The sequence below is a fragment of the Bradyrhizobium cenepequi genome, from assembly GCF_020329485.1.
Lineage (GTDB): Bacteria > Pseudomonadota > Alphaproteobacteria > Rhizobiales > Xanthobacteraceae > Bradyrhizobium > Bradyrhizobium cenepequi.
In genome coordinates, this window is the sequence record NZ_JAGKJI010000052.1 from 1 (window position 1) to 47,472 (window position 47,472).

Annotated in this window: 46 protein-coding genes and 2 pseudogenes; 22 read left to right on the top strand and 26 right to left on the bottom strand. The window is 62.8% G+C overall.

Features of this window, described 5'->3' with window-relative positions:
* The coding region (locus J6497_RS33595) for a winged helix-turn-helix transcriptional regulator (protein WP_225708504.1) at positions 1–719 on the top strand (719 nt) is incomplete at its 5' end.
* A gap of 36 nt (positions 720–755) precedes the next feature.
* Here J6497_RS33595 and J6497_RS33600 read toward each other — a convergent pair.
* From J6497_RS33600 to J6497_RS33645, 10 genes are all read right to left on the bottom strand, one after another.
* Positions 756–1,109 (bottom strand): hypothetical protein, encoded by a 354-nt coding sequence (locus J6497_RS33600; RefSeq protein ID WP_225708505.1) that lies wholly within the window; start codon positions 1,107–1,109, stop codon positions 756–758.
* A 471-nt stretch (positions 1,110–1,580) separates the two neighbouring features.
* Entirely contained in the window at positions 1,581–2,897 is a 1,317-nt protein-coding gene (oxlT, locus tag J6497_RS33605) for an oxalate/formate MFS antiporter (RefSeq protein WP_225708506.1), read from the bottom strand.
* Between the two features lie 244 nt (positions 2,898–3,141).
* Positions 3,142–4,431, bottom strand: coding sequence for an oxalate/formate MFS antiporter (oxlT, locus tag J6497_RS33610; RefSeq protein ID WP_225708507.1), 1,290 nt, complete (start codon positions 4,429–4,431; stop codon positions 3,142–3,144).
* Between the two features lie 457 nt (positions 4,432–4,888).
* Positions 4,889–6,388 (bottom strand): tripartite tricarboxylate transporter permease, encoded by a 1,500-nt coding sequence (locus J6497_RS33615; protein ID WP_225708508.1) that lies wholly within the window; start codon positions 6,386–6,388, stop codon positions 4,889–4,891.
* 30 nt (positions 6,389–6,418) lie between these two features.
* Positions 6,419–6,916, bottom strand: coding sequence for a tripartite tricarboxylate transporter TctB family protein (locus J6497_RS33620; protein WP_225708509.1), 498 nt, complete (start codon positions 6,914–6,916; stop codon positions 6,419–6,421).
* 80 nt (positions 6,917–6,996) lie between these two features.
* Positions 6,997–8,004, bottom strand: a complete 1,008-nt coding sequence (locus J6497_RS33625; protein WP_225708510.1) for a Bug family tripartite tricarboxylate transporter substrate binding protein — start codon at positions 8,002–8,004, stop codon at positions 6,997–6,999.
* 508 nt (positions 8,005–8,512) lie between these two features.
* The gene (locus J6497_RS33630; protein WP_225708511.1) at positions 8,513–8,650 is read right to left on the bottom strand and encodes a hypothetical protein; all 138 of its coding nucleotides are present in this window, start codon (positions 8,648–8,650) and stop codon (positions 8,513–8,515) included.
* A 206-nt stretch (positions 8,651–8,856) separates the two neighbouring features.
* Entirely contained in the window at positions 8,857–10,134 is a 1,278-nt protein-coding gene (frc, locus tag J6497_RS33635) for a formyl-CoA transferase (protein WP_225708512.1), read from the bottom strand.
* Positions 10,135–10,292: 158 nt separating this feature from the next.
* Positions 10,293–12,023, bottom strand: coding sequence for an oxalyl-CoA decarboxylase (gene oxc, locus J6497_RS33640; RefSeq protein WP_225708513.1), 1,731 nt, complete (start codon positions 12,021–12,023; stop codon positions 10,293–10,295).
* 60 nt (positions 12,024–12,083) lie between these two features.
* Positions 12,084–12,779, bottom strand: coding sequence for a GntR family transcriptional regulator (locus J6497_RS33645; protein WP_225708547.1), 696 nt, complete (start codon positions 12,777–12,779; stop codon positions 12,084–12,086).
* Positions 12,780–12,996: 217 nt separating this feature from the next.
* Between J6497_RS33645 and J6497_RS33650 the strand changes: the two genes are divergently transcribed.
* Complete coding sequence (locus J6497_RS33650; protein WP_225708514.1) at positions 12,997–15,126, top strand: acetate--CoA ligase family protein; 2,130 nt, start codon at positions 12,997–12,999, stop codon at positions 15,124–15,126.
* Between the two features lie 148 nt (positions 15,127–15,274).
* Positions 15,275–15,394, top strand: a pseudogene (locus tag J6497_RS33655) (IclR family transcriptional regulator); the annotation flags it as partial.
* A 3-nt stretch (positions 15,395–15,397) separates the two neighbouring features.
* On the opposite strand, the gene J6497_RS33660 reads toward J6497_RS33655, so the two are convergent.
* Entirely contained in the window at positions 15,398–16,627 is a 1,230-nt protein-coding gene (locus tag J6497_RS33660; RefSeq protein ID WP_225708515.1) for a zinc metalloprotease, read from the bottom strand.
* A gap of 286 nt (positions 16,628–16,913) precedes the next feature.
* Between J6497_RS33660 and J6497_RS33665 the strand changes: the two genes are divergently transcribed.
* The 3 genes from J6497_RS33665 to J6497_RS33675 all read left to right on the top strand — a co-directional run bounded on the left by J6497_RS33665 (position 16,914) and on the right by J6497_RS33675 (position 19,775).
* Positions 16,914–17,975 carry a ketopantoate reductase family protein gene (locus tag J6497_RS33665; RefSeq protein ID WP_225708516.1) on the top strand — a complete coding sequence of 354 codons (1,062 nt, stop codon included), beginning with the start codon at positions 16,914–16,916 and terminating at the stop codon, positions 17,973–17,975.
* A 197-nt stretch (positions 17,976–18,172) separates the two neighbouring features.
* Positions 18,173–18,940, top strand: a complete 768-nt coding sequence (locus tag J6497_RS33670) for an NYN domain-containing protein (RefSeq protein ID WP_225708517.1) — start codon at positions 18,173–18,175, stop codon at positions 18,938–18,940.
* 142 nt (positions 18,941–19,082) lie between these two features.
* Positions 19,083–19,775, top strand: a complete 693-nt coding sequence (locus J6497_RS33675; RefSeq protein ID WP_225708518.1) for a hypothetical protein — start codon at positions 19,083–19,085, stop codon at positions 19,773–19,775.
* Here the strand turns inward: J6497_RS33675 and J6497_RS33680 are convergent.
* Positions 19,741–20,355 carry a thiamine pyrophosphate-dependent enzyme gene (locus tag J6497_RS33680; protein ID WP_225708519.1) on the bottom strand — a complete coding sequence of 205 codons (615 nt, stop codon included), beginning with the start codon at positions 20,353–20,355 and terminating at the stop codon, positions 19,741–19,743. The two genes, J6497_RS33675 and J6497_RS33680, sit on opposite strands and share 35 nt — an antisense overlap.
* Positions 20,356–20,363: 8 nt before the next feature.
* A complete protein-coding gene (locus J6497_RS33685; RefSeq protein ID WP_225708520.1) occupies positions 20,364–20,921 on the bottom strand; it encodes a thiamine pyrophosphate-binding protein in 558 nt (185 codons plus the stop codon).
* A gap of 185 nt (positions 20,922–21,106) precedes the next feature.
* Between J6497_RS33685 and J6497_RS33690 the strand changes: the two genes are divergently transcribed.
* The 4 genes from J6497_RS33690 to J6497_RS33705 all read left to right on the top strand — a co-directional run bounded on the left by J6497_RS33690 (position 21,107) and on the right by J6497_RS33705 (position 24,458).
* Positions 21,107–22,072, top strand: a complete 966-nt coding sequence (locus J6497_RS33690; RefSeq protein ID WP_225708521.1) for a Bug family tripartite tricarboxylate transporter substrate binding protein — start codon at positions 21,107–21,109, stop codon at positions 22,070–22,072.
* A gap of 4 nt (positions 22,073–22,076) precedes the next feature.
* Entirely contained in the window at positions 22,077–22,973 is an 897-nt protein-coding gene (locus J6497_RS33695; RefSeq protein WP_225708522.1) for an amidohydrolase family protein, read from the top strand.
* A 15-nt stretch (positions 22,974–22,988) separates the two neighbouring features.
* Entirely contained in the window at positions 22,989–24,038 is a 1,050-nt protein-coding gene (locus J6497_RS33700; RefSeq protein WP_225708523.1) for a hydroxyacid dehydrogenase, read from the top strand.
* 207 nt (positions 24,039–24,245) lie between these two features.
* A complete protein-coding gene (locus tag J6497_RS33705) occupies positions 24,246–24,458 on the top strand; it encodes a hypothetical protein (RefSeq protein ID WP_225708524.1) in 213 nt (70 codons plus the stop codon).
* A 6-nt stretch (positions 24,459–24,464) separates the two neighbouring features.
* On the opposite strand, the gene J6497_RS33710 is transcribed toward J6497_RS33705, so the two are convergent.
* The 3 genes from J6497_RS33710 to J6497_RS33720 are packed head-to-tail and all read right to left on the bottom strand — an operon-like array spanning position 24,465 to position 27,918.
* On the bottom strand, positions 24,465–26,108 hold the full coding sequence (locus tag J6497_RS33710) for an ABC transporter ATP-binding protein (RefSeq protein WP_225708525.1): 1,644 nt from the start codon (positions 26,106–26,108) through the stop codon (positions 24,465–24,467).
* 2 nt (positions 26,109–26,110) lie between these two features.
* Positions 26,111–26,950, bottom strand: coding sequence for an ABC transporter permease (locus J6497_RS33715; protein WP_225708526.1), 840 nt, complete (start codon positions 26,948–26,950; stop codon positions 26,111–26,113).
* Entirely contained in the window at positions 26,947–27,918 is a 972-nt protein-coding gene (locus J6497_RS33720; protein WP_225708527.1) for an ABC transporter permease, read from the bottom strand. Before J6497_RS33720 ends, J6497_RS33715 begins: the two co-directional genes overlap by 4 nt.
* A 226-nt stretch (positions 27,919–28,144) precedes the next feature.
* Between J6497_RS33720 and J6497_RS33725 the strand changes: the two genes are divergently transcribed.
* On the top strand, positions 28,145–29,170 hold the full coding sequence (locus J6497_RS33725) for a histone deacetylase family protein (protein WP_225708528.1): 1,026 nt from the start codon (positions 28,145–28,147) through the stop codon (positions 29,168–29,170).
* Positions 29,171–29,374: 204 nt separating this feature from the next.
* Here the strand turns inward: J6497_RS33725 and J6497_RS33730 are convergent, their stop codons facing one another.
* A complete protein-coding gene (locus J6497_RS33730) occupies positions 29,375–30,010 on the bottom strand; it encodes a TetR/AcrR family transcriptional regulator (protein ID WP_225708529.1) in 636 nt (211 codons plus the stop codon).
* A gap of 172 nt (positions 30,011–30,182) precedes the next feature.
* On the opposite strand from J6497_RS33730, the gene J6497_RS33735 reads away from it, so the two are divergent.
* Together J6497_RS33735 and J6497_RS33740 are read left to right on the top strand one after the other, a co-directional pair.
* On the top strand, positions 30,183–30,392 hold the full coding sequence (locus J6497_RS33735; protein ID WP_225708530.1) for a ferredoxin: 210 nt from the start codon (positions 30,183–30,185) through the stop codon (positions 30,390–30,392).
* Positions 30,393–30,460: 68 nt separating this feature from the next.
* Positions 30,461–31,681, top strand: a complete 1,221-nt coding sequence (locus J6497_RS33740; RefSeq protein ID WP_225708531.1) for a cytochrome P450 — start codon at positions 30,461–30,463, stop codon at positions 31,679–31,681.
* Positions 31,682–31,876: 195 nt separating this feature from the next.
* Here J6497_RS33740 and J6497_RS33745 read toward each other — a convergent pair whose 3' ends face one another.
* The 4 genes from J6497_RS33745 to fixL all read right to left on the bottom strand — a co-directional run bounded on the left by J6497_RS33745 (position 31,877) and on the right by fixL (position 35,298).
* Positions 31,877–32,569, bottom strand: a complete 693-nt coding sequence (locus J6497_RS33745) for a helix-turn-helix domain-containing protein (RefSeq protein ID WP_225708532.1) — start codon at positions 32,567–32,569, stop codon at positions 31,877–31,879.
* Between the two features lie 103 nt (positions 32,570–32,672).
* Positions 32,673–33,068 (bottom strand): response regulator, encoded by a 396-nt coding sequence (locus J6497_RS33750; protein WP_225708533.1) that lies wholly within the window; start codon positions 33,066–33,068, stop codon positions 32,673–32,675.
* An 87-nt stretch (positions 33,069–33,155) separates the two neighbouring features.
* Positions 33,156–33,773, bottom strand: a complete 618-nt coding sequence (fixJ, locus tag J6497_RS33755; protein WP_225708534.1) for a response regulator FixJ — start codon at positions 33,771–33,773, stop codon at positions 33,156–33,158.
* A complete protein-coding gene (fixL, locus tag J6497_RS33760) occupies positions 33,763–35,298 on the bottom strand; it encodes a sensor protein FixL (RefSeq protein ID WP_225708535.1) in 1,536 nt (511 codons plus the stop codon). Before fixL ends, fixJ begins: the two co-directional genes overlap by 11 nt.
* A gap of 193 nt (positions 35,299–35,491) precedes the next feature.
* Between fixL and J6497_RS33765 the strand changes: the two genes are divergently transcribed.
* The gene (locus tag J6497_RS33765) at positions 35,492–35,932 is read left to right on the top strand and encodes a CBS domain-containing protein (RefSeq protein ID WP_225708536.1); all 441 of its coding nucleotides are present in this window, start codon (positions 35,492–35,494) and stop codon (positions 35,930–35,932) included.
* Between the two features lie 220 nt (positions 35,933–36,152).
* Here J6497_RS33765 and J6497_RS33770 read toward each other — a convergent pair.
* Positions 36,153–36,877 (bottom strand): annotated as a pseudogene (locus tag J6497_RS33770) (CBS domain-containing protein).
* Between the two features lie 240 nt (positions 36,878–37,117).
* Between J6497_RS33770 and J6497_RS33775 the strand changes: the two are divergent.
* Positions 37,118–39,826: a bifunctional acetate--CoA ligase family protein/GNAT family N-acetyltransferase gene (locus tag J6497_RS33775; protein WP_225708537.1), complete on the top strand. Its 2,709-nt coding sequence runs from the start codon at positions 37,118–37,120 to the stop codon at positions 39,824–39,826.
* Positions 39,827–39,990: 164 nt separating this feature from the next.
* On the opposite strand, the gene J6497_RS33780 is transcribed toward J6497_RS33775, so the two are convergent.
* From J6497_RS33780 to J6497_RS33795, 4 genes are all read right to left on the bottom strand, one after another.
* Positions 39,991–40,401: a hypothetical protein gene (locus J6497_RS33780; protein ID WP_225708538.1), complete on the bottom strand. Its 411-nt coding sequence runs from the start codon at positions 40,399–40,401 to the stop codon at positions 39,991–39,993.
* Between the two features lie 41 nt (positions 40,402–40,442).
* Positions 40,443–40,919 (bottom strand): phage holin family protein, encoded by a 477-nt coding sequence (locus J6497_RS33785; RefSeq protein ID WP_225708539.1) that lies wholly within the window; start codon positions 40,917–40,919, stop codon positions 40,443–40,445.
* Positions 40,920–40,923: 4 nt separating this feature from the next.
* The gene (locus tag J6497_RS33790) at positions 40,924–41,196 is read right to left on the bottom strand and encodes a hypothetical protein (RefSeq protein WP_225708540.1); all 273 of its coding nucleotides are present in this window, start codon (positions 41,194–41,196) and stop codon (positions 40,924–40,926) included.
* 93 nt (positions 41,197–41,289) lie between these two features.
* Entirely contained in the window at positions 41,290–41,607 is a 318-nt protein-coding gene (locus tag J6497_RS33795; RefSeq protein ID WP_225708541.1) for a c-type cytochrome, read from the bottom strand.
* A gap of 173 nt (positions 41,608–41,780) precedes the next feature.
* Between J6497_RS33795 and J6497_RS33800 the strand changes: the two genes are divergently transcribed.
* From J6497_RS33800 to ccoG, 7 genes are all read left to right on the top strand, one after another.
* On the top strand, positions 41,781–42,491 hold the full coding sequence (locus J6497_RS33800) for a helix-turn-helix domain-containing protein (RefSeq protein ID WP_225708542.1): 711 nt from the start codon (positions 41,781–41,783) through the stop codon (positions 42,489–42,491).
* A 105-nt stretch (positions 42,492–42,596) separates the two neighbouring features.
* Complete coding sequence (locus J6497_RS33805; RefSeq protein WP_225708543.1) at positions 42,597–42,737, top strand: hypothetical protein; 141 nt, start codon at positions 42,597–42,599, stop codon at positions 42,735–42,737.
* Between the two features lie 171 nt (positions 42,738–42,908).
* Positions 42,909–44,531 (top strand): cytochrome-c oxidase, cbb3-type subunit I, encoded by a 1,623-nt coding sequence (ccoN, locus tag J6497_RS33810; protein WP_225708548.1) that lies wholly within the window; start codon positions 42,909–42,911, stop codon positions 44,529–44,531.
* Positions 44,532–44,541: 10 nt separating this feature from the next.
* Entirely contained in the window at positions 44,542–45,276 is a 735-nt protein-coding gene (gene ccoO / locus J6497_RS33815; protein ID WP_225708544.1) for a cytochrome-c oxidase, cbb3-type subunit II, read from the top strand.
* An 11-nt stretch (positions 45,277–45,287) separates the two neighbouring features.
* Positions 45,288–45,452, top strand: a complete 165-nt coding sequence (locus J6497_RS33820) for a cbb3-type cytochrome oxidase subunit 3 (RefSeq protein ID WP_130581917.1) — start codon at positions 45,288–45,290, stop codon at positions 45,450–45,452.
* A 6-nt stretch (positions 45,453–45,458) separates the two neighbouring features.
* Positions 45,459–46,328 carry a cytochrome-c oxidase, cbb3-type subunit III gene (gene ccoP / locus J6497_RS33825; RefSeq protein ID WP_225708545.1) on the top strand — a complete coding sequence of 290 codons (870 nt, stop codon included), beginning with the start codon at positions 45,459–45,461 and terminating at the stop codon, positions 46,326–46,328.
* A 93-nt stretch (positions 46,329–46,421) separates the two neighbouring features.
* Positions 46,422–47,472, top strand: a 1,051-nt coding sequence (gene ccoG / locus J6497_RS33830) for a cytochrome c oxidase accessory protein CcoG (RefSeq protein WP_225708546.1), incomplete at its 3' end; no start/stop codon positions are given.

Below are 47,472 nucleotides of genomic sequence, written 5' to 3' on the forward strand. Positions count from 1 at the left end.
CTGCCGCGATGGCCGGTTATGGACAGTTTTGCTCGATCGCGCGCGCCCATGAAGTCTTGGGTGGACGCTGGACGCTGCTTGTGGTGCGGGAACTGCTCTGCGGGAGCCGACGCTTCAACGACATTCGCCGAGGCATTCCTCGCATCTCCAAAACCATGTTGTCGGAGAGGCTCCAGGAACTGATCGCTATCGGCGCAGTCGAGCGCCACGATGGAAACTCGGGGCCGGAATATGAACTCACGGCGTCCGGGAAGGAGATCAGCTCCGTCGTCATGGCCTTGGGCACATGGGGTCAGCGTTTCCTGCCGCGTCAGTCCGAGAAGGAAAATCTCGACGCGGAGCCGCTGTTCGTCGATATGCAGCGGCGCGTGCGGAGCGATGCGCTCCCCGCTCGACCGATCGTCGTTCGGTTCGAGATCGACGGTATGAAGCCCCGCTTTCTGCTGCTCAAAGCATCTGAAATATCTTTTTGTCTGGTGAACCCCGGGTTCCCCGAGCCATTGCTCGTGCGCGCAAAGCTACCAGTTCTAGTTGCGTGGTGGCGGGGGGACGTCAGCTTCATCGAAGCGAAACGGCTGGGGCTCGAGCTTTCTGGAAAGCGCGATCTGGCCCGCGCGTTTCCGACATGGTTCGATCGGTATCTTTTCGCGGATGTATTGCCGGTCGACGCCAGTTCTCAGCCGCGCAGGCAGCCGACGATCGCTCAATCCGACTCGTAAACTAGGCCGTTCGGACGAAGGAGGTCTCGCCGATGCTCATCGACCACTCCGACTTCCGATCCGCGAGCCTTCAGTGGGCGAAGGTCGAAGCGGCCGAGTTATCAGGAAGGTAAGTTGGACAAGGCAGGAAAAGCGCGCGTCGTCGGCTTCAATCACGTCGCGCTCGAGGTAGATAAACAGCAGCAGAATATCGGAAAGATTGGCGTGGCCCTTGGCCAGCATCCCGATGAACGTTGCGACCGCAGACCAGACCGTCGTTGCGCCGATTGCAAACAGGGCCAATAGATGGAAAGCGTCGACCAGGAGTTTTCCAACCGCATCGGAGATCTCCTTTATCTTGCGGTGGAGGTTGGCCGTCGACGTGGATAACGTGCGTGTTGCCTCTGGCATCGGCTACTCCTTGGATCGGGCTCGCCCCGCGCTCGGGACTTCTCAGCTACGCACCCATGGTACCACTTCCCTAGCACGAGGGGCTCTGGTCGCAACCAAGTCCTTCAAAGAGCGCCAGGGGAGGTTTTCGGGATCGATGCACTGGAATTGTCGCGCACTTTCCTAGGGCGCCCAGACGGGGAATACGAACTGCTCTTTCGGAGTTGAGGTCTCCTTGTGGCCCATCGCGCCATTTAGCTGCGCTGCAAACTTCGGTCGCTATCGGTGCATAGCAGACTTCGTCATGTCGTCAGTCCGGCAGATTTATGGGGTTACGGGGGAGGGAAACGAAGCCTCACTCCTTCCGAAGATATCTCCGGCATGGTCGGCATCCTTTTTCCTTACGAAAAAAGGATGGGCGAGTTAAAATTCCACATTTAAGCTAGGGGCTGGCACCGGAGTGCGCCCCTTCGCTCGTCGCAGCGGCTGCTATCAGGCTGTCGTAACGCTGCGCGTGGTCGCCTGCTCCGCCGCCGTCTCGTTGCCCAGGATGAAAGCGCGTCGCATCGGCTTGATCACGAACAGCGCCATCAGCGCCGCCGTCGCGTTGAGAGCTACTCCGATCACGAACACGGCGTGCCAGCCAAAATTCTTGGCGACGATGCTGGCGAGCGGCACCAAGAGCGAGGCGGTGCCTTTCGCCGTGTACAGCATGCCGTTGTTGGTGGCGGCGTACTTCACACCGAAGGTGTCGCCGCTGGTGGCCGGAAACAGGCTGTAGATCTCGCCGAACACGCCGAAATAGACCGCGGTCGCGAGCACGAACACGATCGGGTGGGCGCCATAGGTCGAGAGCGTCAGCAGCATCACTGCCGCCGTGCCGAAGGCGATGAACATCGTGTACTCGCGGCCGATATTGTCGGAGATCCAGCCGAACATCGGCCGACCGAATCCGTCGAAGATGCGATCGAGCGAGATCGCAAACGTCAGCGCCGCCATCTGGATGCCGGCGAGCGAGACCGGCGTCTTGGCGATCTGGAAGTCATCGGCGATCGGCGCGATCTGCGCGGCGGTCATCAGGCCGCCGGCGGCGACCATCACGAACACCAGATACATCACCCAGAAGATCGGGCTGCGCAGCACCTGCGGCGGCGTGAAATCAATCCTGGTCTGCGGCAGGTTGAGCTGCTTCTTGCTTGCAGGCACCGCGACCGAGGGCGGACGGATGAAGAAGGCGAGCACGAACACGATCAGGCCTTGCCCGACGCCAAAGTCGAAGAAGGCTGTCTGGTAGCCGCTAGCGGCGATCATGCTCGCGATCGGCACCACGGTGATGGCCGCACCCGCACCGAAGCCGGCGGCGGTCGCGCCAGCAGCGAGTCCCCGACGATCGGGAAACCATTTCAGCGCGTTGCCGACGCAGGTGCCGTAGACCGCGCCGGCGCCCATGCCGCCGATCACGGCGGCGGTATAAAGCAGCACCAGCGAATCCGCGTAGGAATTGAGGACCCAGGACAGTGCGATCATCACACCGCCGAACATGATGACCATGCTCGGTCCGTATCTGTCGACGAACCAGGCTTCGACCGGGACGAGCCAGGTCTCGGTCACCACGAAGATCGTGAAGGCGAGCTGGATGCCTGCACGGCCCCAGTGGTGCTTCGCGTCGATCGGATCGACGAACAGCGTCCAGCCATATTGCAGGTTGGCGATCATCGCCATGCAGGCGATGCCCATGACGAGCTGAAGCCAGCGGAAGCTGTTGGATGAAGGTGCTGAGGGTGCGGTGGCAGCGTTGCTTAAAGCCATCAAGTCCTCCCGAGCGCGTGCCTGCGGTTGCGACCTTCTGCCGCGAGTTTGTGACTTATCGTCGCAAGCACTCGGTAGATAGTTGGTATACTATATCCCACATTGCAAGCCAATCTTGTGCTGCGGTGCGGTACGTTGCCCCGCGGCAGCCCGGCAGTCACGCCATTTCGGAAAATCGGAAAGCGCAGCAAAAAAGCGCCCGGCTGGTGAGCCGGGCGCTTCATGACCTGCTGCGTAGCGCGATCTAGATCGCGCTCGATTTCTCCACCACGACCTTCCGCCACGGCTTCAGCATGAAGATGGCGAGCAGCGATGCCAGGATGTTGGCGCCCGCGGCGATGAGGAAGACATTGTCCCAATTGCCTGCGGTCTGCTGCACATAGTTCGCAACCGGCACCAGCAGCGCGGCCGTGCCCTTGGCGGTGTAGAGCAGACCGGCATTGGTGGTCGCGAATTTCGCGCCGAAGGTATCGGTACAGGTGGAGGGGAACAGCGAGTAAATCTCACCCCACGCGAAGAACACGAAGCCCGACAGGATCACGAACCAGATCGGATCGTGGCCGAACATGTAGAGTGCCCAGATGCCGACGCCCTCCATGCCGAAGGCGATGAACATCGTGTTCTCGCGGCCGATCATGTCGGAGATCCAGCCGAAGAACGGGCGCGTCAGGCCGTTGAGAACACGGTCGATGGTCGCGGCGAAGGTCACGGCGGTCATCGTCACGCCGATCAGGGTCACGGCGACACTGTCGATCTTCCAGTCCACGGCGATCGGCTTCAGGTTCGCCGTCACCATCAGGCCGCCAGCGCCGACGATCACGAACATGAAGTACATCAGCCAGAAAATAGGCTGCCGCAGCACTTCCGTAGGCTGATAGTTGCGCCGGCTCTGAACCAGGTTGGGGTTCTGGGCGACCATCGGCACCTGTCCGGCCTTCGGGGCGAGAAGGAAGAAGGAGAGCAGCACGATGATGATGCCCTGGCCGAGACCGAAATAGAGGAAGGTGGTCTGGAAGCCAGAGTCCTTGATCATGGCCTGGATCGGCGCGACCGTCAGGGCCGAGCCTGCGCCGAAGCCGGCCGCGGTGATGCCGGCCGCGAGACCGCGCTTGTCGGGAAACCATTTCAGCGCGTTGCCGACGCAGGTGCCGTACACGCCGCCGGCGCCGATGCCTGCGATGATCATGCCGAGATAGTAGCCGTTGAGCGAGGTCGCCTGGGCGTTGATGGCCCAGCCGATGGCGCAGAGAATGCCGCCGATGAGAACCACGAGGCGCGGGCCGTATTTGTCGACGAACCAGCCTTCAATCGGCACCAGCCATGTCTCGAACAGGACGAACAGGGTGAATGCCCACTGGATCGAGGCGCGATCCCAACCGAATTTCTTCTGGATATCGGGGACGAAGAACGTCCAACCGTATTGGTAATTGGCGATCATCACCATGGCCGCGACGCCGATCGCCAGCTGTGTCCAGCGAAAGGTGTCGCTGACACGGGCGGCGGACGGGGCCGTAGCCTGCACCATCTCTGTCATAGGTCCTCCCAAGGCGCGCCTCTGTTATCTTATGTCCCGAACGCGCGCGCGGGCATCTTGGTATCTAATATGCCAACATTCAAGCGCTCGCGTGCCCCGCGCGCAAATGTCGCAGGAGGGTGTCGAGTACGCAGTCTGAGGAGCTTAGTTCAACTCAAAGAGGATCGCCTCAAGCATAAGGCCGTGATCCACAGCGCAATTTCGATTGGGCGTGAAACGATTGGATTCATGAAAGAATCAGCGTCGGTAAGCTGAGGGGCACCTTTTGAAAAGCGAGTCCGGGCATCCATATCGGAGCGGTCGGTTGGGGAGGCCGCGCGCGACGAACTGGAGAGCAAGAGGCGCGATAGCGACGATCAGGCAGTCGTTTTGACCGTTGGTATTTTATATCCCAGCATCTAGGCGATTCCGGACTCCAGCATATCCTCGCGGATCGCGTCCTGCCGCTGCAAGCGCGTCAGGCGACCGCTGTTCGCAGCCGGCTATAACCTTCCTGAATCGCGGACCAGAACAGGGCAACTAGCCCCAGGACCATGATGGTGCTGACCAGCCCATTCGAGAAGAACACGCTCAGCGAACCCTGTGAGCCGAGCAGCGATTGCCGGAATGCCTCCTCGGCCTTGTCACCGAGCACAATGGCCAGCACCAAAGGGGCGAGAGGATAGTTGCACTTCTTGAGCAGATAGCCGAGCACGCCGAAGACCAGCATCAGCATCACGTCGAATGTGCTGTTGTGAACCGAGTAGGCGCCGATCGCGCAGAGCACCAGAATAAGCGGCGCGATAATGCTGAACGGCACGCGAAGTATCGCGGCGAATATCGGCACGCAGGTGAGCACGACGAGGAGACCGGCGAGATTGCCGAGATACATCGAGGCGATCAGACCCCAGACGAATTCCTTTTGCTCGACAAACAGCATCGGGCCGGGCTGCAGGCCCCAGATCAACAGGCCGCCGAGAAGAACGGCGGCCGTCGGAGAGCCGGGCACGCCGAGCGACAACATCGGCAGCAATGCCGAGGTACCGGCGGCATGCGCTGCCGTCTCCGGTGCGATCACGCCTTCGATTTCTCCCTTGCCGAAATTCTTGCCATTCCTCGCGAGCCGCTTGGCGATGCCGTAACTCATGAAGGATGCCGGCGTTGCTCCGGCCGGCGTGACGCCCATCCAGCACCCGATCAGGCAAGAGCGCAATGAGGTGACCCAGTATGAGGGTAGTTCTTTCCAGGTTTGCAGCACGACGCGCAGGTTGATCTTCGCGTTGCCGCCGCGGAAGCTCAATCCTTCCTCCATGGTCAGGAGAATCTCGCCGATACCGAAAAGACCGATCACGGCGATGAGAAAGTCGAAGCCGTTGAGCAATTCGGTGATCCCGAACGTCAATCGCAACTGCCCCGTGATTGAATCGAGTCCGACCGCTGCGAGCGCGAAGCCAATCATCATCGCGGCAATTGTCTTGAAGGGAGGCTCCTTGCTCAGGCCGACGAAGCTGCAAAACGCGAGAAAGTACACCGCGAATTTTTCCGCGGGGCCAAATCGCAACGCGAAGCTTGCGACCAGTGGCGCAACCAGCGTGATCATGGCGACGGCGAACAGCGCACCGACGAACGAGGAGGTGAATGCTGCCGTCAACGCTTCGCCAGGCTTGCCCTGCTGCGCCATCGGATAGCCGTCGAAAGTCGTCGCTACCGACCAGGGTTCACCCGGTATGTTGAACAGGATCGAGGTGATCGCGCCGCCGAACAATGCGCCCCAGTAGATGCAGGACAGCATGATGATCGCCGATGTCGGCGGCATGCTGAAGGTCAGCGGCAAAAGGATCGCAACGCCGTTGGCGCCGCCGAGCCCGGGAAGCACGCCAATGATGACCCCGAGCATGATGCCCACGACCATCAGCATCATGTTGTAGGGCTGCAGGGCGACGGCGAAGCCGTGAAAAAGATTGGCGAGTTCTTCCATTTCGATACGTCCTGCAGCAGCGAACCGGCTCTATAGGCCGAGCCATTCCTCGATAGGGCCTTTGGGAAGGGGAACCAGGAACCAGCGTTCGAAGACAAGGTAGGTGATGATCGGCATGCCAAGTGCCACGGCAATGGTCGGGAGCCATCGGTACCCGCCAAGCCACCGCATGAACCAGCCGATGAAAATGATCGAGGCGACGTAGAGCCCGACGAAGGGCATCGAACCGACATAGATTGCGGTGGGCACAACGACGCTCATCACCTGGCGAAGTTGTCCCCACTCCGCGAATAATCGGTCGTCAGTTTCGCGCAGCGCGCTCCAGAGATTGATGGCGCTCGCAGCGACGATGGAGACGCCAATATAGAAGGGGAAGAAGCCCGCACGCGGCCCTTCCGCGCCCCAATTGATGCCGGCCTTCAAACTGCCGATGATCACGATGATGCCGAAGGCTGCAATCAGCAGCGCGACACCGGTTTCCACTGCCTTGTGTGCCGGGCCGGCAGCATCTGATCTACGCGCAGTCATAGGGCCTCCAGGCTAATCGTAATCGCGTGACGCGAAATCGCGGGATGCAGGCTCGTCCGAGCCTGGTTGATCTCGCCGGATCAATTGCCCGGGGAGAGGAAACCGGCCTCCTTCATCAAGACCTCGTGGCGCTTCTGCTCCGTCTCGAGCCACTTGGTGTAGTCGGCTCCGGTCAGGAAGCTGGTGTTGAATGCGCCGCTCTTCATGAAATCCTGCCACTCGGGCGTGGCGCGCACCTTCGTGAATAGGTCGACATAGTATTCCACCTGATCCTTGGTGGCTCTCGGAGACATGAAGATGCCGCGCAGCATCAGATATTCCATATCGAGGCCCTGCGATTTGCAGGTCGGAATATCGTGCCAGCTCTTGCCGTCGGCGATCGCCTCGTTATAGGCCATCGGCTGGGCGTCGAAGACGCAGAGCGGACGGAGTTTGCCGCCGCGCCACTGGGCGACTGCTTCGATCGGATTGTTCACGGTTGAATCGATGTGGTTGCCGACCAGTTGAACGGCGACTTCGCCACCGCCCTTGTAGGGAATGTAGGTGAACTTGGTATCGACCGCCTTCTCAATGCCCACTGTGATGATCTGATCTTCCTGCTTCGAGCCGGTGCCTCCCATTTTGAACGTACCGGGCGCCGCCTTCTTTGCCGCGTCAACGTAGTCCTTGACGCTGTTGTACGGCTTCTCGGCATTCACCCAGAGCACGAATTCATCGAGCGCCAGCATTGCGACGGGAGTCAGATCCTTCCAGTTGAAGGGAATGCCCGTTGCCAGTGGTGTCGTGAAAAGGTTCGACAGGGTGATGATGATCTTGTGGGGATTGTTGGAGGACGCCTTCACATCGAGAAAGCCTTCACCGCCCGCGCCGCCAGCCTTGTTGATGACGACCATCGGCTGTTTCATCAGATTGTGCTTGGTGACGATGCCCTGGATCGTGCGCGCCATCTGGTCCGCACCGCCGCCTGTGCCGGCGGGTACGATAAACTCGACCGGACGAACCGGCTCCCAGGCGGCTGAGGTTTGGGTGCCGCTTGCGCACAACGCTGCGACGGCCACCAATGCAACGTGCAGAATGGAATGCTTCATCTGGTATCCTCCCTGTCGAACTTTTGAACGCGCCGTTCTTTGTCGGCTTGCGATCAACCCATCCCGATCACGTGCTTCGGGTCATACGGCACCTTTCATGTGATCGATCACCCGTTGCTATCGTGTCGCCGATTGGAACTGTATGAGGGCTGCTCAAGCGCCGCATCCGCTTCTTTCGAACAATGCTCGATCTTCGAGAGGAACCATGGGAAGGATCGAGCATCCTCCGGCCTCTCGCGCCGGACTGACCGCCCCCACGGTGCACCGGCGTTTGCGCGGTGGCTGTCGACTAGCGTTGCTACTCTAAGGTATGCGACATACCAGCTTGCAAACAATCGGCGTGGTGGACCACCGTCCGAGCCACTTTGTCGCAGATGGTCTGATCGTCAGCGGTCAGTCGGGACGAAAAAGAATGGCCCCGAAGCAAGGGCCATTCTTTCGAAAGCATCAATTCTCGTCAGCGCCACTTCGGGGGCATTCGCGCCGGAATCGCAGTAGTTGCAAGGCCTTAGAGGCCAAAACGCGGCAGGTCGCCGTTGCGGATGGAGATCTCGGCGCTCTTCATCAGCAGCCGATCGATCGTGGCCAGCAAACGTCCCCACAGCGAGGTCGGGGCCGAAATGGCGATTGAGGCGGTCTTGGACATCAATGTCCCCTTCTTTGAAGTTGCAGCGGAATTCCGCTTCGTTATCCTGGGAACTATCTATGTATACCAGATGCCAGAAACAATGCATTTGTTTGCATAGCAGCATCCGCTTACTGCAATGCAGCAAAGATCGATTATTTGGCATTCGAAATAGCAAAAAGGCCGCCGGGATCCGGCGGCCTTTTGCTTCCAGGTTGGTGGCCTGCTTACTCGGCCGCCTGTTTCTGCGGCGGGTCGAGCGCGCCGGAATCGTGGATCTCGGCGACCTGGTGATCGCTGAAGCCGAGCACCTGGCGCAGCACCTCGTCGGTGTGCTCGCCGAGCAGCGGCGAGCGAAGCACCTCGCTCGGGCTGTCGGACAGCTTGATCGGATTGCCGACCGACAGATACTTGCCGCGGGTGGGGTGATCGACCTCGACCACGGTGCCGGTCGCGCGCAGCGACTGGTCCTCGGCGAGTTCCTTCATCGACAGGATCGGGCCGCAGGGGATGTCGTATTGGTTGAGGATCTCCATCGCCTCGAACTTGGTCTTGGTCGTAGTCCACTGCTCGATGCGCGCGAAGATCTCGTTCAGCCGCGGCAACCGCGCCGCCGGCTTGGCGTAGTCGGGATGCGTCTTCCAGCCGGGCTCGCCGATGACGTCGCAGATCTTCTCCCAGACCGGCGCTTGCGTGATGAAGTAGATGTAGGCGTTGGGATCGGTCTCCCAGCCTTTGCACTTCACGATGCGCCCTGGCTGGCCGCCGCCGGAATCATTGCCGGCGCGCGGCACGGCGTCGCCGAACGGAATGCCTTCGCCGAACTGGCTGTATTCCTTGAGCGGGCCATGCGCGAGGCGCTGCTGGTCGCGCAGCTTGACGCGGCAGAGATTGAGCACGCCGTCCTGCATCGCAGCCGTCACCCGCTGGCCCTTGCCGGTCATGGTGCGCTGGAAGAGGGCTGTAACGATGCCGAGCGCGAGATGCAACCCGGTGCCGCTGTCGCCGATCTGTGCGCCGGTGACGAGCGGCACGTCGTCGCGGAAGCCGGTAGTGGAGGCCGCGCCGCCCGTGCACTGCGCGACGTTCTCATAGACCTTGCAGTCCTCATACGGACCCGGGCCAAAGCCCTTGATCGACGCCACGATCATCTGCGGGTTGATCTGCTGGATCTTCTCCCAGGGGAAACCCATGCGGTCGAGCACGCCGGGGCCGAAATTCTCCACCAGCACGTCGCACTTCTTGATCAGCGCGGTCAGGACTTCCTTGCCCTTCGGGTTCTTGGCGTCGAGCGTGATCGAGCGCTTGTTGTGGTTGAGCATGGTGAAATAGAGGCTGTCCACGTTCGGGACGTCCTGCAATTGGCCGCGCGTGATGTCGCCGACGCCGGGACGCTCGACCTTAATCACGTCGGCGCCGAACCAGGCCAGGAGCTGGGTGCAGGTCGGCCCCGACTGGACATGGGTGAAATCGAGAATGCGAACGCCCGTAAGCGCCTTAGTCATCTGTCCTCTCCTTGTTACTACCTGTTGCTGTCATGCCCGCGAAGGCGGGCATCCAGTAATCACCGTCGATTTAGTCGGGCTCAGTGTTCGCCTCACGTCGTTCAGCGGTTACTGGATTCTCCGCATGCGCGGGGAATGACGCCGACAGGTTGGATCGTTCACTTCTTCTTCAGAACGCTCTGCGGATTGAGATTGCCGATGCGGCCGCTCTCCGAGCCCGCCGCTGGATCGATCACCGCGTTGATCAGCGTCGGCTTGCCGGAATCCATCGCCGCGTTGACGGCACGCTTCAATTCATCCGGCGAGGTCGCGTTGACGCCGACGCCGCCGAACGCCTCGATCATCTTGTCGTAGCGCGCGCCCTTCACGAACACCGTGGTCGCGGGATCGGCGCCCGCCGAATTGACGTCGGTGCCGCGATAGATGCCGTCATTGTTGAAGACGACGACGCAGATCGGCAGGCCGTAGCGGCAGATGGTCTCGATCTCCATGCCCGAAAAACCAAAGGCGCTGTCGCCCTCGACCGCGAGCACCGGCTTGCCGGTCTCGATGGCGGCCGCGATCGCGTAGCCCATGCCGATGCCCATCACGCCCCAGGTGCCGACATCGAGCCGCTTGCGCGGCTGGTACATGTCGATCACGCCACGGGCGAGGTCGAGCGTGTTGGCGCCTTCGTTGACGAGGATGGCGTCAGGCCGCTCCTTGATGACGGTGCGGAGCACGCCGAGCGCGCCGTGATAGTCCATCGGCGAGGCGTTGCTCATCAGCTTCGGCGCCATCTTGGCGACGTTCTCGTCGCGCTTGGCGTTGACCTTGGTGGTCCAGTCGGCGGGCGGCGCCGGCCAGTTGCCGCCCATGCCCTCGAGCAGCGCTGACACGCAGGAGCCGACATCGCCGACCAGGGGAGCTGCGATCTCGACGTTGGAGTCCATCTCCTTCGGCTCGATATCGACCTGGATGAATTTCTTCGGCGCATCGCCCCAGGTCTTGCCCTTGCCATGCGACAGCAGCCAGTTGAGGCGGGCGCCGATCAGCATCACCACGTCGGCGTCCTTCAGCACGGTCGAGCGCGCAGCACCGGCGGATTGCGGATGCGTGTCGGGCAGCAGGCCCTTGGCCATGCTCATCTGCAAAAACGGCGCGCCGCTCTTCTCGACGAAGCTGCGGATCGCCTCATCGGCCCGTGCGTAGGCTGCGCCCTTGCCAAGGATAATGAGCGGACGCTTCGCGCCCTTGAGCACGTCGAGCGCGCGCTTGACCGCCGACGGGGCAGGGATCTGCGCCGGCGCAGCATCGATCACCTTGACCAGCGAGTTCTGACCGGCTTCGGCGTTCATCACCTGCGAGAACAGTTTTGCCGGCAGGTCGAGATAGACGCCGCCCGGACGGCCGGACACCGCAGCGCGGATCGCACGGGCAAAACCGATGCCGATATCCTGGGCGTGCAGCACGCGGAACGCCGCCTTGCAGAGCGGCCTGGCGATGGCGAGCTGGTCCATCTCCTCGTAGTCGCCCTGCTGCAGGTCGACGATCTCTCGCTCCGAGGAACCAGAGACCAGGATCATCGGGAAGCAGTTGGTGGTGGCGTGCGCGAGCGCGGTGAGGCCGTTGAGGAAGCCGGGCGCCGACACCGTCAGGCAGACGCCGGGCTTCTTGGTCAGGAAGCCCGCGATCGCCGCCGCGTAGCCTGCGTTCTGCTCATGGCGGAACGACAACACGCGAATGCCCGCCGCCTGCGCCATGCGGCCGAGATCCGTGATCGGAATGCCCGGCACGCCGTAGATGGTGTCGATGCCGTTCAGCTTCAGCGCGTCGATGACAAGATGAAAGCCGTCCGTCAGCTCTTGTTCCGTGCCCGGTGCTTCGGTCTTGGCGGCGGTATTTAGCATGGGCCTGGTCTCCCTGTGGCTTCGTGGTTCGGACGAGTTCGTCGTCTTCTGAGTGACGCGTTAAGTGAAAAGTTCCTGGCCGTGCGCTTCGACGTAAGCGGCAAGGCCAAGCGTGTGGTCGCGCGCGCGCTTTTCCGCAAGCTCGGTGTCGCGCGCCTCCAGCGCCTCGATGATGCCGAGATGCTCGGGTAGCGAAGTTGCGGTACGATCCTTCCGCCCGATTGTGAGCTGCCGGTAACCGCGCACATGCAAGAGGATGTCGTTGGTCATATCGACCAGGACCTGATTCTCGGACAGCGAGATCAGCGCCTGATGGAAGGCGATATTGGCCTTGGAATATTCCTCGATGTGATCTTCCGGCCGGCGGTCGGCGCCAAAATCCTTGAAGAAGTCGCGCAGCGCCGTGATGTCCTTCTTGCGCGCGGTGGTCGTGATCAATCGCGCGGCCATGCTCTCGAGCGCCGCCCAGGCGCGGATCATGTCGACGATCTCGGTCTTGGTGCGGCGGACCACGACGATGCCGCGGCGCGGCACGGTTTTCACGAAACCGTCCTGCTCGAGCATTGCGATCGCTTCGCGGATCGGGGTGCGGCTGACGCCGAGGCGCTCGGACAGTGCACGCTCGTCGAGCATCACCGGCTCGGGCGTCGCATAGATGTCCATCTTGAGAATGGCTTCCTTCAAGGCTTCATAAGCCTTGTTTTTGAAGCTCGTCTCTGGCGCGATCCGGACGATCGCAATATCTGCCTCAGCCATAGTAGGCGATGCCTTGGTTTCCTTCGATGCTGGCACGACTCGTCTCCTCCGTTTGGAAGACGCCTTCTTAGCAGAAGAAATGCCGTCAGGTTTTTGGCATGCCAAATACCAGAATGTCAAGTTGCCCTTGTTTTCTGCATTCGGCAAGAGAAGACCGGCTTGACTTTTTGGCTTCTGGCATACCAAATGCCATAAAATTTGTCCCAGGAGGAAGCCCATGTCAAATTCAAAAGATGCAGTCCGCAAAGTTCTCGACGCGGTCAAAGCGGACAAGCGCACGAGCCTGACGGCGCCGGAGGGCAAATTGGTCTGCGACGCCTACGGGATCCCGGTCCCGAAGGAGGACGTCGCCAAGTCGGCGGCCGAGGCGGCGCGGATCGCGTCCGGCATGGGTTTCCCGGTGGTGATGAAAATCGTCTCGCCGGACATCCTCCACAAGACCGAGGCCGGCGGCGTCGTGGTCGGCGTCAAAACCGCGGCCGACGCCGAGAAGACCTTTGAGACGATTGTCGCCAACGCCAAGAAGTACAAGGGCGACGCCAAGATCGAGGGCGTGCAGGTCCAGCAGATGCTGGGCGGCGGCACCGAGGTGATCATCGGCTCGATCACCGACGGATCGTTCGGCAAGCTGGTCGCCTTCGGCCTCGGCGGTGTGCTGGTCGAAGTCCTGAAGGACATCACCTTCCGCCTCGCTCCGGCGACCAAAGAAGACGCGCTGTCGATGCTCGACGGCATCCAGGCGCATGAGATGCTGAAGGGCGTGCGCGGCGGCGACCCCGTTAGTCGCGAGGCGCTCGCCGATGTCATCGTCAAGGTCTCCCGGCTCGTCAGCGATTTCCCTGAAATCGTCGAACTCGACCTCAACCCCGTCTTCGCCACCAAGAACGACGCGATCGCCGCCGACGTGCGCATCGTCGTCAATTTCGCCTACAAGCCGCGCCCGGCGCCGCGCCCGACTGAGGAAATCGTCGCCGCGATGAACCGCATCATGCAGCCGAAGGCGGTGGCCGTGATCGGTGCCTCCGCCGAAGACGGCAAGATCGGCAACTCCGTGATGAAGAACCTCATCAACGGTGGCTACAAGGGCGAGATCTATCCGATCCACCCGAAGGCACCTGAGATCCTCGGCTACAAGGCCTACAAGAGCGTCAAGGATGTGCCCGGTGTGATCGACGTCGCTGTTTTCGCGATCCCTGCGAAATTCGTCGCCGCAGCGCTTGCCGAATGCGGCGAGAAGAAGATTCCAGGCGCCGTGCTAATCCCGTCCGGCTTTGCCGAAGCTGGTGCGCCGGAGCTGCAGGCCGAGATCGTCGAGGTCGGCAGGAAATACGACATCCGCCTGATGGGGCCGAACATCTACGGCTTCTATTACACGCCCGCCAATCTGTGCGCGACGTTCTGCACCGCCTACGACGTCAAGGGCCACGCGGCGCTGTCGTCGCAATCGGGCGGCATCGGCATGGCGATCATCGGCTTCTCGCGCTCGGCGAAGATGGGCGTCTCCGCGATCGTCGGCCTCGGCAACAAGTCCGATATCGACGAGGACGACCTGCTCGCCTTCTTCGAGCAGGACCCGAACACCAACCTGATCGCGCAGCACTGTGAGGATTTGAAGGATGGCCGCGCCTTCGCTGAGGCCGCCAAGCGGGTCTCGAAGAAGAAGCCGGTGATCGTGCTGAAGGCAGGCCGCACCTCGGCAGGCGCGAAGGCGGCAAGCTCGCACACCGGCGCGCTCGCCGGCAACGACAAGATCTATGAGGATGTGTTCAAGCAGTCCGGCGTGATCCGCGCCCGCAGCTTGCGCCAACTGCTCGAATTCGCCCGCGGCGTGCCGGTGCTGCCGACGCCGAAGGGGGAGAATATCCTCATCATCACCGGCGCCGGCGGCTCGGGCGTGCTGCTCTCCGACTCCGTGGTCGACAACGGCCTTTCGCTGATGCAGATGCCGCCGGACCTGGATGCAGCATTCCGCAAGTTCATCCCGCCGTTCGGCGCCGCCGGCAATCCCGTCGATATCACCGGTGGCGAGCCGCCGATCACCTATGTCAACACGGTGAAACTCGGCCTGTCGGATGACCGCATCCACGCGCTGATCCTCGGCTACTGGCACACCATCGTGACGCCGCCGATGGTGTTCGCGCGCAACATGGTTGAAGTGAAGAAGGAGATGGAGGCCAAGGGCTTCGTGAAGCCGATGGTGGCCTCGCTGGCCGGCGACGTCGAGGTCGAGGAGGCCGCCGAGTATCTCTATCAGAACGGCATCCCGGCCTATGCCTATTCGACCGAACTGCCGGTCGAGGTGCTGGGCGCCAAGTACAAATGGGCGCGCGGCGCGGGCCTGCTGTAACGAACGCAAAATACGCCGCTTCGGAGCGATCCGGAGCGGCATTCCCGGTCTGGAGCATGATCCGGAAAAGTGGAAACCGGTTTTCCCTCGCGACAAACGCAAAGCGTTTGCGCGGAGATCATGCTCAAACAAAGAGATGAGATCATGATCCGGCATGACCAGCCGCCTGACCGATGATCGCCTGGCCGCGCTCGGCCAGACCGTGCGCGAAGTGGCGCCCGAACTGACAGTTGCGCTCGGCGGCGTGATGCCGGCGAAACCGGCCTGAATGTCAGAGACCGACCGGCGGGACTATCAAAGTGGCCTTGATGACGAAGGCGTACAGGACGAAGGTTGCGATCGAAGCGAGTGCTAGCGCGATCCCGCCTGCAAACGAGAGGCGCTCGAGCTCGATGGTTTGGTTGCTGCGGAGATAGCGCTGCAGTGCAAACAGAAGAAATGGAATTCCGATCAGGAATGATTGCAGGTAGATGGCCAGGCCGAGGCCAGTCAGCACTCCGATCCAGCCTGCGATCAGCGCGGACGTTCGGCTCACCGAGCCGATGAGTGCGTTGAGAATCAGTCCGCCATCGAGCGGATAGATCGGCAACAAATTGGCGGCGTTGACGATGGCAAACACCTCCACGGCTTGCCGCAGGTGCATTTCATCAGTCGCCCGAAACATGGCGAGGAGAACGAGTGTCGGAATGAGGCTCAGACCTGGTCCCAGCAGCGCGATGAAGCCGAGCCGGCCCTCGGTCTGGTAGGCCGTCTTGGGGACGGCGGCACCGCCGAAGAAGGGGATGAGGTAGATGCCACGGACGCCGACGCCGACCATAAGCATCGCCGCGACGTGTCCGGCTTCGTGCAGCACGATCACGATCGCAAGGAGTATCCCCAACTGCCAGCCAAACAGGTACCAGAAGCTCGCGAGTGCCGCGACCGACAGGACCAATCCGTGATTGGCGAGAGCGACGAGGCGGCTATGGGTGCCTGCTTCCTTTTCGCATTGCTGCCTGATCAGGTTTGCAATTCGGCGCAGGCCGATCGGATAGACGATGCGGTCGCGAAAGGTACGCACGGTCAATTCGCTGAACATGGTCAGCGTCGTGCCAGCCGTTGTTGCGTCGATCATGTAGCCCGATTCGATATTGCGGCCGTCCTCGGGTGGGATCGACAGTTCGTGGGCGACCGACTGCGCACGGATTATCCCCTTCACCTCGTCGCGCTCAAGCTCGCGCGCAACGTCCTGCGCCCGGGGTTGGCCGCCGACAGCGATACGTGTGAGCCAAAGCTCGGGATTGTCAGGCACAGGCTCGTGCGAAATTTCCATCCGCGGCGGGCCGTCCAACACCGCGTGGTCGGCGGCGCAGAACCGCCATACGGCATCGCGCGGAGCGTTGATCGAAACCGTGAACTCGAAACGTAACCGATGGCGTGCCCTCAGCGCGTCTATGATACCCTGCAAGGCATAGAAGGCGACGCGCAGCAACTCGATTGGCAATGTCATCAGTGCGAGCATGGAAGGCCTTCCAATGGGAGTAATGGGCACGCGCAGCGGAGGCAGAACGCGGCCGCCGAAGCAGAATTCGACCAACTTTGGGTGGCAAGTACCGACAAGCCGTTCCACAGCTGGACGACCTCGTCTTTTTCGACGAGTGTCGGTCGAAAAGCTGACCGGCGGATAACGTCCGCTCTAACCTACCGTGGACATTTGGCGAAAGACCCGGTTCGTCTAAACTGCCTGCCAATGGATTGGCAGGACCGGTTGCGTCCGCAACCGCAAGAAAAATGCCAGGGAGAAAACCATGGGCCGGAAGATAGCGATCGTCGGAGCTGGTGCCGTCGGCGGGTATGTGGGTGCCCATATGGTGCAGGCGGGTGAGGACGTCACGTTCATCGATCCGTGGCCCGAGCACATCGAGCACATGAGGAGGCACGGACTACGCGTCACCCACGCAAGGGACATCGCGGAGTTCTCGGTTCCCGTGCGCGCGCTGCATATCACGGATGTGCAGCAGCTCGCCAAGGAGAAGCCGCTCGACATCGCCTTCATTTGCATGAAGTCTTACGACACGGCGTGGGCGACCATGCTGATCCGGCAGTATCTGGCGCCGGACGGCTATGTCGTGTCACTGCAGAACTGCATGAATGAGGAGACGATTGCCGGCATCGTCGGCTGGAGCAAGACGCTCGGATGCATAGCCAGCAGCATCACGGTCAACCTGCCTGAGCCCGGCCATATCCATCGGGGCGCTGGCAAGGGCGGGGCGGCGCACACCGTATTTCGCGCCGGCGAAGTGCACGGTCGCCTCACGCCACGGGCGGAAGAAATCTGCCGTCTGGTCGGTTACTCCGACAGCGCCAAAGTCACTGGCAATCTGTGGGGCGAGCGCTGGTCGAAACTGGTCGCCAACGTCATGAGCAATGGGCTCTCGGCCTGCACGGGTCTGCCGGGCGGAGAGATGTTGCAAAGCGAGCCAATCCGCCGTTTCTCCACCCGGCTCGGCAGCGAAGCGATCCGCGTCGGCCAGGCGCTCGGCTATCAATTGGAGGAGATCCTGCACCTGCCGCCCGAGACGATCGCGCGTGCCGGGGAGGGCGACGAGACGGCGATGCGGGTCTGCGACGAGCAGCGCTTCAAGGACGGCAAGCGCACCTCGTCCCAGCAGCGTCCCTCGATGGGCCAGGACGTGCAGAAAGGCCGGCGTACCGAGATCGAATTCCTCAACGGTCTCGTGGTGCGAGAGGGCGAGAAGATCGGCCTCTCCTGCGCCGCCAATGCCGTGCTGACTGATATCGTAAGGCGCGTGGAGCGTGGTGAGCTGAGCCCGGATCCGCGGCACATCACCGAGCTGCGGCTGAACTGAGCCGCTTTGCCAGTCCGGCAGGCGCAGCCCGGATCAGCGAAGCGACATCCTGGCGTGTCGATTTCCGCCGTCCTGCGTGTTCATGCAGGCTGCTTTTTTTGTTCTTTCGAACGAAGTCATGAGCTGAAGTCCTTGCAGGCAGTAGAGATTGTTGGCGATTCTGTGCTTTAGTCGTTGCATGCTTATGGGGGTATATCATGCCTGCTGAACACCGTTCGCCCCGTCTCGCCGTTTTGATCGATGCCGACAATGCCTCCGCAAAGATCGTAGATGGATTGTTCGAGGAGATTGCCAAGATCGGCGAAGCGAGCGTTCGCCGCATCTACGGCGACTTCTCCAATCCTCGATCCAAGGCTTGGGCGGATATGCTGTCGAAGCACGCCATCATACCTCAACAGCAGTTCGCCTACACAACCGGAAAGAATGCATCCGACATCACGCTGGTCATTGATGCGATGGACCTCCTTCATAGCGGCCGGTTCGATGGCTTCTGCCTGGTGTCTTCCGACAGTGACTTTACACGTCTTGCCGCCCGCATCCGGGAGCAGGGCATCGATGTTTTCGGCTTTGGCGAACAGAAGACGCCTGAAAGCTTCAGGCAGGCCTGCCGAAGATTCGTATATACCGAGAACCTGCTAGCCGGCGCGGCGAACAATCAGGATCCCGCCTCGAAGTTGAAGCCGCTTCAACCACCCGAGGCGGCTATTCCTATTATCAATAAGGTCATTGCCCAGATGGAGAGTGAAGACGGGTGGGTAGCTCTTGGGGAAGTCGGAAAACACCTTGCCAACCTGGCTTCCGATTTCGATCCGAGAACCTTTGGTTTCCGCAAGCTGAGTGATCTTGTGCGAAAGACAAACGCCTTCGAAATGGAACAGCCGAAAGGCGGATACGTGCGGATTCGCATGAGGTCCCCTGCCGGATCGCCTCCGAAAACGCGAACCGCGAAAAAATCTGCGGGATGAAGACGGAGCCTTGCGAGAAGATCATCTCGCCATCGCCTCGCCGATAGCATACTGTTTGACCGACGCTCGCTCGACGCGATCGAGTAACGTCCCTCGACGGACCTGGACCTGCACAGTCCATCCATTCTCTGGCTCATTGGCAATGACACGGCCTGAACAGGCGGCAAAGCTGCTCGGCAAGACGTGGCTTCTCGAAGCTGATCGCGAGCACCCGGATTTCATCGTCACCGAAGGCGAACAGCGTTTCGGGCTGGAGGTCTGCGAAATCTTCACCGGCCGGCAGGATCATGCGGGCTCAGTCATGAAGCGGACCGAGTCTGTCGTTCATCGGCAACTCGAAGCCCTCGGTGGCGACATTTGCGGTGTGTCAATCTACTGCAACTGGAACGACCCAGCCAAACTAGTGGCGTCGGCCACGGCGACTGAATGCAGTGGCATTGTCTACGCCAACGTGGTGGCCCCGCTGGTTAGTTTAATCGCCCTTGGGCGCGCTTATTTTCTTATTAGGAAATCTGAGCAAGATGATCTCCAACCGTTGGTTGAGCCAGCGTTGAAAGGGCTGTCGCGCAGCGGGGCAACCGATTTGCTAATCACTGTCATTCCGGGGGGCTTCCTGCTGCATCTTAGCAGCGGCATCGTAATCAGCCTCGCCCATGGCTACGTTTGGGACAAGGGCGCCGAGAATAGGGAAGCGATCTTGACAGTGATGAAGGGCTGTCTCGCTGAATTGCAGAATGGGTTGACCGGGCTTGGGGCGCTTCGGGTTCTGGCCCAAAACGCTGAACGGGGCGCGCGAAATTCTACAACGGCTGCCGCACGCCGAGGCCTAGCATGAAGCGCTCCCTGATATGCACGGGATCGCGACGGGTCGCACCGGTGCCGGGCTTGTCGTCGATGCGCACGCCGATCAGCGTCGGGCCGTCCGAGGCGAGCGACTGATCGATGAGGCGTTCGAAATCATCCTCATCGGCGGCCCAGGAGCTGCTCCGAAGGCCGCTGGCAACCGCGATGGCGACGAGATCGGAGACCGCCGCTGCCGGCGTCGGTTGCGCGCCGGTGATCTGATAGATGCCGTTGTCCATCACGACCATGGTGAGGTTCTTCGGCGCCAGCGTCGCGATCGTCGACAACGACCCGAGCTGCATCAGGAGCGAGCCGTCGCCCTCGAGCGCGAACACGCGACGCTTGGGCTGCGCCAGCGCCACACCGAGCGCGATCGGAAATGCGAGCCCCATGCTTCCCAGCATGTAAAAGTTCTGCGGGCGATGGCCGGCGGCCCAGAGGTCGAAATTGGTGTTGCCGATGCCGCCGACCACGGCCTCTTCGTTCTTCAGCTTTGCGACAAGGCGCGAGGTGAGGTCGAACCGGTTCATCACCTTGGTGTTGCGGGCAGGGGTTTTGGTTGCCGTATTCATGGGACCGCTCACTTGTCAAAGACCTTGCCGCCGGTGAGCAGCGGCGAGAGGATCAGCGCCACCGGCGCCTGCGTGGTGACGGCCTGCTTGATCGAGCGGTCGATGATGAACTCGAACTCGTCGAGCCGGGTCACCGTATGATGCTCCATCGCCAGCGAGTCGAGCACCGGCCGCATGGTGCGGCAGACCAGCGCCTGGCCGTAGTTGAATTCGCCGAGCGTTCCGCGCTCGGAGACCAGCATGATCACGGGGATCTGGTAGGGGACCGCAAGCGACGCCAGCACATTCGCAAGGGTGGCAAAACCGGAGGTCTGCATCAGCACCGCACCGCGCATGCCGCCCATCCAGGCGCCGGAGACGATTCCGACCGCTTCCTCCTCGCGCGCGGTGGGGAAGGTCGTGAAGAAGGGATCGGCGTGCAGGTTCTTGATCAGCGGCGTCAGCACGCGATCCGGCACATACGGCACGAGGCGGACCTCGTTGCGCTTGAGCGTTTGCAGCACGATGCCGTGCCAGCTCTTCTCGCTTGCGGATTTGAGCGAGCTTTGATCCTCCGCGAGCGCCATGTTTGCTCTCCCTCACATCTGGCGACGCTGCGGCCGCTTTCTTGCGGCAAAACTTCACCCGAGCGGCGGGATTGTCAACATGTCGCAGTCGCAACGTGACCTGCGGTTTCCGCTGGTGCGAATGCCGGTCTGGTATGCGATACAGGCGGCAACGACAATAAGACGAGAGCAGTGGGAGGAATGTCATGGCCAGTCGGTTCTGGCGAGCCGCCATTGCGGCGGTCATGTCCTTTGCGGCCGGCTCGGCATTCGCGCAGCCGTTTCCCGCCAAACCCGTTCATATCCTGGTGCCTTATCCGCCCGGCGGGGGCGTCGATGTTTTGACCCGCACGCTTGCCGACGAGGTGTCGAAACAATGGGGACGATCGATCGTCGTCGAGAACCGGCCCGGCGCGGGTGGCGTGATCGCGTCGCAGGCGATCGCCACCTCGCCGCCGGATGGCTATAGTCTGGTTATGGTGGCGAGCGGCCACGCTACCAATCCGTTCCTCTATCCCAAGCTGCCTTACGACACGTTCAAGGATTTCTCGCCGATTTCGCTTCTGGCGTCGTCGCCCAACGTATTGCTGGTGCGCGCGGACTCCCCGTTCAAGTCCGCTGCCGAAATTATCGCGACTGCCAAGGCCAAACCGGGCAGCCTGTCCTACGGCCATGCCGGCAATGGCACATCGACCCATCTGACCGGCGAACTCCTGAAGAACCTGGCGAAGATCGATCTCAACGCAATCCCTTACAAAGGCGGCATGCCGGCGATCAACGACCTCCTGGGCGGGCAGATCCCGATGTCGTTCAACAATGGCCCGGAGTCGGTCGGCCAGCTTCAGGCCGGCACCGTCCGGGCGCTCGCCGTCACCACGGCGGCGCGGGCGCCGTTCCTGCCGGATGTTCCCAGCCTGTCCGAGGCCGTACCGGGCTACGACACCGAGGTGTGGTGGGGGTTGCTCGGGCCGGGCGGCATGCCGCCCGATCTCGTGGCAAAGCTCTCGCATGACTTCGTGGCCGCGCTGAACATGGAGGTGGTAAAGGAGCGGCTGAGCAAGCTCGGCGCGGTGCCGATCGGGAGCACGCCGGAAAAGTTCGATGCCAAGATCCATGCCGACTACGAGAAGTGGGGGCCGATCATCAAGGCCGCCGGGATGACGGCGGAATAGTGCGATGACCGCTTCAGCCATTCCCGCCTGCCTGCCGCCGCGCGAGGTCAGCCGTCCCAAGCTGCCGCTACCGCCGGGCGCTTGCGATACCCATGCTCATGTGTTCGGGCCGTCCGATCATTTTCCCTATGCGGAGGATCGCAGCTACACGCCGCCCGATGCGCCGCTGGAAAAATACCTTGATATGCTCGACACCCTCGGCTTTGCGCGCGGCGTGCTGGTGCAGGGCAGTGCGCACGGCCGCGACAATTCCGCGATGCTGGATGCGCTCCGCCGCACGCCGGATCGCCTGCGCGGCGTCGCGGTGGCCGATGCGAGCGTCTCGCCGGCCATATTCAAGGAATGGAATGCGCTGGGCGTGCGCGGCCTGCGCTTCAACCATTTTTTCCGCGGCGGCCAGTTGCACTATCGTGGCGGCGTTCCGCTAACGGAAGCCGAGAGGCTGGCGCCCGTGATGGCCGAACTCGGCTGGCACCTTCAGCTCTGGATCGACGTCAAGGATTTGCCGCAGACTGTGCCACTACTGAAATCCTTCCACCTGCCTGTTGTGATCGACCATATGGGCCGTACCGACGCCCGCGCCGGCACCAGCACCGAAGGGTTCCAAAGCCTCTTGCGAGCGGTCGGCGACGGCTGGTGCTGGGCCAAGCTCTCCGGCGCGCATCGCCTCAGCCAGCAGGCGCCCGATTATCCCGATGCGCGGCCGTTCCACGAGGCCCTGGTGAGGGCGAACCCCGAGCGCCTGGTCTGGGGTGGCGACTGGCCGCATCCGCGGGTCGAGGGCGAGATGCCTGATGCCGGCCACCTGCTCGACCTGCTCCAGCAATGGACACCGGATGAGGCGACGCGGCGGCGCATCCTCGTCACTAACCCCGCAGGACTCTATGGTTTTCCGAACTGAAAGTTGCAGAAGGACATGACCGTCAACAACAAGCGCGTCTTCTACGTCAAATACCTCGCCCACAACATCTACGCGGACATCCTCAAGAGCCGCCCCGACGTGCGGCTGGACCGGCTGGAGAATGAGAGCCCCGATGAGGTTGCGGCGCCGATCCTCGAAGCGGCGCACGCCTACCAGATCGGGGCGGCGCGCGACGAACTGGCCAGGCACTTCCATGTCGACCGGGACCTGCTCCGCCGCACGCCGAACCTCCTGGTCGTCTCCTCCAATGGCGCCGGTTTCGATCCCGTCGACGTTGAGGCCTGCACCGCGGCTGGCGTGCTGGTGGTTAATCAATCCGGCGGCAACGCCAATTCCGTCGCCGAGCACGCGCTGGCGATGCTGCTGGCTCTGTCGAAGCGCATCATCGAGTCCGACCGTGTGTTGCGGCGCCAGCGGGACGTCAACCGCAATGCGCTGATCGGCAACGAGGCACAGGGCAAGACCATCGGCATCATCGGTCTTGGTAATGTCGGCCGCCGGATCGCCGAGCTCTGCAGGGGACTCCTGCACATGAAGGTGATCGCCTACGATCCCTATTTGACCGCCGAGGAAATGGCGAAGCGCGGCGGCGAGAAGGTCGAGCTCGACGAGCTGCTGCGCCGCGCCGACTATGTCTCGATCAGTTGCCCGCTGACGAAGGAAAGCCGCGGCATGATCAGCGCCCGCGAGTTCGCGCTGATGCAGCCGCACGCGTTCTTCATCACCACCGCGCGCGGCTTCATCCATGACGAGGAGGCGCTGGAGGATGCCCTGCGCAACAAGCGCATCGCCGGCGCCGGGCTTGATGTCTGGGCCAAGGAACCGCCGCCGCCGGAACATCCGTTGCTGCAGTTCGACAATGTGCTCGCCAGTCCGCATACGGCGGGCGTCACCCGGGAGGCGCGCGAGAATATGGGGCGGATCGCCGCCGAGCAGATCCTGGACGCGCTCGATGGCAAGCGGCCGCCGCGGATCATCAATCCCGAGGTCTGGCCGGCTTACGCCAAGCGCTTTGAACGGACCTTCGGGTTTGCGCCGGAGTAGCGACATCGCTGATTTTTAGTCAAATCCACTGCCGAATGCGGAGCAGGGGAGGACGTGGAACCGCGCCGGATCGATCGCCGCGCCGCCATCAGCCGGCGCAGAGGATTACGTTAGAGTTGGGCGACATCGGGCTTGATTTTCCTCAACTCACTTTTCCAAGATGCTAGTATCCAAAATCCGACGCTACCCGTGTAGCAGGAGGCTCCCATGTCACGATTTGTCGTTAGCTTCATGAAGGACGTACTTGGCGACAATGGCCGCGAAAGGGAGGTTTGCCAGAGTTCGCTGGAAGTGAATGCCTTGAACGAAGGCCAGGCCGCGGAAATGGCCAAGCAGAAATTCTGCGAGGTACAGGCGCTGTGTGATTGGTCGCTGCACGCTGACCGCATCCGGATCGACTCGGCAGATTTTCCCGCATAACCGGTGTCACGCTATCTCCTCTTGGCTCATCCTCTCGGTGGATGGCGATGTCCGGCCGGGCACGGCAGCGAGCAGCTCGCGCGTGTAGGGATGTTCGGGCGCCAAGAACAGCGCGGCTGCAGGCCTTAGTTCCACGATTTCGCCGCGCTGCATCACCGCGATCCGGTCGCAGATTTGCGCGGCGACGCGCAGATCGTGGGTGATGAACAGCATCGACAGCCCAAGCCGCGCTTTGAGGTCTTCGAGCAGATTGAGCACCTGCGCCTGTACCGAAACATCGAGCGCGGAAACCGCTTCGTCCGCGACCAGGATCTCCGGCTCGAGCGCCAGCGCGCGGGCGATTCCGATGCGCTGGCGCTGGCCGCCGGAAAATTCGTGCGGAAAGCGATCCATCGCGTTGGCGTTGAGGCCGACCATGCCGAGCAGGTCGCGGGCGCGCTGCCGCGCGACGTCTGGATCGATGCCATGCGCGATCGGCCCGTCCGCGATGATGTTGCCGACCCTGCGGCGGGGATTGAGCGAGGCGAACGGATCCTGGAAGATCATCTGGATACGGCTGCGCTCCTTGCGCAATTCCTTGCCGCCGATCGCGGTGAAGTTGGTATCGCCGACGCGGACCGTCCCCTGGTCCGGCTCGATCAGGCGCATGACGAGGCGCGCGACCGAGGATTTTCCGGAGCCGGATTCGCCGACGAGGCCGAGCGTCTCGCCCTGCAGGATATTGAAGTTGATGGCCTTGGCCGCCTGCACGCGGCGCTCCGGCCGGAACCAGCCGCCGCCGGAGACGTAGGTCTTGTCGAGGCCGATCACCTCGACTGCCTTGGGACGGTCGGTAAGGGGAGCGCGCTGCGGCGGCTGCATCGAGGGGACGGCGGCGAGCAGGGCGCGTGTGTAGGGATGCTGCGGAAGCTGCAGCACGTCATCGGCCGAGCCCTGTTCGACCACCTTGCCGTGCTGCAGCACGACCACGCGGTCGGCGATATCGGCGACGACGCCGAAATCATGGGTGATGAACATCACCGCCATGTTGCGGCGGCGCTGCAGGTCGCGGATCAGCTTCAGGATCTGCGCCTGCGTGGTGACATCGAGCGCGGTGGTCGGTTCATCCGCGACCAGCACCGCCGGCTCGAGCGCGAGCGCCATTGCGATCATCGCGCGCTGACGCTGTCCGCCGGACAATTGGTGCGGATAGGCGCGCACCGAACGTTCGGGGTTGGGCAGGCCGACCTCGCGCAGGAGATTGAGCGCCTTGTGCCGGCGGTCCTTCGGCGTCAGCAGACCGTGCGCCTCGAACATCTCGGCGATCTGGTCGCCGATCCGCATCAAGGGATTGAGCGCGGTCATCGGCTCCTGGAACACCATCGCCATGTGGCGGCCGCGCAGGCCGAGCCATTTGTGCTCATCGAGTTGCAGCAGATTCTGCCCCTCGAAGAGAATCTCGCCGGCCTCGCGGCCGATCGTATCGGGAAGGAGGCCCATCAAAGCGTGGGCGCACATCGACTTGCCGGAGCCGGACTCACCGACCACGCACAGGATCTTGCCGGGGATAAGATCGAACGACACGCCGTCGACCGCGTAGGCGCGGTCGGCGCCGGACGGCAGCGCGAGTTTGAGGTCCTTGATGACGACGATCGGTTTGCTCTCGGACATGCTCAGCGTCCCTCCTTGTTGAGGCGCGGATTGAGCGCGTCGTTGAGGCCTTCGCCGATCAGGTTCAGCGCCAGCACCGAAACCAGGATGGCGATCCCGGGAAACACCGTGATCCACCAGGCCTGCCGGATCACGGTGCGGCCGGCGCCGACCATGTAGCCCCATGACATCAGATTGGGATCGCCAAGGCCGAGGAAGGAGAGCGAGGACTCCAGGAGGATTGCGGTCGCCACCATCAGCGAAGCCAGCACGATGACGGGCGAGAGCGCATTGGGGAGGATCTCGCGCCAGATGATCCAGCGATGGCTCTGTCCCGTGACGATCGCGGCCTGCACATATTCGCGGGTGCGCAGCGACAGCACCTCGCCGCGTACCAGCCGCGCCACCGGCGGCCAGCTCACGATCGCGATCGCCAGCACGATCGAGACGATCGAAGGCTGCATGATCGCCACCAGCACGATCGCGAGCGCAAAACTCGGCACGGTCTGGAAGAATTCGGTGAAGCGCATCAGGGCATCGCCAATCCGGCCGCCGAAATAGCCGGCGAGGGCGCCTACGGGAATGCCGACGGCGAGTGCCGCGAGCGTCGAGACCAGCCCAACCAACAGCGAGACGCGCGCGCCATAGATGATGCCGGCGAACACGTCGCGGCCGAGCGCGTCGGTGCCGAGCGGCAGGGCTGATATCGTGAACGGCGGCAGGAACGGCCGCTGCACCATGCGCCAGGGCGAGTTCGGAAACACTATCGGTCCGAACAGCGCCACCGCGATCGCGGCCAGGAGAATGATGGAGCCGATCAATCCGCCGGGATTGCGCAGCAATAGCTTCCAGAACCGCTTCATGCCGCAAACTCGATCCGCGGATCGACCGAGCGGTAGATCAGGTCGGTGATCAAGTTGAAGGCCAGCACCATCGCCGAACAGACGACGAAGACGCCGAGCAGGAGGTTATAGTCGCGCTGCAGTAACGCCTCATACATCAGGCGGCCGATGCCGGGCCAGGCGAACACGGTCTCGGTCAACACAGCGCCACCGACCAGCGTGCCCGCCTGCAGGCCTGCGAGCGTCACGACGGGCAGCAGCGCGTTGCGCAGGACGTGGCGGCGCTGGATCACCGCGTCACGCAAGCCCTTGGCGCGCGCGGTCTTGACGAAATCGAGCCGCTTCACCTCCAGCATCGAGGCGCGCGTCATGCGGGTGTAGGTCGCCATGAAGAACAGGCCGATCGTCATCGCCGGCAGGATCAGATGCGCGCCGACGTCGAGCACGTGGGCGAAGCCGGTGTAGTTGGCGCCGACCGTCTCGTAGCCGAAGCTCGGCAGCCAATCCATCGTCACGGAGAAGAGCAGGATCGCCATCAGTGCGACCCAGAACAATGGCGTGGCGTAGAAGATCAGCGCCAATATCGTGATTGCGGTATCGGCCCAGGTACCTGCACGTCGCGCAGCCAGTATTCCGAACAGCACGCCTGATAGCAGCGAGATCGCAAACGCCGTTCCGGTCAGCAGCAGCGTTGCCGGCAATCGCTCGAGGATCAATTGTGACACCGGCGCTTGCTGGCGGAAGGAGAAGCCGAGGTCGAGGGTGGCGATGCCCTTCACATACCGATAGAGCTGCACGGGCAATGGCTGATCGAGACCGAATTTCTCGCGGAGCTGCGCGACGAAGAGTTGATCGCTGGCGCCGGCTTCTCCTGCCATCACCACCGCGGGGTCCCCGGGTGCGAGCCGGATCAGGAAGAAGTTCAACACGACGATCGCGAGCAGGACGACGATCGCCTTCATAATTCGTTGCGCGATGAATGCGAGCATCGGAACCTTTCAGCTCGTTCGGGGAGACGATACAGCCGCGGATCTTGGAGGCGGTCGTCGCTCTCGATTCAACGGGTCTGACCTGGCGGGGCAAGGTTAAACTCTCGGCAGTCGGCGCTTAAGGAATGAACAGGAGCGAGTGCATCCTTTTCGCACCGGGCGGCTTTTGCGATTCGGGCGGTTCTATGCAAGGGATGTTCCCATCTCCAATGATGGGAGCCTCCTGGTGAAGGCCGTCTATACCGAACTGCATCGCAGCCATGATCCGCAATTCTTCCTGGTCCGTGGTGTCGTCAAGCGCACCACTGAGCAACCCGAGCGCGCCGACCGACTGCTCACGGGGCTGAAGGCGGGCAAGCACCAACTGGTCGAGCCGACCGTGTTCGGGCAGGGGCCGCGGGCGCGAGTGCACAGCGCCGAATACCTCAGCTTCCTCGCGGAAGCGTGGGACGCCTGGTCGGCACTTGGCGATGCGGGACCCGAGATGATCGGCAACATCCATCCGGTACGAAATGCCGCCACCTATCCGACCCATATCATCGGCCGGCTCGGCTGGCACACGGCCGACACCGCCGCGCCGATCGGGCCGGGCACCTGGGCCGCCGCCTGCGCTGCGACCGATGTCGCGGCGACCGCGGCGCAGATGGTCATGGAGGGCGAGGATGCCGTCTACGCACTTTGCCGTCCGCCCGGCCATCATGCGTACCGCGATATCGCCGGCGGTTTCTGTTTCCTCAACAACAGCGCGGTGGCCGCGGCGCATCTGCGCCTGATGCATGAGCGCGTCGCGATCCTCGACGTCGATGTCCATCACGGCAATGGCACCCAGGGCGTCTTCTACGAGCGAGGTGACGTGCTGACGGTGTCGATCCATGCCGATCCGTCCGCCTTCTATCCGTTCGTCTGGGGTTACGCCCATGAGCGCGGCGTCGGTCCGGGGCTCGGCACCAATCTCAACATCCCGCTGCCGATCGGCACCGGCAACGACGGCTACCTCACGGCGCTCGCGACGGCGCAGAAGACGATCGAGGCCTTCGCGCCCGGCGCACTCGTCGTCGCGCTCGGTCTCGATGCCTCCGAGCACGATCCGCTGGCAGGCCTTGCCGTCACCACGGAAGGCTTTCGCCGCATCGGCGCCGCGATCGCGCGGATCGGGCTGCCGACGGTGTTCGTGCAGGAAGGCGGCTATCTCTCCGACATCCTCGGCGCGAATTTGACCGCGGTGCTCGGCGGGTTTGAAGCGGCGAGGTAAGTTCAGCAACGCCGTAGTGGCGTAGGGTGGGCAAAGCGAAGCGTGCCCACCCATCAAGCAATCCGCTCGCGATGGTGGGCACGCTTCCGTCTGAGCATGTTTGAGCGTCTGTGCGTGAAGTCGCTTTGCCCACCCTACGACATCGGCGCGCTTGGCATGTTCTCTGCACGTCATTGCGAGCGGAGGGAGAGATCGTCGTACAGATCAGCGCTCTTGCTCCGCCGCCTTGATCGCGAGTGACAGGCTTAGTTTGATCTGCGCGACCATGTCGTCGAGCAGTTCTTCGCGCGTGGTCTCGGCGAGCTGGCCGGTGAGCAGGCCTTGCTCGGCGAGCATCACGACGCCGTGCAGCGCGGCCCAGATCTGCAGCGCGTGACGCTCGCGCAGGAGGCCGACCGCCGGCGACTCCAAAGCTTCGAGGAGCAGGCCGAACGTCTCCATCGAGGCGCTGTGCAGCTCGCTGTCCTTTGGCGAACAGGCCATCACGCGTGAGGCGAACATCAGGCGGTAGATGCCGTGTCGGCGCAAGCCGAAGGTGAGGGCAGCTCGCGCGAAGCGCGAGAGCTTGGTCTGCTTCGATGGTCCGTTGATTGCATCGCGCAGCGTTGCGTTGAACTGGCGAAAGGCTTCTGCCGTGACGGCCGACAACAGCGCCTCGCGGTCGGCGAAATGCCGGTAGGGGGCGGGCTGCGAGACGCGAAGCTTCTTGGCGAGTGCACTGATGTTGACGGCCTCGGGGCCGCCGAGTTCCGCTTCCCGCAGTGCGGCGTGCACCAGGGCGTCGCGGAGATCGCCATGGTGATAGGCATTTTGCGGCTTGCGGGCGAGGCGTGTTCCCATCTCAATGTGATAGGCTATAACTTTTCGCTTGACAGCACAACCGGACCGCGAATGTAATGGCTCTAATTCGAGACGTGGCCGAAGCAAGCCGCGTCCGCCGAGAAGCCGAGGAACGCCCGTCCGCACATCGAGCCCCGCGCATCGATGCCGCACACGGCAGGGAAGCGTCCGCATGTCCGGAAAGCTGAAGATCCACGTCGACCAGGATAAGTGCCAGGGACACGCGCGCTGCAACGCGCTCGCGCCCGAACTGTTCGATCTCGACGAATATGGCAATGCGCATGAGCACGGCGATGGCCATGTGCCTGAAGGGCTCGAGGACAAGGCCTATCTCGCCCAAACCAACTGCCCGGAATTCGCGATCGAAGTCATCGAGGAGTGAGGCGCGCAGTCGAACCGCCGCCTTCATCCACACTTGATCTGAATGAACACAGCGGAAGGAAATTGCCGATGTCCGATTCCGTCAGCATGATGCCCGAACACCCGCCGGTGACCGACTGGATCCGTGATTTCGACCACACCGATCCGACCTGGACCGAGAATCCGTTTCCGATCTGGGAGCAGTTGCGCGCAGCCTCGCCAGTGGTTCACACCGAGCGCTTCCTCGGCTGCTATATGCCGACCACCTATGAGGCGGTGAAGCAGATCGCCTACGACACCGAGCATTTCTCCTCCCGTCGCATCATCGTGCGCGACGTACGGCCGGAGATCACCGCGACCTCGCCTCCGATCACATCCGATCCGCCGGAGCACAAGCCGGCCAAGCAATTGCTGCTGCCTCCCTTCACGCCCGACGCGATGAAGAAACTGGAGCCGCGGGTAAGAGCGATCTGCAACGAACTGATCGACGAATTCATCGCCGACGGAAAATGCGACGCCGCCGCACGTTACACCAAGCATATTCCGGTGCGCGCCATCGCCCATATGCTTGGGATCCCCGAGCAGGACGGCGATCTCTTCATCAAGTGGATCCACGAGGTCCTTGAACTCGGCATCAAGGATCACGGCACGCTGATGCGTGCGATCGAGGACATGAGCGCCTATTTTGCCGGCCATATCAACGAGCGCAAGGACAAGCCGAGCGACGATCTGATCACGACGTTGATGAATGCGAAGGACAAGGACGGCAAGCCATTGTCGGACGCCCACGTGCTCGGCGCGCTGCGGCTGCTTTTGATCGCAGGGATCGATACCACCTGGAGCGCGATCGGCTCCTCGCTCTGGCATCTTGCGAAAACGCCCGCGGACCGCGAGCGCCTGGTCGCCGAACCGGAATTGATGCCGAGCGCGATCGAGGAATTCTTGCGCGCCTATTCGCCGGTCACGATGGCGCGCGAGGTGGTGAAGGAAACCACAATCAGCGGCTGCCCGGTCAGGCCCGGCAATATGGTGCTGTTGTCGTTCCCCGCCGCCAACCGCGACCCCACGGTGTTCCCCGATGCCGACAAGGTGGTGATCGACCGCAAGGAGAATCGCCACGCCGCCTTCGGCCTCGGCATCCATCGCTGCGTCGGCTCGAACCTCGCACGCATGGAAATGACAGTCGCGATCGAGGAGTGGCTGAAGCGGATTCCCGACTTCCGTCTCGATCCCGCCGGCAAGGTGACGTGGTCGGAAGGCACCGTCCGCGGCCCACGCGCGCTGCCGCTCTTGTTCGGTGCAGCGGGCTGAGCTTCCGCGAAGAGTTAGTGACGTTCGGATTGTGCCGCATCGTCCACCTCTCCCACAGGGAGAGGTCGGATCGCGTCAGCGATCCGGGTGAGGGGAGGTGCTCTATCGAGTGACCGAAACCCCTCACCCGGCGCTTCGCGCCGACCTCTCCCTATGGGAGAGGTGAAGACTGACGCCGTGTGAGATTACGCCAAATCAAATGTCCATGTTGCGCAGGCGCTGGCGGTTGCGGAGCACGATCTGGCGGGCGCCGGAGAAGCCGAGCACGCCTTCGTCGTTCAGTTGCGACAGCGCGCGGGAAACCGTCTCCAGCGTCAGTCCGAGATAATCGCCGATATCGCGCCGGCACATCGGCAGCGCCATCATGCCGGCGACCGCAAGGCGGCGGTCCATCTCCAGGAGGAAATTCGCGACCCGCTCCATGGCGCTCTTGCGGCCGAGCAGGAGCATGTGTTCTTCGGCGTGCTTGAGATCATCAGCCGTCATGGTCCAGAGCTTGTGGGCGACCTGGACATCGGTGCCGGCTGCCTGTTCGAGGCTGCGGCGCTTTACCAGCCGCACGGAGGTGTCGATGATGGCTTCCGCGGCCAGCCGGTGCTTGATGCCGGACTCGAGCCCGAAGACATCGCCGGGCAGATGGAATGCGCCGATCTGGCGCCGGCCGTCGGAGAGCAGCTTGTAGGTGCGCACCGCGCCGCGGATCACCTGGTAGACGTATTCCGCCGGCTCGTCCTCGCCGTAGATTTCCTCGTCTTTCCGGTAGGTGAATTCGGTCGCGATCAGGCCGGCATGTCCGGCAAGGCCGCAAAATGGCTCGGAGGACGGAAGGGGGCCCGGGACAACCCTGTTGATGTTGAGGGAAGGGGCGGCGGTCGACTGGGTGAGCATGAGCCATCTCCTGTGCAGCGGATGGCCTTTGGTACGCGGAACAAGCGAACGCGGAAATTTCGCTTCATGCCGTAAGGGCAAGCCCTTACGTAGAATTACGTAGTCACGCGGCCGGTGGTCGATCGGTCTTGATCAGCTCCCAGATGCGACTGGAAAGGCTGTCCTCGACATGCGGCTTATGCAGCACATAGCGGATGCCGGCGGCCGCGGCCTTGGCCGGAATCGCCGCGTCGGGATAGCCGGTGATCAGGATGATCGGCGTGTCGATGGCGCGCTGGCGCAGAATCCCGGCGAGGTCGATGCCGCTCATTTTCGGCATCTTGTAGTCGATCACGAAACAGTCGGCGCCGCCCATGGTCATGGCGTTCAGCAACGCCTCGGCGCTGCGGAAGGTGCGGACGTGGAAGCCGTCGGTTTCCAGGAGGAAACGCAGTGAGCCGAGCACGTCGGAATCGTCGTCCACGACGTAGACGAGGGGTGTTCTGGCGGGTGGGGGCATCGTGGCTCTTATCCGGCTTCCGGGCCGGTAATCCGGTCCATCAACGCATATTTATAAGCCTGTCGATGCCGACCGGCTTGATTCAGCTCAATCCTTGAGCGCCCCAGCGCGCATGGCCAGGCGGACCAGCTCGGAAAGGCTGCTTGCCTGCATCTTGGTCATCACATTGGCCCGATAGACCTCGATGGTCCGCGGGCTGATATTGTAGTCGCGGGCGATCATCTTGTTGGACAGCCCGGCCACCAGCCCGTCCATGACCTGCCGCTCGCGCTGAGACAGCGAGGCGATGCGGGCGGCGACATCCTGGATCGCGGCCTCGTCGCGGGCGCCGACCTCGGCCTGCTTGAGCGCGACGTCGATCATTGCGATCAGCCGGTCATCCTCGAATGGTTTTTCCATGAAATCGACCGCGCCGAGCTTCATTGCTTCGACGGCGAGCGGGACATCGCCATGGCCGGTCATGATGACGACCGGAAAGCTCGAGCGGCTCTCTTTGACCCGCTTCAAAAGCTCGATGCCGTCGATGCCGGGCATGCGAATATCCGATACCACGCAGCCGAACTCAACGGCTGCGAGCGTGTCCAGGAAAGCTTGCGCCGACTCGAACAGGCGGACTTCGAAGTCGGCCGAATCAAGCAGGAATTGCAGCGAATCCCGCATCGCCTCGTCATCGTCGATGACGTAGACATTTCCCCTACGTGCCATCTGTCAAACTCTCGTTCGGTACCGCCGGCAGTGTGAAACGGAAGGTCGCGCCGCCTGCGTGATTGGACTCGGCCCACATCCGCCCGCCATGCGCCTCGATGATCGAGCGGCTGATCGACAGCCCGACGCCCATGCCGGTTTCCTTGGTGGTGAAGAAGGTCTGGAACAGGTTTTTCTCCACGTCGTCAGGAAATCCATGACCGGTGTCGGACACCGACACTTCGATCATGTCTTCATCGACCGGTCGGTTCGAGGCGATCAGCTCGCGCCGCTCGGACTGCGCCATCGCCTCCAGCGCGTTGCGGAAGAGATTGACCAGCACTTGCTGAACCTGGACGCGGTCGACCAGCACCAAATCGTATCGCGGATCGAGGTTGAAGCGGATCCGCACGTCCTGCTCGCGCGCGCCGGCGAGCCCGAGCGCGCCGGCTTCTTCGACCATCTTCGACAGCCGCTCGACGCGCTTTTCCGATTCACCGCGGGCGACGAAGTCGCGCAGCCGCCGGATGATCTGCCCGGCGCGGATCGCCTGTTCGGCGGCTCGATCCATCGCGTTCTCGATCTTGGCGCGGTTCGGGTCATCGCTCGCGGCGAGCAGGCGGCGCGAGCCTTTCATGTAGTTGCTGATCGCGGCGAGCGGCTGGTTGAGCTCGTGGGCGAGGGCGGAGGCCATCTCGCCCATCGCGCTCAGGCGCGAGACGTGGACGAGTTCCGACTGCAATTCCTGCAGCCGTGCCTGCGTCTGCTGATGCTCGGTGAGGTCGCGGACGAAACCGGTAAAATAGGGCTCGCCGCCGGACTGCATCTCGCCGATCGACAGATGCATCGGGAAGGTGGTGCCGTCCTTGCGCTGGCCGGTCACGATGCGGCCAATGCCGATGATGTGGCGTTCGCCGGTAGCGAGGTAGCGCGCCATGTAGCTGTCATGGCGGGAGCGATCGGGCTCCGGCATTAACATGCTGACGTTCTGCCCGATGGCCTCTTGCTCGGTATAGCCGAACTGCCGTTCCGCGGCGATCGAGAAGAACTGCATGATGCCACGGCCGTCGATGACGATCATGGCGTCGGGAATCGTCTCCAGGATCGACTGCAGGTGCCCTTCGCGCGTGCGCAAGGTCTCTTCGAGCTGCTTTTCCTCGTCGATGTCGAGCACGATGCCGGAAAGGTGCGGGAATTTCCCGTCGGTGCCCCGCGTCAGGCTGCCGCGGAGTCGCACCCAATGGTCAGCGCCGTCATTTCGGCTTAGCCGGCACGCAAGATCGACGGACCCGCCGCTTTCGGTCGCGCGTGAAATGACCTTTTCGGCGCGTTCGTGATCTCCGGGCTCGAGCAGCGAAAGGAAGCGCTCATAGCTGATCGGCACATCATCGGGAACGCCGAACAGCCTTCGCGCGGTGTTCGACCAGGCGAACTGCATCGTTGAGAGGTCGAGATCCCAGCCACCGACACCGGCTCCCTCGGCACCGAGTCGAAAGCGCCGATCATCGGCGTGGTCGTCGGAGGGGGATGGGTCGAGGCCAGTCACACGCTTTTCCGGTTCTTCGCCGCCCTCGCGGCGGATTCGGACAGTGGTCTGGCAGATTATGGTCCGATTGGCCAGTCCTGCTCAAGAGGAGAGGGAACTTCATCCCGCATTTGCCCTGGCCGCCGCGATTGACCTTGGTCAATATGCCAGCGGGGCGGCCGGCTTAAATGGAGAAGCTGATAGAGGATTCGCCTTGTACAAATTTCTCGAGCAGACCGCCGCCGATTACATGACGCGCGAGCCGAAGACAGTGCCGCGCGACATGACGATGGCCAAATTGTGCGAACGGTTCGAGAAGGAGGACTTCAACACCTATCCCGTCGTCGACGGAGCGCAGGTGGTCGGGATGGTCTCCAAATTCGATCTGTTGTCCTGCTTCATCTTCACGCCTGCGCGCATCCTTCCGCGCTACGAGGATCTGATGCAGAGGACGACCGGCGATGTGATGACGGCGGACTTCATCTATGTCGTCCCGGAGACGCGGTTGACCCGCGTTCTCGAATTGATGATCAATCACCGGTTGCGGAGCGTTCCCGTGCTCGAGCGCGAACGGCTCGCCGGCATCATTTCTCGCGAAGACGTGATGCGCGCGCTGCGGGACTGCGCCGATGCCGCCACCCGAACTGAACGCTAGCTCAATTGCATTCAGTGCGATGACCACAGTTCTCCCTGGCCCCGCTCTTGCGGGGCCGGGACGAGCGGAGCTCGCCCTGAGAGGGTTGGGGTGAGCGACTATCTCCGCGAACACGGTGGCAAATGGATTCGCGGAAGCTCCCCCTCACCCGAAATTCAAGCTGAGCTTGAATTTCGACCTCTCCCCGCAAGCGGGGCGAGGTAGAGCAGCGGGCGAGTTGTCAGCCTGCTTTCGCCCACTCCCTGTCATCGGGCGAAGGCAGATAGAAACCGGACATCGGCTCGACCCAGCAGAGATGGTCGTGGACCTTCTTCACGCCGGCGACGTTTTCGGTGGCGACCATGGCCGCCTGGCGGCTGCGCTCGTCGGTGATGACGCCGCTGAGATGCACGATGCCATCGCGAACGACGACGCTGAGACCGAACGGGCACCAATCCGCTTTCTCCAGCGCATTGATGATGCGCTCGCGGATGTGATCGTCGTCGGCCGTCGGATCGGGAACATCGCGGGCAAGGCTTGCCACTGCCTGCAACAGGTTGGACCGCGATACGATGCCTACGAGCTCCTCACCGCGAACGACCGGCAGCCGCTTGATGTGATGCTTCTCCATCAGCGCGACGATCTGCTCGAGCGGCGTCTCCTCGGTGACCGTGATCGGGTCGGAGGTCATGATCTCCGCGACCTTGCGGCCCTGCTCGCGGACAAAATCCGTCGCCGTCGGGCCGGGGCCGAGCAGGAATTTCAGGAACCGCCCATACTTGCGCTGCGTTCCGATCTCGCCGCGGCGCAGGAAGTCGCCTTCCGAGATGAGCCGACCAGCTTACCGGCGGCAACGACCGGCAAGCCGCTGATATGCCGCTGCAGCATCAGGTTGGCTGCATCGACGATTGTCGTTTCCGGCGTGACTGAAATGACCGGGTGGGTCATGATCTGATGAGCGCGCATGGGCTTGCTTCCGGTTTGGGGATGATCGCTGCAGCCTAGCCACAGCGTAGGCGCGGCGTTTGAGGCAGGTCAACGCCTTCGGGCTCGCCCGAATTGAGGAACCGCAAGGCGGGCGCGGCCAAGGGAACTATCCTGCTGTCACTGGCCGGCCACCATGGCTGGTTACGGTGTCGCATCGGAGCGCCATCGCATCGTAGTCTCGATACCGCCAGTGCCAGCCGAAGGTCCGGAAGCAGAACCATGTCCACTTACAGGTTGAACCACCTGCTGTCGCCGCGCTCAGTTGCCCTCGTCGGGGCCAGTCCGCGCGAGGGCTCGGTCGGACGTGCGATCGTGCAGAATATTTCCGGCGGCAAGTTCAAGGGCCAGTTCGGTGTGGTCAATCCCCGCCATGCCGAGATTGCCAGCGTCGCGACGATTCGCAGCATCGCCGAATTGCCGTTCGTGCCGGAGCTCGTGGTGATCACGGCGCCGGCTGCCGCCGTGCCTGGCATCGTCGAGGATGCCGAAACGCGCGGGGCGGTCGGCGCCGTCATCATCACCGCCGGACTGGGCCACGGCCCGGGCTCGCTTGCGGAGGCTACCGAGCACGCGGCGCGAAAGCATCGCATGCGGCTGATCGGCCCCAATTGCATCGGCGTCATGGCACCCAGCGTCGGCCTCAATGCCAGCTTCTCGACGCATCTGCCGGCGGCGGGCAACCTCGCGCTGATCTCGCAATCAGGCGCGATCGCGGCCGGCATGGTGGACTGGGCCGCGCAGCGCGTGGTCGGATTTTCCGGCATCGTCTCGATCGGAGACCAGCTCGACGTCGATATCGCCGATCTCCTGGATTATTTCGCGCTCGACAGCGCAACCCACGCAATCCTGCTCTATGTCGAGGCTGTCAAGGATGCGCGCAAGTTCATGTCGGCGGCGCGCGCCGCCGCGAGGATCAAGCCGGTCGTCGTGGTCAAGTCCGGCCGCATGGCGCAAGGCGCGAAAGCGGCCGCGACGCATACCGGCGCGCTCGCCGGCTCGGATGCGGTCTATGATGCTGCGTTTCGCCGCGCCGGCATGCTGCGGGTCTCCGACTTGCGCGAACTGTTCGATTGCGCCGAGACGCTGGCGCGGGTGGCCTCGCCGCCCGGCAAGCGGCTTGCGCTGCTCACCAATGGCGGCGGCCTCGGCGTGCTCGCGATCGACCGGTTGGTCGAGCTCGGTGGAATTCCGGCGAAGATCACGCCCAGCATTCATGCCCGGCTCGATGCGGCCTTGCCGCCCACATGGTCGGGCTCGAACCCGGTCGACATTGTCGGCGATGCCGGGGCTTCGCGTTACGCCGTGGCGCTCGAGGCGCTGCTCGCCGATCCCCGCAATGACGCGGTGCTGGTCATGAATGTGCCGACCGCGATCGCCGCGCCGGACGAGATCGCCGCCCGAGTGACCAGCGTCGTCACGGACCACCGCAAGACGCGCGGCAGGGTGGCCAAGCCGGTGCTTGCGGTATGGGTCGGCGCCAACGCCGCGATCGGCGACCTCTTCAGCAACAACAGGATCCCGAACTACATTACCGAGGACGACGCCGTGCGCGGCTTCATGCATCTGGTGCGGCATCGCGAGGTCGTGGAGGAGCTGACGCAGGTGCCGCCGGCCATGCCGGAGAGTTTCACGCCTGACGCCGCGGCGGCGCGGAAGATCGTCACCGCGGCGATTTCGGACCAGCGCCACTGGCTCAACCCGATCGAGATCAAGGCGCTGCTCGAGGCCTATGACATCCCGATGGTCGAGACGTCTCTCGCCGCCGATGCGGAGGAGGCGGTCAAGCATGCCAACACGCTGTTCGCCCAGGGCATGACGGTCGCGCTCAAGATCATGTCGCGCGATATCGTGCACAAGTCGGACATCGGGGGCGTCGTGCTCAACCTGACCACATCAGACGCCGTGCGCGCGGCGACCGGCGAGATCCTGGGCCGCGCCAGGACGATGCGGCCGGATGCGCGGATCGATGGCGTCATCGTGCAGGCGATGATCGTGCGGCCGAAGGTGCGCGAGCTCATCCTCGGCCTCGCCGACGACCCGACCTTCGGCACCGTGGTCGTGTTCGGCCGCGGCGGCGTCGCCGTCGAGATCATCAACGACAAGGCCCTGGCGCTGCCGCCGCTCGATATGCGGCTGGCGCGCGAATTGATCGAGCGCACGCGGGTGTCGCGGCTGCTGCGCGCCTATCGCGACGTGCCGGCGGTGAAGCCGGATGCGGTGGCGACCGTGCTGGTCAAGCTCGCGCAGATGGCGGCGGATCTCCCTGAAATCAGGGAGCTCGACATCAATCCGCTCTTGGCGGATGAGGCCGGCGTGCTCGTGGTGGATGCGCGTGTCGCGGTCGGCATCGTGCCGCGTAAGTTCGCAGGGCCGGGGCTCAGCAATTTCGCGGTCAGGCCCTATCCGTCACAATGGCAGCGGCACCTTGCCGACAGGGACGGTCAGCCGATCGATGGGCGACGCATCTTCGCGCGGCCGATCCGTCCCGAGGACGAGCCGCAGATCCACGAACTGCTGCGGCATGTCACGGCCGAGGATCTGCGGCTGCGCTTCTTCGCGCCGATCAAGGAATTTACCCATGAGTTCATCGCGCGGCTCACCCAGCTCGACTATGCGCGCGCGATGGCCTTCGTGGCGGTGGATGAAAGTAACCAGGAGATCCTCGGCGTGGTGCGGATCCATTCCGACTCGATCTATGAAAGCGGCGAGTATGCGATCCTGCTGCGCACCGATCTGAAGGGCAAGGGCCTCGGCTGGGCGCTGATGCAGCTCCTGATCGAATATGCCAGCTCGGAAGGGTTGAAGGCGATCTCCGGCCAGGTGCTGACCGAGAACATCGTGATGCTGGATATGTGCCGGAAGCTCGGCTTCGAAGTGAAGGCGGATCCCGTCGAGCACGGCCTCTGCGACGTCAAGCTGGCGCTGTGAAGTGAACGAAGCGCGGTGCGAGTGCTCCCTCTCCCGCTTGCGGGAGAGGGGCGGGGTGAGGGTATCTCCGCGAGTCGCGCTGTTCTTGTGCGTGGAGAGAGCCCTCACCCGGCGCTACGCGCCGACCTCTCCCGCGAGCGGGAGAGGTGAAGGAGAATGTGCGGCTAAAGCCGCGACACCATCGTGACGCGATAGGTGTGCATCTTCTGGCCTTCGCCGATCGAGACATATTCGCCGGGGACGAAGTGTTCGTCCTTGAAGTGGAAGCCGATCTCGTCCGGCGCGCCCGGTGCGCCGTCATAGTGCAAGACCCAACCGCCGCCCTGGTGATGGACCAGATGGCCGAGGATATATTCCTCGTCGGGCCGCAGCCGCACCACCCGGCACGCCTCGCGGTTTGCCCGCCACAGTTTCTGGTCGATCCTGTAGTCCTCATCGAGCGGCGCGACCATCACATAGCCGGAGCCGGCATCGCCTTCGGGATAATCAGGCTCGCGCGCGAGCTCGAGGCGGATCTTGCGGAACTGCGGCGGCAGGGACGTATTGAGGATCGGCTTCTTGGGTGCGGTGGTCATGTCGTTTCGTCTACTCGGTTCGATCGACACGGCGTGATGCGTCAGGTGTGGTCCTTCGCGGCGTGCTCGGCCGCGGGTCTTTTCAGGCTCTTGATGATGATGCCGATCAGCGGCACCAGCGTCGGCAGGATTCCATTCAGCGGGTTGTGCACCAGTCCGGAGACCTGCGACTGTAGCGCGCGTGCCTCGACCTGCAGCGCATCGACGGAAGCGCCGTGAATCTCGCTGGCGAGATCGAGCTCGCGGCCGGACGGCGGCCGGAGCGCGAGGGCGAACAGAATAGCCGCGATGGCGAAGTTGGCGGCGCCGAGGATCGCCGCGGCCGCGATCGCGCTCCAGACCTGGACCAGCGCGAAATAGGCCGATAGTTCGAACATCAGAAGTCCGAAGGCGGCGATGAGCCCTGCGAAGGCTCGCAGGCCGAGGCCGATGAGGAGGTGGCGCAGGTGGATGTCGGCGATGATCCTGTCGGTGCGCCAGAGGACGCGCAGCTGCCTGACGATATTTTCCGTGTTCACCTTGCTATCTCCGCATCGCAAAGCCGACGACCACGCCCAGCGCAAAGGCGGAGGCGAGCGACGTAATCGGGCGTTCCGAGATGAGCTGCCGGACCTGGCTTTCTTCGCCGCTCAGGACCTCGCTCAATTCCTCCAGCGCTTCCTTGATGCACGTCGCGAAGGCATTGGCGCTTGCACTTGCAGTCTCGCGTATGCCTTCACCTGACGTGTTGAGGAGGCGCGACACATCGATCTTCAGGGCCTGCAGCTCGTCGTTCAGATGGGTCGTGTTGAACATTGCGTTCACCCTGTTGCATGATGAAGAACTGTTACCGGCCCTCGCGATGCGGTGGTTGATTTGCGTCAACCTCGCGGGCGAGGCATCATCGCGCTATTCCAGCGTCTTGAGGTACGACAGCAGGTCGTGGATCTGGTCCGGGTCGAGCCGAAACTCCGGCATCGTTGGGTGTCCGGTCTGGATGCCTTCCGCGAATGCTTCAGCGAGCGTCTCGACGGGATAGCGCTTGTGCAGGGTGCGGAAGGGCGGCGCGATCTTGAGCGGACTCTTAGTGACCTTGTCGATGGAGTGACAGCGGGCGCAATTGTTGAGCGCGAAGGTCTTGCCGCGCTGCTCGGACGGCGAGGCGGCGAGTGCCGACGTCGTCAGCATCAGCGCTATGAAAACCTGGCGTGCAGTGGATTGCAGCATTGCGGACCCATCTATCGAAAAGCTCCGCGATGGGCGGAGCGGCCATTTGAAAATAGCTTCGCAAGGGTCGTGGCGATTGATCTGCATCAACGCCCAGGCGGTGCGCACGCTAGACTGCGCTGATCCGCCGGGCGCACTCAAGGATGCGCGTCGGCGGCCATTCGGAGCGGCGCGTGAAGGTTTCTCTTTTGGAAGGTTCTCGTCGGCAAACCTGTAGCGATTGCGTGGTGCGCGGCTTTGCCATCTGCGCCGCGCTCGACAAGACCGAGCTATGGGAGCTGGCGAACCTGTCGCGCCATATTCACTGCGAACCCGGCACGACGGTGTTTGCGCAGGCGACCATGGCGACATCGTTCTTCAGCGTGCTCGAAGGCGTCCTGCGTCTCTACAAGCTGTTGCCGGATGGCCGCCGGCAGATTATCGGCTTTGCGTTGCCCGGCGATTTCGTCGGCCTTGCCGGCTCGCCGCAGTATGAATTCTCCGCCGATGCGATCGGCGCGGTAGTGCTTTGCCAGTTCTCCAGGGCCAGCTTTGCGCGATTCGCCGAAAACCGGCCGCGCTTCCTGCGCCGTATCAACGAACTCGCAGGACGAGAGTTGAGCCGGGCGCAGGAGCACATGGTGCTGCTCGGACGCCGCTCCGCCGAAGAGAAGGTCGCGAGCTTCCTGATCGGCTGGCGCGATCGGCTCGCCGAAATCGGGAGCGCCGGGGGTGTGCTGCCTTTGCCGATGGGCCGGCTCGATATCGCTGATTACCTGGGGCTCACCATCGAGACGGTAAGCCGTACCTTCACCAAGCTCGAACGCGACGGCATCATCCGTATTCTTACGGGCGGGATCAGCCTGCTCGATGCGGCACGCGCCGAGGCACTGTCCGCGGCTTGAGCCTCTGCGTCACAGCCGGGCTTCCCTGCTCTCAAATTATTGATCGAAGTCAAAGACGGTTCTCCGGGAGCGACGATATTCGAGCGAGCTTCAATGGAGGTCGCTATGCCCGTCGAATCGATCTTGGTTTCAGCAGCCGTCGTCTCGGTTTTCGTGGTTTTCGCCGCAGTGCTCGCTTGGGCGAGCGTCCAGGCGCCGGGGGCGCGGCAGCCGGTGGTGGAAGTGCGAAAGCGTCGTCCTTTCTGATCAGCCAGCCGCCGCCGAAAGGTCCAATGGCTGGCGCGAGCGCGCATTAGTCAAGGGACATCTGACCGCGGTTGATCTCGATCAAGGAAGTGCCGGCCAAAGCTGGGCTGATGGGGCGGGCGCCCCCTGTAAAGAGAATCAAACATGCAGCAAGTTCAATCCACGAAATGGATGACCCACGGCGAAGCCGGGTTGACGCTATTCTTTACGGTGGCGGCCTTCTTCTGCGCGTTCGCGGCGGCCAAGGCGCTGGATGCGCCGTTTGCCTTCCATGCGTCGCTCGCCGCGGTGGCCAGCGCCGCCGCCGCCTTCGCCATCGTCAACCGCTATTTTGATCGCCCGGCGGCGCTGCCGCCGCAGGAGATCAACGGCAAGCCGAACTACAATCTCGGCCCGATCAAGTTCGCCTCCTTCATGGCGATGTTCTGGGGTATCGCCGGATTTACCGTCGGAGTTCTGATCGCCAGCCAGCTCGCCTGGCCCTGGCTCAATTTCGACCTGCCCTGGACCAGCTTTGGCCGGCTCCGTCCGCTGCACACCTCGGCGGTGATTTTCGCCTTTGGCGGCAACGTGCTGATCGCGACCTCCTTCTATGTGGTGCAACGGACCTGCCGCGCGCGGCTCGCGGGCGATCTTGCGCCATGGTTCGTCGTGCTCGGCTACAACTTCTTCATCGTGGTCGCGGGCACCGGCTATCTCTTCGGCGTGACGCAGTCCAAGGAATATGCCGAGCCGGAATGGTACTCCGACCTGTGGCTGACGATCGTCTGGGTCGTCTATCTGCTGGTGTTCCTGGTGACGGTGATCAAGCGCAAGGAGCCGCACATCTTCGTCGCCAACTGGTTCTATCTCGCCTTCATCGTCACCATCGCTGTCCTTCACCTCGGCAACAACCCTGCGCTGCCGGTGTCGGTGTTCGGCTCGAAGTCCTACATCGCCTGGGGTGGTGTGCAGGATGCGATGTTCCAGTGGTGGTACGGGCATAACGCGGTCGGCTTCTTCCTGACCGCCGGCTTCCTCGCCATCATGTACTATTTCATCCCGAAGCGGGCCGAGCGGCCGATCTATTCCTATCGGTTGTCGATCATCCACTTCTGGGCCTTAATCTTCCTCTATATCTGGGCCGGGCCGCACCATCTGCATTATACGGCGCTGCCGGACTGGGCGCAGACGCTCGGGATGACGTTCTCGGTCATGCTCTGGATGCCGTCCTGGGGCGGCATGATCAATGGCCTGATGACGCTGTCGGGCGCATGGGACAAGCTGCGCACCGATCCGGTGCTGCGCATGCTGGTGGTCTCGGTCGCGTTCTACGGCATGTCGACCTTCGAAGGTCCGATGATGTCGATCAAGGTGGTGAACTCGTTGAGTCACTACACCGACTGGACCATCGGCCATGTTCACTCCGGCGCGTTGGGTTGGGTCGGCTTCGTCTCCTTCGGCGCGCTGTATTGCCTGGTGCCGTGGCTGTGGGGCCGCAAGCAACTGTACAGCCTGAAGCTCGTGAACTGGCACTTCTGGATCTCGACCATCGGCATCGTGCTCTACATCTCCGCGATGTGGGTCTCGGGAATCCTGCAGGGCCTGATGTGGCGCGCCTACACCTCGCTCGGCTTCCTCGAGTATTCCTTCATCGAAACAGTGGAAGCGATGCATCCCTTCTACATCATCCGCGCCGCCGGCGGCGCGCTGTTCCTGATCGGCTCGCTGATCATGGCCTATAACCTCTGGATGACCGTGCGGGCAGGCGAGGTGGAACTCGCCGCGCCGCTCGCGCTGCAGCCGGCGGAATAAGGAGCGTCAGATGTCTTTCTGGACACGCCACCAAATCTTCGAAAAGAACTCGATCATCCTGGTCGCCGGTATCCTGGTCGTGATCGCGATCGGCGGCCTCGTCGAGATCACGCCGCTGTTCTACCTCAAGAGCACGATCGAGGTGATCGACGGCGTCAGGCCGTACACGCCGCTCGAGCTCACAGGCCGCAACATCTATGTGCGCGAAGGCTGCTACCTCTGCCACTCGCAGATGATCCGGCCGCTGCGTGACGAGGTCGAGCGCTACGGCCACTTCTCACTCGCCGCCGAGAGCATGTACGACCATCCGTTCCAGTGGGGCTCGAAGCGGACCGGACCTGATCTGGCGCGCGTTGGCGCCAAGTATTCGGACGAGTGGCACGTCACCCATCTGACCAATCCGCGCGCGATCGTGCCGCAGTCGGTGATGCCGGGCTATCCGTTCCTCGCAAAGACCGAGCTCGATCCCGACGCGATCGCCGACCACCTCAAGGCCAATCGCGCAGTTGGCGTGCCCTATACCGACGAGCAGATCGCCAATGCTGCAGCCGACCTGAAGGCACAGGCCGACCCTGACAGTGCCGGCACCGACGCGTTTGCGAAACGCTATCCGAGGGCGGTGGTCCGCAATTTCGATGGCAAGGGCGGGGCGCCGACCGAGATGGATGCGCTGGTCGCCTACCTGCAGATGCTCGGCACGCTGGTCGACTTCAAGCTCTACAACGAAAAAGCCAATCTTCGCTGAGAGACGGGACGATGAAAGCAATTCTGACGGTTCACAATCTGGCGTCGAACCTCGTGACGAGCGTGTGGACGCCGATCTTCGTCGCCCTGTTCGTCGCGATCGTGATCTACGCGCTCTGGCCCCGCAACCAGGCCGCCTTCGATGAGGCATCGCGGATCCCGTTGCGGGAGGAGTAAGAGACAATGGCTGAAACCGAACTCGATCAAGTCTCCGGCAAGACCACGACCGGTCACCAATGGGACGGCATCAAGGAGCTCAACACGCCGTTGCCGCGCTGGTGGGTGTTGACGTTCTACGCCACCATCATCTGGGCAATCGGCTACTGGGTCGTGTACCCGGCCTGGCCGCTGTTGTGGAGCAACACCACGGGACTGTTCAATTATTCGTCGCGGGCTGACGTCGGCGTCGAACTTGCCAATCTCGAGAAGATCCGCGGCGACAAGATGGTCGCGCTCGGCGCGGCCTCGCTTGAAGAGATCGAGAAGGATCCCGCACTGCTGGCGCTTGCGCGAGCTCGCGGTAAGGCGGCCTTCGGCGACAATTGCGCGCCGTGCCACGGCTCGGGCGGCGCGGGCGCCAAGGGCTTTCCGAACCTGAACGACGACGATTGGCTGTGGGGCGGCTCGCTCGAGCAGATCGAGCAGACCATCCAGTTCGGCGCTCGTTCGGGCAATCCCAAGGCGCATGAGGGCGCGATGCTCGCCTTTGGCAAGGATGGCATCCTGAAGAAGGACGAGATCGTCACGGTCGCCAACTATGTCCGGTCGCTCTCGGGCCTGCCGACGCGCCAGGGTTACGACGCTGCCGCAGGGGCAAAGCTGTTCGCCGACAATTGCTCGGCCTGCCATGGCGCGGACGGCAAGGGCAACCAGGAACTCGGCGCGCCCGATCTCACCGACAAGATCTGGCTCTATGGCTCGGATGAAGCGACCGTGATCGAGACCGTCACCAATGGCCGCGCCGGCGTGATGCCGACCTGGGTTGGCCGGCTCGACCCCTCCACCATCAAGGCGCTTGCAGTCTACGTGCACACGCTGGGCGGCGGCAAATAAGCGACGGATAGTCCGCCGGTTTGCGCTGGATCAATCAGGTCACGGGGGGAGGGGATAGCCTCTCCTCCTGCGATGCCAGAAGAATCCCGGCCCATGAACAAGATCGTCCAGATAGACCCCAATCAAGTCGAAGATGTCGGGCCGCTCTATGCGGCCCGCAAGAAGGTCTACCCGCAGAAGGTCTCCGGGACTTTCCGCCGGATCAAATGGGGCCTGATGGCGTTTTGCCTCGGCATCTATTATTTCCTGCCCTTCGTGCGCTGGAATCGCGGCCTCGGTGCGCCCGATCAGGCGGTGCTGATCGACCTGCCGAACAGCCGCTTCTATTTCTTCTTCATCGAGCTGTGGCCGCAGGAAGTCTATTATTTCACCGGCCTCCTGATCCTCGCCGCGATCACGCTGTTCCTGATGAACTCGGTCGGCGGCCGCATCTGGTGCGGCTATCTCTGTCCGCAGACGGTCTGGACCGACCTGTTCTATGCGGTCGAGCGCCTGGTCGAGGGTGACCGGCGCGAGCGGATGAAGAAGGATGCCTCCGCCCATCGCTGGACGCTGGAGCGGATTTCCGAGCTCATGCTCAAGCATTCGATCTGGCTGATGATCGCCTGGTGGACCGGCGGCGCCTGGGTGCTCTATTTCACCGACGCGCCGACGCTGGTCAAAGAGCTCGTCACGTTCCAGGCGCCGGCGATCGCCTATATCTGGATCGCGATCCTGACCACGACGACCTATCTGCTCGCCGGCTTCATGCGCGAGCAGGTCTGCGTCTATATGTGCCCGTGGCCGCGCATCCAGGCCGCGCTGACCGACGAATGGGCGCTCAACGTCACCTACCGCTATGACCGCGGCGAAAAGCGCATGTCGGTGAAGAAGGCGAACGAGCTGCGCGCACTCGGCCAGCACGCGGGCGACTGCGTCGATTGCTATCAATGCGTCGCGGTCTGTCCCACCGGCATCGATATCCGCAACGGGCCGCAGCTCGACTGCATCCAGTGCGGCCTGTGCATCGACGCCTGCGACAACGTGATGAAGAAGATCGGCCGTCCGACGCGGCTGATCAGCTACGACAACGACATCAATATCCAGCGCCGGATCGAAGGCAAGCCGCCGATCTACCGCATCGTGCGGCCGCGCACCGTTATCT

Excerpts from the sequence above, each read along its gene's own strand:
- J6497_RS33600 (WP_225708505.1), bottom strand. The coding sequence starts at position 1,109 with ATGCCAGAGGCAACACGCACGTTATCCACGTCGACGGCCAACCTCCAC.
- oxlT (WP_225708506.1), bottom strand. The coding sequence starts at position 2,897 with ATGGCTTTAAGCAACGCTGCCACCGCACCCTCAGCACCTTCATCCAAC.
- oxlT (WP_225708507.1), bottom strand. The coding sequence starts at position 4,431 with ATGACAGAGATGGTGCAGGCTACGGCCCCGTCCGCCGCCCGTGTCAGC.
- J6497_RS33615 (WP_225708508.1), bottom strand. The coding sequence starts at position 6,388 with ATGGAAGAACTCGCCAATCTTTTTCACGGCTTCGCCGTCGCCCTGCAG.
- J6497_RS33620 (WP_225708509.1), bottom strand. The coding sequence starts at position 6,916 with ATGACTGCGCGTAGATCAGATGCTGCCGGCCCGGCACACAAGGCAGTG.
- J6497_RS33625 (WP_225708510.1), bottom strand. The coding sequence starts at position 8,004 with ATGAAGCATTCCATTCTGCACGTTGCATTGGTGGCCGTCGCAGCGTTG.
- J6497_RS33630 (WP_225708511.1), bottom strand. The coding sequence starts at position 8,650 with ATGTCCAAGACCGCCTCAATCGCCATTTCGGCCCCGACCTCGCTGTGG.
- frc (WP_225708512.1), bottom strand. The coding sequence starts at position 10,134 with ATGACTAAGGCGCTTACGGGCGTTCGCATTCTCGATTTCACCCATGTC.
- oxc (WP_225708513.1), bottom strand. The coding sequence starts at position 12,023 with ATGCTAAATACCGCCGCCAAGACCGAAGCACCGGGCACGGAACAAGAG.
- J6497_RS33645 (WP_225708547.1), bottom strand. The coding sequence starts at position 12,779 with ATGGCTGAGGCAGATATTGCGATCGTCCGGATCGCGCCAGAGACGAGC.
- J6497_RS33650 (WP_225708514.1), top strand. The coding sequence starts at position 12,997 with ATGTCAAATTCAAAAGATGCAGTCCGCAAAGTTCTCGACGCGGTCAAA.
- J6497_RS33660 (WP_225708515.1), bottom strand. The coding sequence starts at position 16,627 with ATGCTCGCACTGATGACATTGCCAATCGAGTTGCTGCGCGTCGCCTTC.
- J6497_RS33665 (WP_225708516.1), top strand. The coding sequence starts at position 16,914 with ATGGGCCGGAAGATAGCGATCGTCGGAGCTGGTGCCGTCGGCGGGTAT.
- J6497_RS33670 (WP_225708517.1), top strand. The coding sequence starts at position 18,173 with ATGCCTGCTGAACACCGTTCGCCCCGTCTCGCCGTTTTGATCGATGCC.
- J6497_RS33675 (WP_225708518.1), top strand. The coding sequence starts at position 19,083 with ATGACACGGCCTGAACAGGCGGCAAAGCTGCTCGGCAAGACGTGGCTT.
- J6497_RS33680 (WP_225708519.1), bottom strand. The coding sequence starts at position 20,355 with ATGAATACGGCAACCAAAACCCCTGCCCGCAACACCAAGGTGATGAAC.
- J6497_RS33685 (WP_225708520.1), bottom strand. The coding sequence starts at position 20,921 with ATGGCGCTCGCGGAGGATCAAAGCTCGCTCAAATCCGCAAGCGAGAAG.
- J6497_RS33690 (WP_225708521.1), top strand. The coding sequence starts at position 21,107 with ATGGCCAGTCGGTTCTGGCGAGCCGCCATTGCGGCGGTCATGTCCTTT.
- J6497_RS33695 (WP_225708522.1), top strand. The coding sequence starts at position 22,077 with ATGACCGCTTCAGCCATTCCCGCCTGCCTGCCGCCGCGCGAGGTCAGC.
- J6497_RS33700 (WP_225708523.1), top strand. The coding sequence starts at position 22,989 with ATGACCGTCAACAACAAGCGCGTCTTCTACGTCAAATACCTCGCCCAC.
- J6497_RS33705 (WP_225708524.1), top strand. The coding sequence starts at position 24,246 with ATGTCACGATTTGTCGTTAGCTTCATGAAGGACGTACTTGGCGACAAT.
- J6497_RS33710 (WP_225708525.1), bottom strand. The coding sequence starts at position 26,108 with ATGTCCGAGAGCAAACCGATCGTCGTCATCAAGGACCTCAAACTCGCG.
- J6497_RS33715 (WP_225708526.1), bottom strand. The coding sequence starts at position 26,950 with ATGAAGCGGTTCTGGAAGCTATTGCTGCGCAATCCCGGCGGATTGATC.
- J6497_RS33720 (WP_225708527.1), bottom strand. The coding sequence starts at position 27,918 with ATGCTCGCATTCATCGCGCAACGAATTATGAAGGCGATCGTCGTCCTG.
- J6497_RS33730 (WP_225708529.1), bottom strand. The coding sequence starts at position 30,010 with ATGGGAACACGCCTCGCCCGCAAGCCGCAAAATGCCTATCACCATGGC.
- J6497_RS33735 (WP_225708530.1), top strand. The coding sequence starts at position 30,183 with ATGTCCGGAAAGCTGAAGATCCACGTCGACCAGGATAAGTGCCAGGGA.
- J6497_RS33740 (WP_225708531.1), top strand. The coding sequence starts at position 30,461 with ATGTCCGATTCCGTCAGCATGATGCCCGAACACCCGCCGGTGACCGAC.
- J6497_RS33745 (WP_225708532.1), bottom strand. The coding sequence starts at position 32,569 with ATGCTCACCCAGTCGACCGCCGCCCCTTCCCTCAACATCAACAGGGTT.
- J6497_RS33750 (WP_225708533.1), bottom strand. The coding sequence starts at position 33,068 with ATGCCCCCACCCGCCAGAACACCCCTCGTCTACGTCGTGGACGACGAT.
- fixJ (WP_225708534.1), bottom strand. The coding sequence starts at position 33,773 with ATGGCACGTAGGGGAAATGTCTACGTCATCGACGATGACGAGGCGATG.
- J6497_RS33775 (WP_225708537.1), top strand. The coding sequence starts at position 37,118 with ATGTCCACTTACAGGTTGAACCACCTGCTGTCGCCGCGCTCAGTTGCC.
- J6497_RS33780 (WP_225708538.1), bottom strand. The coding sequence starts at position 40,401 with ATGACCACCGCACCCAAGAAGCCGATCCTCAATACGTCCCTGCCGCCG.
- J6497_RS33790 (WP_225708540.1), bottom strand. The coding sequence starts at position 41,196 with ATGTTCAACACGACCCATCTGAACGACGAGCTGCAGGCCCTGAAGATC.
- J6497_RS33795 (WP_225708541.1), bottom strand. The coding sequence starts at position 41,607 with ATGCTGCAATCCACTGCACGCCAGGTTTTCATAGCGCTGATGCTGACG.
- J6497_RS33805 (WP_225708543.1), top strand. The coding sequence starts at position 42,597 with ATGCCCGTCGAATCGATCTTGGTTTCAGCAGCCGTCGTCTCGGTTTTC.
- ccoN (WP_225708548.1), top strand. The coding sequence starts at position 42,909 with ATGACCCACGGCGAAGCCGGGTTGACGCTATTCTTTACGGTGGCGGCC.
- ccoO (WP_225708544.1), top strand. The coding sequence starts at position 44,542 with ATGTCTTTCTGGACACGCCACCAAATCTTCGAAAAGAACTCGATCATC.
- J6497_RS33820 (WP_130581917.1), top strand. The coding sequence starts at position 45,288 with ATGAAAGCAATTCTGACGGTTCACAATCTGGCGTCGAACCTCGTGACG.
- ccoP (WP_225708545.1), top strand. The coding sequence starts at position 45,459 with ATGGCTGAAACCGAACTCGATCAAGTCTCCGGCAAGACCACGACCGGT.